Raw genomic sequence first — 55,948 nt, 5'->3', positions numbered from 1 at the left:
AGTTACGACGGTAAAAGACCTGATTTGCCACGCCTAAATGATACACCGGAAAAGTACCTACACACATCATCATAGGGAGCATTGTCTCGAAAAAGAATATTTTTTATGCAAGACGTAAAAAACCGACTTCTTCTCTACACGAAGAAGTCGGTTTTTATGGTCGTGGATATCCACGGTGTACTAATTTTCATTATCCAGTAACAGGCAATAGTCCCTTGTATGCAAAATAACTATTGGAAACTACTGCAACGTTACACGAGCAAATTTCCGTTTTCCTACTTGTACCACCATCTGATCCACTACTTCAACCTGAGCATTGCCATCTGTCAGCTTCTCGCCTGCGATCTTGACGGCTCCTTGCTTCACCATGCGGCGTGCATCCCCGTTGGAAGCGACTAATCCTAAGTGGGATAATAGATGGACAATCCATATCTTCCCGTCTTCTAGTGATGCTGCCTCCACAGTCACCTCATCCATATCCTCTGGCAAGGCCCCTTTTTGGAAGATGGTCTGAAAGCGCTTCTCCGCTTCTATGGCTGCTGCTTCACCGTGATACATCCGTACCAATGTTTGCGCCAGGTTCATTTTGGCGTCACGCGGGTGAATCGATCCATCTTGGAGTCCTGCACGCAGTTGATCCATCTCTTCTAAAGAGCGGTCCGTCGTCAACTCGTAGTATTTCACCATCAGTTCATCTGGAATCGACATCGACTTCCCATAAATTTCATGTGGCGCTTCGTCAATACCAATATAATTCCCCAAGCTCTTACCCATTTTCTTCTCGCCATCCAACCCTTCTAGCAAAGGCATCGTCAAAATCACTTGTTGCGCTTGCCCATACTCACGTTGCAATTGACGGCCCATCAAGAGGTTAAAGGTTTGATCCGTTCCACCCAACTCCACATCACTTTCCAATGCCACTGAATCATAGCCTTGCATCAAAGGATAGAAAAATTCATGGATACTAATCGCTTGCCCCGATTTATATCGTTTAGAGAAATCATCCCGCTCCAGCATGCGTGCTACCGTTGTCGTAGCGGACAACTTGACGACATCACTAAAAGAGAGCGGAGATAACCACGTGCTATTAAAATGAATCTCCGTCTTTTCTTGATCCAAGATTTTGTAAAGCTGACGCGTATACGTTTCTGCGTTCTCTTTTACTTCGTCTTCCGTCAATTGCTTTCGCGTCTCCGATTTGCCCGTGGGATCGCCCACTCGTCCTGTAAAATCACCTATCACCAATTGTACGACATGCCCCAATTCTTGAAACTGGCGTAGTTTATTTAAAACAACCGTATGGCCAATATGCAGATCAGGCGCCGTTGGATCCAGTCCCAGCTTTGCTTTCAAAGGTTTTCCCGTCTTTAGTGATTGGCGTATCTTCGTCGCTAGCTCTTCTTCCGGAATGATCTCTGCCACCCCCCGACGGAGGATTTCCAGTTGCCGCTTTACTTCTTCCTCTCGTAAAACCTCTTGTTGCTTCTCTTCACTCATCCTCTATCACCTCATGATCAGCAGTATAAACTAAAAAATAGCCTCTTCCTTAAAGGACGAGACTACCCGCGATACCACCTTTATTAAAAGCAGACACTGCTGCCTTTCTCTTCATTCAATAACGGAACTTTTTCTTCCGTCCACAAAACCGTACACCGCACTGCTTGTGGAACGCTCCGAGGTGTAATTCAACAGACACGGTCTACTGGCTTGCACCTCCCGCCAGCTCTCTGAACAGAACCCTAGTGCCTATCTACTTCTCCTCTTCCTCACGCTTAAAATGTTTACTTTTTTGTGCAGAAAGTAAAGCCAATGCTTCCTAAGCTATGATATAATATTACATCAGATAGCCTTTACAGATCAAGCTTAGTCGGTGTCCTTGTTGCTGTTTTCACAAAATAAATGTGAGCGACTTGCCAATCCATAAATGGAGACATCCATAGCAATTTAGTTGGAGGTCTTAACCTTGTATTATTTCACTTTGAAAGAATAAACTTTATCCAACAGATGAATTCCAATAAGTATCCTTTATTTACAATGTTCTAATAAGCAGAAGACCCATCAGAATACAAAGAAGACATATACTTAAGAAAAAGAACTCCCACGTCAAGTCACTACTTAGATAATGGCTTTTTAGGAGGTTTACCATAGTGAAGAAAGAAACAGAAGCAAGTACACCCAACCCTACAAAGAAGAAGGGTGCACGTGCTCTCAAAATTTTACGTCGTACACTTTTTTCCCTTTTTATTTTCGTTGTGGTGATTGCCACCATTACACTTGGTGCCATTGGTACCGGTGTGGGTTATGTGGCAGCGCTTGTGAAAGATGAGCCCGTGCGGGACAAAGCTCAGATAGAGCGGAAGCTAGGAGAAATGAGTCAAACCAGTTACGCTTATTTCCATGACGGTTCACTCATTGGCACAAGTGGGAAGTTGCATTCGAATACCAGTCGCACCTTGGTTGAATGGGATGAAGTAAGTGAGTACATCATTGACGCTCTTGTCGCAACAGAGGATCGCCTCTTTTGGGAACATGAGGGTATCAATCCACAATCATTAGCCCGCGCTACCTATCAAGATGTTACGAATAATCCGCAAGGTACAGGAGGCAGTACCATCACCCAACAGCTTGTCAAAAGACAAGTGTTGCAAGAAACGGATAAGACGAAAGAGCGTAAGGCGAAAGAGATTTTCCTATCTTTGCGAGTGGAGCGTATGTTTTCCAAGGAAGAAATCCTTACTGCTTACCTCAATAGCCTCTTCTTTGGCCCAGGTGCAGATGGACGAAACTTGGAGGGGGTATATGCTGCTGCCGAAGGATTGTTTGACGTCAAGATGAAGGATCTCAATATTGCACAGGCGGCTTATATCGCAGGCATGATTCAAAGCCCCAATAATTATAATCCCTTCTATGGTGAAGAAGAATTTAATGAGAAGAACTTCAAAATTGGTCACAACCGAATGCTAGAAGTTCTTGATAATATGTACCATGAAACAGGCAAAATCTCTAAGAAAGAGTATGAAGAAGCCAAAGCCTTTGACATTAAAGGTTCCTTCGCGGAACCAAAACCCGTCTCGATCCGCGTAGACTATCCCTACCTCAATGACGCGATCAATGCCGAAGCAACACAAATATTATTCGATAACATGATCGAAAAAGAAGGAATCAATAAAGAGAAATTGAGCGCAGAAAAGCGGGATGAGTTGGAGGGAGATGCAGCAGAGAAGCTGGTCACAGGAGGTTATCACGTCCACACCACTATTGATCAGCCCTTGTATGATGCACTCAACAAAGCAGCCGAAGAGTATGATGGGTATGGAAATGATGATCTTCAAGTGGGCTCTGTACTCATGGAGAATAAAACCGGTGCTCTGCTGGCTTTTGTAGGCGGACGCGATTACGAGAAAAGTAACTGGAACTTTGCTCTTGACTATCCTAACCAACCTGGCTCTACCATCAAGCCGATCCTAGATTATGGACCAGCGATGCAAGAAGGGATTATCAGTCCTACATCGTACATTAATGACGAGCGTAGCGTATGGGGACCAGCAGCTGATCCTTATACACCTAATAATTATGACAATGAATTCAGAGGATACAAAGACGTTCGCTTTCATTTGAAATATTCTCGAAATATCCCTGCTATCAAAATGCTAGACGCTATCGGAGTAAAAAAAGGCCACGAATACCTAGAGAATATGAACTTCCCGATGGAAAACGACACTTCATACTTAGCATCTGCCATCGGTGGATTTACTGAAGGCTTCACGGTAGAACGTATGACAGCTGGCTATGCTACTCTAGGAAATAAAGGGATGTTTAACGAGCCGTATCTGATCTCCAGAATTGAAGACAGTGAGGGCAATATTGTCTACAGTCACGATTCATCTGCAGAAGACCCCAAGGCAGTTTTCTCTTCGCAAGTTGCCTACTGGACAACGGATATGTTACGTGATGTAATCAACTCTGGTACGGCGACAACGATAAATAAGAGAGGGTACGATGTAGCCGGAAAAACAGGAACAACCAATGATTATACTGATCTCTGGTTTATCGGGTATAGCCCAGATGTCTCCCTCGGTGTATGGAACGGCTATGATGACCAATTCAAAAAACTATATGGCAATAAAAATATCGCCAAGAATGTTTGGAACGAATTATGGAAAGCAGCGACAGAAACCAACTCCGAAATCATAACCAAATCGAGATTTGATGCCGAATCTCCGCTTCCTCATCGTACCTTTGAAGCTAAGCCAAAGCCTAAGCCCGAAGAGGACGATGGTGATAACGATGGTGGTAACGACGATGGCGGCGATATCACCATCCCTCGACCTCCTAGTGGTGGTGGAGGCGGTAACGGCGGTGGCGGGGATGACGGTGGTAACCCTGGTGATGGCGGTGGTGGGGATGACGGCGGTAACCCCGGTGATGGCGGTGGTGGGGATGACGGTGGTAACCCCGGTGATGGGGGCGGTGGAGATGACGGCGGTGGCCCTGGTGATGGGGGCGACAACCCCGGTGGCGGGGATGGCGCATCTACCGGAAACACCACTCCAACAGCGGAGAACTCGGACACGACAGAAACCGAAAATGCCACAGAAGACCCATCCAGCCAACCGGAACCAACCTGATCCTCGTATATAAATAGAATGATCCTTTAACTAGAGGAAAAAGCCCTTGGCCGTAGCCAAGGGCTTTTTTTATGAAGTCTCTACTTGGTGAAACAGCGTGCTAGATGAATCCAGAACCCTTCTGATGGAGGAACCTACATCAATCCTCCATTGTAGATAAATCTCCCGTCGGCAAATCCAACTCCCATGCCTTCAACACGCGCCGCATAATTTTCCCGCTCCTCGTCTTGGGTAGCTTCTCAATTACTTCGATTTCCCGTGGAGCTGCATGCGCAGACAATCCTTCCTTCACAAACAAGCGGATCTCTTCCTTCAAATCCGTGGTTTCCTCTACGCCGTCCTTAAGTGAAATAAACGCTTTAATGATTTCTCCACGGAGTGGATCGGGCTTCCCAATCACACCCGCTTCCGTTACGGCCGGATGCTCTACCAATTTGCTCTCTACCTCAAATGGACCGACGCGCTCACCCGAAGTGTTAATCACATCATCCAAGCGCCCCTGGAACCAGAAGTACCCTTCTTCATCGCAATAAGCAGAGTCACCAGAGACGTACCAACCAGGAATGCGAAAATACTCCTCATACTTCGTCTCATTCCCCCAGATCGCGCGCATCATCGAGGGCCACGGAGTGCGAATGGCAAGGTTACCCATTTCATATGGAGGTAACTCCCGTCCCTCATCATCAATAATCGCCGCTTCAATCCCTGGGAAAGGTTTTCCCATAGAACCGGGTCGAATTTTCATCTGTGCATAGTTGGAGATGAGGATCCCCCCTGTCTCGGTCATCCACCAGCTATCATGAATCCGACGGCCATACGCCCTTAATGCCCAGCGAATCACTTCTGGATTAAGTGGCTCTCCCACGCTCAATACATGACGGAGAGAAGAGATATTGTATTGATCGACAACCTCTTTTCCTGCTCCCATCAACATTCGGAAAGCAGTCGGTGCACTATACCATACTTTAACGTTGTATTTTTCGATGGTTCCGTACCAATCGTCGGGGCTAAATCTTCCTCCACGGATCACGTTCGTCACACCATTTAACCACGGAGCAAAAATCCCATACGAAGTTCCCGTTACCCAACCTGGATCGGCTGTACACCAATACACATCTTGTGGCTTTAGATCAAGGACCCACTTGCCTGTCTGATAATGTTGGATCATCGCATTGTGTACATGGTAAACACCCTTTGGCTTTCCTGTAGAACCCGAAGTATAGTGGAGCAACATCCCATCTTCACGATCTACCCATTCAATCTGAAGCTCAGGAGACGCACTTTTCATTTCCCGCAAAAAATCGATATGCTCGGATGATACTCCTTCTCCCGTTTCATCCACAACGAAAACGTGCTTTAAAGCAGGTAACTCGGCTAATGGGACCCGCGATAACAGAGTGGGCGTAGTCACCAAAGCAATCGCCTCACTATCTTGTAACCGGTCCCGAACCGCTTCTTCCATAAATGCTTCAAAGAGGGGACCTACAATGGCACCGATTTTTATTGCTCCTAGAAAACTAAAATAGAGCTCTGGTGAGCGAGGCATATAGATAAAAAGACGGTCACCCTTCTTTATTCCATGTTCACGAAAAATGCTCCCCGCTCGGTTGGAGCTTTCTTTCATTCGAGCGAAAGTATAGGATTCCTCACGTTCTGCATCACTATAGAAGAGCGCAACTCGCTCTCCATCTCCCTCGTCTACATGGCGATCAATGGCTTCATATGCCGCATTCACGTTCCCTGTCTTAGACCAGCTGAAAAACTCTTCCGATTCACGCCAATCAAAAGAGGTATATGTTTTTTCATAATCTGATAATTGATTGCCTTCCGTCACGATCTCAATCTGTTCGTTCGTCTGCATTACATCCTCTCCTTCTCTTCAGGTACAGATTTAGCTTCATTATAGCATAGGTTCCGACAAACAAAATTATTCAGTCTAATGAAGTTGCAACAAGAAACAGGAGGGAGGAGATTAGTCAACGATCATTCCCTCCCCCTTCATCTCGCCAATCATGCGCTTAAAGATGAAGTTATACGACAAGCATCCCTGATAAAATTCTCTCTAACGATGTTGTTGTCTACTTCCCCACTTTTCTAACATACCGTTCACAATCATACACGAGCGATCTGCAGCTAGCCTAACAAATTCCTCAAAATTAACATTGGCCGAATGGTCAGCTTTGTCTGATATTGAGCGAATAACGACAAATGGAACATTATTGGCGTGACAAACATGCGCCACCGCCGCGCCTTCCATCTCAACACAACTTCCCTTTAATTGACTCCATAATTGTAAGACAGTCTTCGTACTAGAAATAAATTGATCACCTGATAAGACCTTACCCTCCACCACTTTTCCATCCACAATCGCTTTTCCAGCCAACCGAGCACACTCCAGTAAGAAGGGATCTGCTTTAAAAACGGATACCTCCTGAAAAGGAATCTGTCCTCGCTCGAGTCCCAAGGCGGATGCATCAATATCATGGTATTGGCAATGTGTCGAGATCACACAGTCTCCAATTTCTAGGTTGGGATCCAGAGCCCCGGCCACTCCAGTAAAGATGATGGACTCCACAGCAAAATGATTAATCAAAAGCTGTGTGCAGATCGCTGCATTTACTTTCCCCACACCGCTTTTGCAGAGGACAACAGAGTGGTCAGCGAACATCCCTTGATAAAAACAGATTCCGGCAATCTCGATCTGGTTTTCTGTCTTCATATCTGCTAAAAAACGAGCAATTTCTTCGTCCATAGCTCCAATGATCCCAATCATGTTTAGCAGTTAGCCCCTTTCGTTCAATGGTTTGCGTGTCGATTCCCGTAGTTCCAGCCGGTGTGGCAAAATCACCTGGCTCTCTTCTACTTGTTCATCATTCATGTACTTCGTCAACAGCCGCATCGCTACCGCCCCAATATCATACATCGGAACCGCCACTGTGCTCAGTTGTGGACGTACTTGTTCCGCTAACGGCGTGTTATTAAATCCAATAATCGAAACATCGTCAGGCACTTTCCCTCCACGATCTTGAACCGCATGAATGGCGCCGACGGCCATTTCATCATTCGCAACAAATACAGCGGATAAATCCTCATGGGTATCTAACAAGTGATGCATCGCTTCCAAGCCCGAAGGATAATGATATTGTCCGATACGGACCAAGGACTCAGAGAAAGAGCGACCACTCTGCTCAAGTGCTTCGCGATAACCAAGGTAACGTTGCATTCCACTGGTCGATTCCGTTAATGGGCCTCCGATGATACCCACCTGTTCATGCCCTTCATCTAGCAACCATTGCGTCGCCTCTTTGGCTGCTTCTAAATGATCCATATTAACCGATGGCCAACCCTTTTTCTCATCCTGTGTAGCGGCCAGCACAATCGGTACCTGCGAACCAGAGAAAATCGTGCGATGTTCATCTGTGACTTCGCTACCCATAAATAATAAGCCATCTACCTGCTTCTCCAGTAAGGCTTCAATTAACTGCAATTCCTTCTCTTTTTTTAAATCGGAATTACATAAGATAATATTGTAGTGATACATGGTAGCAATGTCTTCTATTCCTCGTGTGATCTCAGAGAAAAAAGAGCGAGAAATATCTGGGATAACCACTCCCACCGTGGTGGTACGCTTGCTTGCTAGTCCACGTGCCACTGCATTGGGCCGGTAACCCAATACACGAATCGTCTCCAGTACTTTCTTACGTGTCGTCGGCTTCACATTGGGATTTCCGTTTACCACCCGTGAAACCGTTGCCATCGATACATTGGCTTCACGAGCAACGTCATAGATGGTGATCGTTTCTTTTTTCTTTCCTGTCATGATCCATACACCTTTACTTTCTTCTCAAGTCTTATTGGCCTCCTTCTCACGAAGGCGTCACCATGAGCGATTGCAATGTGTCATTCGTTGTGCTCATCCATGAATCTTTGGAGCCACGATTAATACAGATCACCGGGTTGCGACTAACTTGCTTTTCAAAAAGGGTTTTCCTCGACTTGAGACGGGGATACATCTCCTGAGTCCAACCTTCTTGTTTTGCTTGATCCATTAATTGAACCGCTACTTTGGAATTCGTAAACAGATCCAAGGTGGGTTGATTTTCTTGCGAGGCAAAATCCAAGCAATTACCGTTATTATCCACTATCACCCAAATAAATTCCATCTTCATGAGCATTTGCCCAATTTCCCAGCCATTCGCTGTTCCTTGACCAGCACGAATCGCTTCTTCTAACTTTTGATAGGGATTTTCTTTTTGATTTCCACAGAGGTGATCCACATGCTTCTCTAGCAAGCCGATCTGTTCGGGGAAACCATATTGTAAAATAGGCCCCTCTGCTGCCAAAGCCCAACAACGGCTACGTATTTCTTCCCAGTTATGTAATTGTGGCTCTCCACCTGATTGCTCACATACCTTTTGCGCATCTTCTTTATGATAATAAACAGGTATGGCTTGTTGTTGCTCACCCAGATCCACATATAACAGGCGTTCTTTTTGTGATGGGATCCAAGCTCCTTCCAATTCACGCATCTTAACAAGGGCATATTCACAGAGAAGCAAGTGCATAAGCGAGCGGTCTACTATCAGGCGAGATGGCTTTCCTGGATTAAGTGCAAAGCCTTCATAGTTCACACGGAAGGCCGCCTTTAAATAGAAAGCTGTCTCCTTTCGCTGAACAAAAACTTGCTGCTGATTTTGAACCCATTCATTTGCCTCCCGTTCATCCGTAAAGAGGACAAGACGCTTACTTCCAGGCTCCTTTCCACGAGCGGCCAATGGTTTCGGCTTCTCCTCCCGCGTTGCCGGTTGTTGATAAGCAACGTACACAAAGGGAAGATGTTCCGCCAATTTGGGAAACAATTCGCGTGGCGACAATTTTTCCTGATTGGCTTGTTCCAAATATTCTATGGCACGCAATTTTGCTCCACTCCTCTCATTTTAACCGAATGAGACTCTCTAACTCTCCTCGGTATTCGACAAAATCTTAAAATCCCCTCTCTCAAAGGCAAAAAGACCGCTCAGGCGGCCCTTCTATCCTTTGCTACAAGCCATTTAGGCAAGTGGAAGTTGTGACAAGAAATTTTCAAAGGTAGGTATATCGATTTGTTGATTGGCATCCGACAATGCGACAGACGGATCGGGATGCACTTCAACCATAATTCCATCTGCTCCAGATGCCAATGCTGCTTTGGCAATGGGCAAGAGAATATCGCGCCGCCCAGTAGAGTGGGTAATATCTACAATAACGGGTAAGTGGCTTTCTTGTTTTAGAATAGGAACAGCTGAGATGTCCAGTGTATTGCGTGTCCATTTTTCATACGTGCGGATGCCACGTTCGCATAGAATCACTTGGGTATTCCCTCGTGAAACGATGTACTCCGCTGCAAATAAAAACTCTTCAATCGTCGCAGCCATACCACGCTTCAAAAAGACCGGCGTATCTACCCTACCCGCCTCTTTGAGAAGGTCAAAATTCTGCATGTTACGAGCTCCGATTTGAATGATATCAACGTATTGAGTAGCCATCTCAATATCACTCGGGTTAACGATCTCACTGACAACGTTTAAACCAAACTCATCTGCAACTTCCCGCAAAATTTGCAAGCCCTCTTCCCCAAGTCCTTGAAAATCGTAGGGAGAAGTACGCGGTTTAAAAGCTCCTCCTCGCAGAAAGCGAACGCCTTCTTTTTTGAGACTGGAGGCCACTTGACGTACTTGTTCTTTGGATTCAACGGAGCAGGGACCAGCAATAACCGTCTTGTGAGGAGGTCCAATTTGATCTCCACCAATCGTTACGACTGTATCCAGTGCTTTTCGTTTACGACTTACCAACAATGCTTTCTTCTCTTCGTCACCTTGCAAACTAAGAGACGCTTTGAAGATCTCCTTAAACAGATGACGCACGATAGCATCATCAAACGGACCGTCATTATGGGAAACCAACTCATCAAGCATTTTCCGTTCGCGGACCGGATCGTATTTCATCACACCCTGCCGTGTTTTCATCTCTCCGATCTCTTTGACGATATCCGCTCTTTCATTCATCAACTTCAATAATTCTAGATTTATCCGATCCAATCCTTCTCTTAATTTATCTAACTGGTGATCACTCATTGCTTAACGCCCCTATTCTTCGTTCTAATCAATCATGGTCCCTTAATGGACAGCAGGGTTTGTTTCCATTAATTTATGGAACCACTGCGTTATCTCTTGACTATCTTCTGGAAAAACAAAAGTTCTCCACTCTGGATTTTGACCTGTTGTGACAATCACAGACGTCGGAAAGCTTACGCCCTTCAACTCCTCTTCATTCGTACCCTCCAGACCTACTGCATCAAGCAATAGACGTAAGGTCTCAGAATCCGGTATACGAACAAATACCACTCGTTTCACCCGTTTATGCCAAGCCGCTTCTTGCTCTACCACCGTGGAAACGGCACTCGGATAGACCCAAGCAATCTCCGCTTGTTCTTCCTCTTGCCATGCGAATGAGTCCATCACTTGGATAGAGTCCCCATCCGGGATATGCAATTGTTCAGATTGTTTGGCTACCACCATGACCTTATCTTCTCCCTGATCGGGACTTTTGACTACACCTGATTGTGCTGTCTGCGTCGTCGATAAGGGGGGAGATTCTGCTATTTGCCTTGGTTCATCAGAATCGTAACCCATTTTCGGGACAAAAAAGTAAACAATCATCATCATGGATGCCGAAACAATGACCCACTTGGGTACCGCACTGCGAACAGAGCGCTCTTGACGTTGTTTTTCACTTCGAATCTCTTCGAGGGTGTGGACAAGCTCAATCATCTCCTGCAGGTCTTGTTTGCATTCAGCACAAACATGCACGTGAGCTTTTAGTTTTTTGTTGTCAGACTTCGAGATTTCTTGGTCGACATATCGCTGAATCAAAGGTTCCATTTCCCTGCAAGACATCAATCGGTCATCCCCTTACTTTTTGGAGAGTCGATCCTTGAGCATTCTCCTCGCTCGGAACAATTGTGTTTTCACTGTTCCTTCTGGGATATCCAGTTCTTCACTAATTTCTGTATAAGAATAGCCATGAAAATGGCGAAGCTCAACCACTCTTTGATATATTTCGGGCAAACCGTCTACTTCGCGATGAATCTCTTCCAATAACAACCGCTGTTCTACCTGCTCTTCCACCGACATTTCCACAGTAGAAGAAGAAGGCTCGGAGTAGACAAAGGCATCTTCCATAGCCACTATCTTCAAGCTTTTTTTCCGCTTTTGATCGCGAAAGCGGTTGGTCATCATCGTACGTAGCCACGCTTTTAACGACTTTTCATACACATATTTATTTGATTTGCGATGGGCCTGCCACATGGTTTCCTGCGTCAAGTCTTTCGCATCTTCCGTATTTCCTGTTAGACGATAAGCTATATGATATAAATAACGATAATGCTTCAGCAAACGTTCCAAGAAATCATCTGTACCTGTCCGGTTCTCTGATGTGATTCCGGTTTCTTCTGTCCCCATAAGAACCTCCTGCTCTCATTAACGAGATTTCCATACATAACCCGTTAACTTTTCTCCTGCTTTGCTGTCACTTCGAGCAAACGCTCCTTCGTAATCGCATGATGAGAAGCACTCCAAATCACTTTCTCATCCACAATCCACAATACCTGAGGAGATTCATGCTCCACTTCTGTGTCGATCGCTATTTGGTTGGAAACTCCGCGATCTTCAATTACCTTGACGAGCCCAGCGGATAAGCGATTAGCCTGTTTTGTTTGACAAAAGTCTTCAAAAGCTTCATACGCTCTCCTACTGATCGGACAGACAGTACTATGCTTAAATAACAGCATATCTTTATCATTAGATAATCGCAAAAAATGACCCCAGTCGTCAATGGTATTTATTTCTTTTATGTGAGACATCTTTTCATCCTCCTATAGTCAAAAAAACTGAGCACCTGAGGTGCCCAATTCTCTTTCATATATCTTTATCTTCTAAACGTGATTTTTCTCTTCTTTTGCTTCCAGTTTCTCCGCTAATTCTACGCCATCCTCCGCAACAACCTCTTTCGCCTCATCCAATTTCCCTTCTGCTTTTGAGGCGATTTCCACTGTCTTATTTGACATCGAGTTGCGAATTTGACTCCATCCCTCATGTAACTTTTCTTTCGCTTCATCGAGCTTCTTAACAATATCATCCGTCTGTCCCATGACATTATCTTTTACTTCGACACTCTTTTCTTTCGCACCTTCGTAGCCCAGCGTAATTTCTCTTCTTACTTCTCTACCTGATTTAGGAGTCAATAGTACAGCGGCCGCGGCACCGATCGCTCCACCGACTAACGCACCGATGATAAAATCTTTGCCATTGATCGAGTTATTTTTGTCGCTCATAACCTTCTCTCCTCCTATTTTTTCAGCTTTCTTTCTGGATGACGAAAGCGATTCACGATGTCGACACCCATTCCTAAGTATGCGGCCACCTTACCTAATCGTTTACTCTGCTGTCGTGTTTCAGTCGTCACTGAGGTGGTCACTTCGCCTACTGCCTTCCCTACATCTGACAGGGAAGCAAGAAAGGCATCCACATGCTCTTGCATTCGCTTGCTCTGCTGATGTGTATCCTTGGCAACCGTTGTTGCCACTTCACTTACGGTATTTCCTGTATCAACCAATGAGTCTACTAGTGAGTCCAGCTTACGGCTCTTTTCTTGCACATCGGTAATCAGGACACGGGCTTCACGCATCGTGAGCGTCGATTCAGTTACCACTTCATCTACTTTTTCTTCTGTTTGTTTTAGTACTGACTCAACAGATACCATCGTCTGGTTCAACTTATTCAATGAACGAATAACGAAGAACACTAAAATACCAAATGCAACTGCAATAAGAGCAACGCTCACATCAATAAGTGATAGATCCTCCATTACGCCCTAACCCCTTTCTTATTTGAATTTACCCTTTTTTCTGCAATATGAAACCCAATATTCCTTCTTTTTTTTGTGAAAGGATCGCTATTCCATCTTCTTCTATCATACAAGTTTTCACACCCCATTTCAAAGAATGATGTTTGAATTTTTCGCGCCTAGTCGCAGAGCAATTCTATGGTTATAATAGGGGAGATAGCTGTATAGGGTTGCGGTCCTTCCTAATCGAAATGGGATTGTTCTTGAAAGGAGAGATATATTTGTCAGAAACAAAAACGATAGTCGTGATGAATGGGGATCAGACGGGACAAGAGCTCTTAGAAGAGTCTTTGCGTCTGTTATCTTCTGATGTTATCGGCTTTGATGTGCAATTTGATACTTATGATCTAAGCCTGGAGAATAGGCGGGCAACGAAAAATAAAGTTGTCTATGAAGCAGCAGAAGCGATGAAGAAACATGGGTTTGGTCTAAAGGCCGCCACCATTACCCCTGAAGAAAAGGGAGATATCGGAAGCCCTAACGCCATCTTACGGCGAGAGATCGATGGCAAAGTCATTGTACGTACTGGACGCCGCATTCCAGGTGTACGGCCCGTAGCAGGAACCTTCGCCCCAATTTCAGTTATCCGCATGGCGGTGGGTGATGCCTATGGTGCAAAAGAATGGCGCGATGGCGAAGGAATCAACGAGGTCTCTTATCGGACCGAGGTGATCGATCGCAAAACCTGTCGTTCGGTGGCCGAATATGCATTCCGTCACGCACAAAAGATGGGTGCAAAAGTATTTGGTGGACCGAAGTTCACCGTAAGCCCAATCTATGAAGGTATGCTTAAAGAAGAAATGGACGAGGCCAGCAAGCGTTATCCAGACGTTCCCTACGATCCACAACTCATCGATGCTACCTATGCACTATTACTTAACGCCGAGGAAGAGCCATTGGTAATTCCAGCTCTCAACCGTGATGGAGACTGCCTCAGTGATCTGGTGCTGCAACTCTTCGGCTCTATCGCAGGTGCTGAATCGATTCTTATGAGCTTCGACGAGTCCTTTGATCCGAAAGTGATCATGGCAGAAGCTCCTCATGGAACCGCTCCTTCTCTCTATGGGAAGAATATCGCCAACCCAATGGCGATGATTCTAGCGGTAGCTTCCCTTCTTACCCATTTTGACCATCCAAAAGCACCCGCAGCCTCACGCGCGATCTACGAAGCAACGATTGAAACCGTACGTGAGGGAACATCCACCTCTGATCTCGGTGGAAATGCACTCACAACCGAGTTTACTAAGGAAGTCATTGATAAGATTAAAACCAAACTAGAAGTATGGAGTTCCCTCCAAGGGTTCTAAGTGAAACGACCCCTTGTCTCACTCATGAGACAAGGGGTTTTGCTTTTTCTATATAGGTTTAAGCCTGCACAAACTTTATCTAATCAGGTAGCGTCCAATCTTCACTTGATTCCGAGATATTTTTAGCGAAGACTGAACCAAGTTAACTTTCGAGACGATACTTTCGCATCTCTGTTTTCGTGCCGAAAAGATCATCTTCTACCGTCTCCATACACTTTAATCCACATGCTTCATAGAAACGACACCCCATCTGGTTTTCGCTCTCCACCCAAACCGTAAGTTGTTGCTCTCCTCGCGCTCTTTCTTTCCACTGAGTAAGAAAACGCCTTCCGATCCCCTGCTTCTGATAGGCAGGTAAGATATATATCCTAGTAAGCTCCACTTCTCGATCTGAAAGGGACTGAAATTGTGCATAGCCGATCACTTCCTGCTCATGTATCGCTACATAAAAACCGCGTGGATTTTGCGCGACATCCCCTTCCCACGATTTCTTCAATTGCTTCCTATCATAAAACGTCGTGAGAAATTTCTCGATCACCTCAGCAGGTAGAAAGGAACCATAGGTAGCAGGCCAAGCTTCATGTGCTACTTTTTGCACACCGGCTAAGTCTCTTTCTTCAGCGAAGCGAATTTCAATGCTCAATTACATACACCTCGCTATGCATAATCTCCTTATGCTTTTTCTCTTCTAAAAAGTACCATGAACTCGATCCTAGTCCTATTCTACTAAAAAAATAATACCTTCATGGTTTCTTTCTACCTTCTTCTTTCTACCTTCTTCTTTCTACCTTCTTCTTTCTACCTTCTTCTTTCTACCTTCTTCTTTCTACTTTCTACCCACCCCATTCCCCTTCGCTTCTCCCTTGTGGTCCACGTGCACCTCTGGGCCCTCTCGGTCCTCTCGGGCCTGTGGGGCCTGTGGGGCCTGTGGGACCTGTAGGACCATTCGTGACAGAACCCAACTTGACCACATACGCATCCGTCGCTCCCGCGTACTGAAACTGAAAGGCGTTTGGCGTACAAGGAAAATTAAAGGAGTTGGTAGCTCCTGTGACATAAACCCTCTCCAGAGGGTCTACTGCTGTATCCGCTCCTCTGTCAATTCCCCCTCCACCAAGATACGTAGAGAAACATAGTCCTGAACCGGAAAAGCTGATCAGCGTGAGAAAAGAGTCCGTCTCGCCAAAGAGGCGATCTTGAATCGCATCACTAGTAATAGGGAAGTTCGTTGACAAGGTGGTTCCTGTTACCCATGCACTTCCCGAGGAGTCAAGTGCAATCCCACCCGTTGTTAACCCAAATTCATTTGATCCGATAAAATCAAAATTACTTCCACCTAAATAGGTAGAGTAGGAAAGCCTCGATCCGTCTTCAGTTAGTCGCGTGACGATCCCATTTGCTATCCCTCCTCCATAAAGAGTTTGAAAAGCGTTGGAGGTCACAGGAAAGTCACTCGAATTGGTCGTTCCTCCTATATAGGCACGCTGTCGACTATCCACAGCAATTCCCGATCCCATATCTGTTCCATTCCCACCTAGGAAAGTCGAGTAAATGAGAGAAGTCCCTGTTGAATTTAATTTTGTCACGAAAGCATCTAATGCTCCCGCATTAACTGTCTGAAATGCTTGTGATGTAATCGGAAAGTTCGTTGACAATGTTTGCCCTGTAATATAAGTATTTCCTCCCGTATCCACTGCAATGCCATTACCGATATCTAGACCACCTCCCAAGAAAGTGGAGTAAATGAGCGAAGAGCCTGTGGGAGCAAATTTGGTTACAAAGACATTGGAGTTGCCTCTCAGTACACTCTGGTAAACACCTGATGTAATAGGGAAGTCAGACGAAGATGTAAAGCCAGTTACATAAGCGCTCCCTTTCTCATCAATAGAGAGGGCGAGAACCGCATCGTCAAAACTCCCTCCCAAAAAAGTGGAGTACTCAAGGGAGGAACCTGTCGAACTTAATTTTGTCACAAAACCCGCCTCTGGTCCTCCCGGAAAAAGAGTTTGAAAAGACCCTGTAGTGATAGGAAAATCGGAAGTGATAGCCAAACCTCCCACAAAAGCGCTACCCGAGGCATCTACCTCTATTCCAAACCCGAAAGATTGTCCGCTTCCTCCTAAATATGTTGAATAAAAAAGAGAGGACCCGGACCCATTAAGCTTTGAGATAAACGCATTGCTCTCTCCACCTAAAGACATCTGAAATGCACCCGTCGACACTGGAAAATCGGTAGAATCGGTTCTCCCAGTCAGATAGGCGTTTCCTTTCTGATCAACCGCAATGCTAATTCCACGATCGAGGCTACTTCCCCCCAAGAAGGTGGAATAAACAACAAACGGATCGATTACGAGCGGAAGAGAGGCATCGTATTCTGCAACAAAAAATCCAAAGGTAGATTCGTCATAGAAATGGAAGAAAGTTGGTACATCTTCTTTCTCACTTCCTTTTAATTGAAAGCTAATGGGCTTCTTCTCCGTAATGAATGTTGATTCTCCTACAATACAAAGATCGCCTGCCTCCGTAATGAACGTTCTTTGTACTCCTCCCTCATAAGAAAAGCGAATATCCTCTATCTTCGCTCTTGGTTCAAGGTAAATATCATACTTCAAACCACTTTCATTGATAGAGAAAAGGAGGTCGATCCCAGGCCATACGCTTTCATAGATCACTTGCTCAACGTAAGGTCTGCTTTCTCCATTCAACGAAAAACATGTTCTTTTCGGAGCAATCCCTTCCCTTGCTCCATGAAAACAAAGCCACATATCAGGAGAGCCGCGATGGGCAATCCGTACGCTTCCAGACTCAAAAGTAAGGGTCATTCCTTGTACTATAGGATTTAGCGTAGTCAATCCACAATCGACTTGTTTTAATAAAAAAGAAGGGGACCACATGGGAGACACCATTACACTCCTCATTCCTTTTTTTAACTCTTTTTCTTATGTTATTACTATGTAGGAAGTTGAGTTCCATAAATGATCTCCCGCGAATAGAAAAAAACGAATTTTTCATATATAATAAAAGTAAGAGTATTCCCTAACTTTTCGCTGTCAGGAGGGTTAACGATGGAACCAGGTCATGAGCCAACACCAACGAAGCCTGTCACCCAGACGCCTGCGACAGATGATCATGCACGCAAGCACATTCTATCGTTCATCAGTATGTTGGTATTAACCGCTGTTGCCTTTTATCTCGTTGCCACGAATGTTCTTCCTCCCGCTGCTCTGATTACGATCATCTTGGTGCTGGCGGTTATTCAAGTCCTGTTGCAATTGTTTACTTTTATGCACCTTGATCAAAAAGGAAGTTTCTTTCCATTACTCTTTATCTTTACAGGAATCATCGTGGCCATAACGGTCATTCTGGCGACTACCATTTTTCTCGAGTGAGAGGGTAAACAAAAAGCGCCGTCTCACGTAGAGGCAGCGCTTTTTATTCTTCTTGGTCTTCTACTATCTTGGTTTTCTTCGTCCTTCCAAAATGTCTTTACCCAGTTTGGGATTGGCGGCAACTGATTCGGCAAACTTTAATAAATCATTTTTATCTACGTCCGCTTGTGTAATCCGCATCAGATACTCGATTACCGCCCCCATTCCACCACGATCCAATGCTTCTTTTGCTCCGCTCATGATATGCGCCATTTGCTGTTCGGACAATACATTTTGTCCCATCACATTATTAATCATATTCGCAAGGTCTTTCATGGATGGTCCTCTATTCATTTTTTCCCCTCCTGTTCATTACGATCTCCTTTCAGACTATGTCAAATCTCCCGCTTTCGCATAGACACTTACCCTCCAGCCAGCCTAATTCTTATGAACTTGGGCTGATACAGGATACTGAGGAAATCACTTTCTACGGAAGATGAATACTGTATAAAGGAGAAAATAAATACAGGAGGTTCATATGTCCATGTACACAACCATGCAAGTGGGGGGAAATGCCTCTTATCTTGAGCCACCTCTTCCCATGTGGAAACGATTGCTCCTTTTCCTCTTGGTTATCCCCACCATTTTTTGGTTCGTCTTTGGTTGCTAGCCAGACGAAGGTTTCTTTTCTTTCTATGACCCCTATTCTCTATCAGAAGAAGAGAGCAGTTCCTCACTTCCCACTCACTATCCTAAGCTAGCGTCGTACGGTGAGGAACTGCTTATTCATGTCACGATATTTGACTTCACATAGAAAGCGTTCGAACGACAATCGAAAAATTCCTCCATGAAGAATCACTTCTTTCACCGAAACCACTTCACGAATTTTTGTGTCAGCTTAGGAATCCAGCCAGAAAAGAGTTTCTCGCGCCAATAGAGGTCCGCCACACGCCCAACAGCAGCAACCCGAGTAGGGTAGGGATAAACCACTTGAGAGAGCGCACCGATCTTATGTCCATATTGCTTCGCAAATACGACTTCTTGCATGACTTCTCCTATGCTCGCTCCTACAGCATGGGCGCCCATGATGTTCCCTTTGCGATCCGTAATAATTTTGATGATTCCATTCGTTTCATGATCGGCTACATAACGATCCACGTCGTCCAACGTTTGTTTATACACCCGATAATCCAACTGCTGTGCCTTGGCTTCTTCTTCCGTTAAACCTAAATGAAAAAGCTCCGGATCGGTGTAAATCACCCAGGGGAGGTTGCCATAGCCAATGCGCTGCCTTACCCCGAAGACCGCATTCGTTATAACCGTTTTCCCCTCTAAGTTCGCCGCATGGGTAAAGGGGTATTGTCCATTCACATCGCCAATGGCATAGATATGACGCTGTGAGGTTTGCAGTCGATGATTAACGGAGAGTGCCCCCCTCTCATTCGTTTGCAATCCCGCTCGCTCCAGTTGAAGCCCTGCTGTATTCGGCTTTCGACCGGTGGCGACAAGGATCTCATCCACCTCTATATTCTGTTCCTGCCCCCGCTGTTGATAGGTTAGCTTCTTCCTTTTACCCATCGATTCCACCTGGGTGATTTGTGCCCCGAGGAACACGTCCATCTCCTTCTCTATCGCTTGTCGGACGTAAGGAACCACCTCCTGATCCTCCTGTGGTAGGAAAGACTCACTAGCCTCCAGGAGAGTCACCTTCGTCCCGAAGCGCGCCATCGACTGTGCCAATTCTAATCCAATTGGACCGGCTCCAATCACAGCGAGTGAAGTCGGTTTTTCCTCTAGCTGAAAAAGGGTTTCATTGGTGAGGTAACCACTTTCTTTTAGTCCTGGTATGGGAGGAACAAAAGGACTGGACCCCGTAGCAATCACCAATCGCTTTCCATAAAGCACTTCTCCCTCTGCCACCTCTACTTCATGGGTCCCAACAAAAGTAGCCTTACTATGGTAAACATCAATTCCCATCTGTTCAAAGCGTTTGGGATCGTCATGCTGTTGAATCGTGGAGATGGCTTTCTCCAACCGAGCTTTGGCCACAGAAAAGTCAGCTTCTCCATCCATCTGCAATTGAAATTGACTTGCTTTCTTCGCCGTATCGATGATTTTCGCCGAGTGAATCAGCGATTTACTCGGTACACAACCGGTCCATAAGCAATCTCCACCCAGTGGTCCATTATTTATAAGCGCAACGGATGTCCCGAACGAAGCAGCACCAGCTGCAACAACCAATCCACCCGCTCCACCACCGATCACAATGAGTTGATACTTCTTCATTATTGCTTCACTCCTTGTTCACCCTCTTTCTTAGCATTATATCATGGTGATCTCACCAATAATGTAGGGCTGCTTACATCTTTACACCTGACAAAAGAAAACCCCCTCTCCTTGTGAAGGAAAAGGGATTAAAGGCGATGAATACGAGCACTGGAATTTTGATTTTGCTGTTGTTCCATTAGCTTTAATAATAGGTTGTATTCTTCAATGAGCATCATTTCAAAAAACTTCATCTCTTTGCGTAGCTTCCGACTTTCCTCTGCCAGTTTCTCCATTTGATCTTGGTTGCTTTGTAAGATCTTCTCCAGTTTTTCGATGCGGACCTGCCAATGTTCAATTTGTGAGCGAATATCCTGGTCAGACGAGGATGGAGCATTCATTAAGTATTTCCATCTCTTATAACATGCACTAGGACTTCTTCCTAACTTCTCGCTTATTTTTTCAAATACCCTATTCCGGTCCATTCCAGACTTTCTTCCAGTCTGCACGTATTGCTGTAGAATTCGATCCTCTTCACTGCTCCATGAGCGGGCCAAAAACGGCACCTCTTTCGTCTTAAATCCATTGCCTCCTGTATGTTATGATTGTGCATCGGATTCTGTATCAACGCTTGTCTTTAACTCCTCAGGTTTGGATGAAAAATAGTTTGTTCCCTCTTCTTGTGACGGTACATGATCCTCTTGATCCATCGCCTGTGCAACTTCTAATAAATGGAGTAACCCTTCATATCGTTCTTTCACTTGATTGTACAGTTCCAATGCTTGGCAATGCTCTCTTAGCCGTTCGTTCTCTTTTGCCAGTTGCTGTAGCCTCTCCTCTTTGCCATTTAGCTTTCCTTCAAGCTCTTTCACCTGCCACTCCATGCGTTCCCTCTCTTCATCCACTTGCGTCAGATCTTTCATCACACTTTTAAGAGAGTGGGCGGAGGCTACCCTTTTCTTCTGTATCTCTTTTAAGATATTTTCTTTTTTCGCCTTTTGAAAATCACGCATAACGTTTTGTCGCACGACAGCATTCCAACGAAATGCACAAGCACCGGCTGTCCTTCCCAACTTCTCACTCAAGTCATCAAACGCATCCAATTGTGTTTTCCCTTCACGAATGTAACGCAAGACCGTATCTGACAACAAGCGATCTTCTTCTTCCGTCCACATGCGTCCCTTCATACTCAAACTCTCCTTCCAAAAGTGTCTTCATCCTAATTTATTAGCTTACTTCTCAATTGGTGCCACTTATCTAAAAATATTTTCAAAAAAAAATACCCGAAGGATATCACCCACGGGTACTTGATTCAAAGTGTTGTGGCTTAGGAAGAGGGGCAATGCCAAGGGACAATTTTTTTACTTCTATAGGGTCAACGATCGCTTTTGTTGAAGGTAAGCGGTCCAAGCAATCCTGTAACCAAGTAAACACTCGCTCCACTTCCACCTCTCGATAAAAAGGGCGAAATGGAGCCAAATAGGCTTGTGCTGTAGTTGCCAACTTTCGTGCTCCACGCACTTTCCCTCGCTCTAGTTGATGGCAAATCGCAGCTACTTGGATGAGGCCATGATAAAAATCATTCTCTCGTTCTGTTTGCCACAGATCTTCTAATACTTCATGAGCTTCCCAATACTCTCCTCGATGATAACAGCCGAAGAAATCAATATATAAAGAGGGGTAATCTACTTTTTTACTCATTTTATTCCATCCTTTTTACATCCATCTAGTAACCATGATTGATCTTCCTATCCCCATCCGCACCAGATGGATCACTCTTCAGTTTCAACCGAAGCCTTTACAAAAAATCTGCCATACCATAATATTAGCATAGAAACCCAGTACCATAACCCACTGTTAGGTAAGCTAGGGGGAACACAATTTATGGAGCAAATTTTTTCGGAGTTACACGCTCTCTTTACACGCACCCAGTCGTCGATCGAAACATTTATCGAAATGTTAGAACCACGAGTAGATAATGCCGCTACGGAAAAGGAACGCCTTTATTTTCACCATATCATCGAGGAAGAGGAAGAAAGGCTGAAGCGACTGAAAGATCTGCTTCCACGGCTAGAAACGTTATTAAATCAGCCTGCAATCTCTCATCAGATTGATTCCATCGAGGAATGGACCGTTGGCGACCTTCGCTCCAAAGGGGGGCAACAAAATGGATAGACGCGATTTTTTACAAGCTTTGCAAGATATTCAGATTGAGAAATTTGGTTTACACAACTTCGTTGAACACCTCGACCTGGCCATGTTCGAATTGACCGACGATGAAGAGAAGCAAGCGAAGCTGCAAGAATTACGCGAACTGTCTGGTAATGATTACATTCGACTAAAAGAGATTGTCTCTCAACTAAGTGAGCACTTCACGGAGGACAATGAACAACCCGCTCGTCAGCGTGGACAGCACGAAGAATGGTCCGTCGGAAACTTAAATCGATAGGAGGCAGATCATCTATGAGTACCCACCATGAATCACCTTTGTCCAAAGATGCGATCGCCGCAATGAAAAAAATCGTTATCGAGACTGCTCAACGGCAATTAATCGGAAGACGCTTCATTTCACTCTACGGACCACTAGGGGCAGGAATCCAGAGCGTGCCCCACTTTATCTATTCAGAACCCCAACCCGGCCACCTCGACTTAACAGGGGAAGGTGGTGTCCTGGCGGAGCCTTCTTCTAGAACGAATCTAGATATCCCTATCATCTATAAAGATTTTCTTCTGTACTGGCGCGACTTAGAGATGGCAAAAAAATTAGAGACTCCCATTGATCTTAGTGGGGCAGCCGATGCCACCGCCTATGTAGCTTTTCGAGAAGATGATCTAATCTTTAATGGAGATGAACGCCATCATATTAATGGAATCATGAACGTCAAAGGCCGCCACACCCTCATCCGGGAGGATTGGATGAAAGCCGGTCATGCTTTCCAAGATATTGTGGAAGCACGTAGTAAGTTGCTTTCCTCAGGACATGCGGGCCCGTATGCCCTCATATTATCACCTGATCTATACGCTTCTCTCCACCGTGTTCATCCAGGAACCCACGTGTTAGAAATCGAACATGTGCGTGAATTGGTTACCGATGGGGTGTATCAGTCGTCTGCGGTCAAGGGGCGTACCGGTGCCCTGGTAGCAACAGGTTCGCAAAACCTCGACCTGGCTGTGGGACAAGATTTTCAAGCAACCTATGTAGATGGTGAGGACATGAACCATCGTTTTCGTGTCTATGAAACCCTCGTTCCTCGAATCAAACGACCCACTGCCATCTGTACATTAGAAAATCACTCATAAGAGAATCCGAGGCAAGAAGGCAAGTTGTTGTGCCTTCTTGTTTCTTTTTCTTCGCACTTCTCTCCTGCGTTTGCTCCCTTAAACAGCAAGAAAACCTGCTCCCAATCTGCAGGTGTCCAAAAGAAACTAGGCGATTTTCGCTTTCTTTAAAAAATGTAGTTCAGGACAGGCGCCAATGGCGTCCCAACCAATATCTTCTCCGATTTTCAGGATTTCTTCTCGCACGCCCGGAGACTGAAACCCATCGCTCACCTCGTTAAGTCTCTTTAGATACCGAATCATCTCTTCCTGACGCAATCCACGATAAAAATCATTTACTACGTCTTTTACAGCAACATGCCGCGGTTTGATCATCATGGCAATCTCAGCAGTATGCACAATGAAATGCTCACCTGCTTCTGTAAAGAATCCCATCGTATAAACATGATCTTGTGTGCACTCTGCCGAAACAATCACCGCATGAGAAAAAGACTCTCCTGTACGCAGACGGACGCTTTCCGCCTCAATGGCTCCACCTAGCTTCCGACGATGGTTTAAGATGGTGCAAATCTCCATTAGACCGTGAACGGGATTATTCATCATGACCCACCTTATTGATATCAATTCTCATTATCAAGTTACCTTTATTTTATGTGATTCATTTCTGAAAAGCAAGCATAAGAAAAGAGACCAGGTGTCCATCCCGGTCTCATCATGAAGGGTTAAAGATAAAGGAGTTCAGAAGCGTAACGTACGTGGCATCTCCCACACAAGGGAAGAACACCTTCAGCGTTACCATCACGCTATATTTTCATTTTATCATAAAAGATGAAATTTGTCGATAATTGTTGAATATCACTCCGTTTTACGATGGCCACACGCGTCGCCACCAAATCTGTAGCATCGGACCCACCGGCAGTCCCTGTTGATGGTCACGCAGTGCTTGCCGAAATTGGTGACGCAAACTTTTATCGTGAGGATCAGCCATCACAGCCAAACGCAAATGTTCGATTGCTTCTCGTCCACGTCCCAACTTGATCAGTAAACGAGCACACTGACGATGGAAACGAACATCTTCTTCCATATAGCGTAGTGCCAACTCCAGATGCAATGCCGCCTGCTCCGCTCTTTTCGTTTGCGCATATACTTCTGCTAGTAAGGCATGAGAAAGAGCATCACGTGGATTCAGTTCGAGGCTACGAATCAGGCGACATTCTACCTCTTCCACGCCACCTTGCTCCAGCAAACAGCGTGCGTATTCACGGTAAGCAGGTCCATAATCCTGGTATTGCTTTAATAAAGACTTATAAATGGAAAGTGCCTCTTTCTGCATTTTCATTGCTTCTAAAATTTGTGCCTGCAACAGTCTGCCTTCACGGTGAGAAGGTTCTTTTAGCAAAAAAGCTTCAACGGTCTCACGTGCCGCTTCCCACTCTTTCTTTTGAAACTCCAATTTTGCTAGTGCCAAATAAAGGAGCGGATGTGGATTGCTCTTTAATGTTTTTTTCAAACGAGCTCGAACTTTGCGGTAATTCCTATTCGCAGGTAGCTTGTCCACTTGAATTTCAGATTTCGAACTTTCCTGATCCATCTCAAGGCTCGAAACGGTTTCTCTCATATTCTCTACTATCCCCTTTCCCTTCCATCCATGGCTTCCGTACGTTCCTAGTTGTCTTTTGATTTTACCGTACTCGGCAAAGCCTGTCACTGTCTTTTCATTCCTTTTAGGAAGAGAAGTGTTCCTAAGCACCCATAATGTAAGGGATTTTGTGCATAGATCCGATCATAAAAAGGGGCCTTCACGATCCAATTGCTCTCGTAAAAGCCCCTTTTTCTAATTATCGATCCGCGCCTTTTGCATCCGTACTCCCGTCATATAGTCGGTTTCATAGTATTCCAGTTCTTCACGTAAGCGCTCAAACGTTTTGGAAAGCGCAATCGTCAAATCTCGCAAAGCCGGTGCAGGGGTTTGACGAAATGAGATCGCGTCATGACCGGTGTAAGTATACCTTCCATCTTCTTCATAGCTTTCATTTTGTGGATAATAGAAGGTATAGATACAGGAGTGAACCACATCGTAAAGAACTTTATCCGCAAATTCGCGATTAAACTTGGCGCGACGTAAAACAAGGCTGACGCTTTCATACGCCAGTTCACAGGAAACGTTCAGATGACGAAGATCGGACAGAAATTGGCCATAATACTCTTCCAATGACTCTCGATCGTCCCCATCTTCTACTTGAGATAAAAGCTGAGGAATATGCGTGTAATTCAAAAATGGTACCAATTGATCATTGATTTCCTTTAGCGATTGACGCGTCATCTGACACAGCTGTTTGGTTTGCTCAGCTGGCATACTGGTTGAGTCGCCTCCTCAAAGACATTATCAGAATAGAAGGTAAGTATCAGTATAGCATGTTTGAAGCAAATAGCCCACCGTCCAGGCATACCTTTTCAAGTGAAAGAGAAGTGATCGTAATCGTATCAACGCTATCCTTTTTCCCTTATCTAGGATTCTTCAATCCTTTATTTGCTTTCAGCATACACATGACGAAGAGGATGATTCAATCGCAAGCCACTCTGATACAGCCTACGTACCATATGGTTAAATTCCGCTTCATCAACCTTTTCCCATGCATGCGTAAGACGAAAAAGCACTTCATGTTCTGTTTTTTGATCTTGTACTTGTTTCGCTTGTTCCAGAGCTCTTTCATAGTAGGGAATGGCTTCTCGTGGATATCCTTCTCGTATATAAGCATCTCCCTTTGTCACCAGTGCCTTCGTTAACAAGGGCAGATCTTTCAATTTTTGCGCAAGCGACAGCCCTTGCTCAATCATCGGATAAGACTTCTCCCACTGATTTTGTAAGAAGTAGAGAATCCCTAGTTGCAAATAGACATGGATCATTTGGCGAAAATCTTGTACTTGCTCATCTATACTAAGCAAAAATAAATAACTCATCTCTGCTTTTACCCATTTTTCTTCGTCCATATAGTAATCGCCTAAGACTGTCCATAGGTCGAACAATCCTTTGCGATCCCCGCTAACCCGAACTTTTTCTAGTCCGTCAAACGCCACCTTTTCTGCCTTATCTCCATATCCTAATCGCCAATACAACTGCGCTTTAAGGGAGTAACTGCCCGCTTGGACACGCGAATCGGCTAATGACGGAACTTGTCCCCATATTTCTTCTAAAATACTTAAAGATTCTCTATAACATCCAAGGTAATTTAAATAAAGGGCTTTATAGTAAAAAAGTTGAACATATAATTCTTCTTGTTCTTCTGTTGGTTCGAGTGTCTTTAACCCTTCCTCTATAAAAGACAAGGCTTGTTCTATCTGATTCAACTCTTCATATATTTTAGCCAATCCAAGGTATGAAGCGGTTATCACACGGGGTTCCCGATCCTCCCCAAGCCGGATCGCATTTTGGAAAAGGCGCTCTGCTCGCTTTCTCTTATTCTCATTGCGTAGACATTCACCTTTAATATAGTAGTAGGAGGGAGCCATGGGGTGCTGGTCTTCCACTGATAGTTGCTCCAAAATCTCTAACGCTTGTTTCCCTTGGCCTGAGTAACAGTATGAGGAAGCATTAAAGAGATGAAACCTCATTTCTTCAGCGATGCGTTCTTCACTCTTCATCAATTGAGGAAGGTTTTCTACTTCCAGGTTCATTTTCTGCATGAGATATTCCATTTTCTTCTTATGTACATGTGGAACACCTCGTTCAATATTACTAATCGTCGCGGGAGAAATATTTTCATCTGCTAGATCTTCTAACCTTAAATTGCGCTCTTTACGTACTTTGCGAATGATTTCCCCTATTTGAGCCATTTGTAAATGATTCAATCTCCTCGCTCCTTTGAAATGAAATGAGATCCCTATGCCATTATACACAAGGAGAAATATCTTGGGAATCAATGAGCGAAAATATCTGGGTAACTTGTATACTTATACTAGATACCTGTGTAAGCATGAAAGAAATAAAAAACCCCTCACATGATTCTTACCCTAATGATGAGGGGAGCGTTGGTAAAATTCGATTGTATGAGCAATAATCTCATCAATATCATCTTCATTGATTTCCGATACTTCACAACGTACGATCACTTCAGCTTCCAACTCTTCTTTTTTCAATAATTTATAAAGACTAGGGGAAACCGTTAGCACAAGAGTGGACAGCTTCATAGTAGCCACGTTCCATCACCCGCCTCAACAGTGAGAGTGCGATTGTTTGTGGCATTATATGTAGAACCGACTCAATGTGCCTGGACGCCCCACCCAAACCTCTCCTGCAAGATACTCCTTAGGAACCCGATCTTTTGCCCACTAGAAGAGCGTGATCCACCTTAATACAACGATCTTGCACCACTTCAAGCCCGTTTTCCTCCGCATATTGTGCAGCTTGATCATGAGTGATCCCCTGTTGTAACCATAAAACTTTTGCTTTCGCCTTTACAGCATCTTCAGCTACTGGCATCACGTGCTCACTTTTCCTGAAGACATCCACAATATCGATCGGCTCTTCGATCTGGCTTACCGATTGATACGGCTTTTCCCCTAACACTGGCTCGGTCAGCATCGGATTCACTGGAAAGATACGATAACCTGCCTCTTGCAACGCTTTGGCAATCATATAGCTCGTCCGTTCCGGTTTGTCTGAACAGCCTACTACAGCGATATTTTTTGCTTCTTGTAAGATCTGTCTTCTTCTATCGTCACTCGGATTTGCTTTCATATTAACCCACCTTTATGATTACTATATTCCCTTTCCATCCATTATAAGGTTTAAGAGGAATGGGTTCAACAAAGATCAAAAAACCATTCGTGGTCAGCGAAGAATGCAATGGAATAATCCATCGCCTTCGTGAAAAGATATAGGAAGAAAAAAGGAGGGATACACTGTGCAACGAGATCGAGGAGATGAAAGACTACGCCCGGCTCCAAGAGAAGAGCCCGATCCGCATTCGGCCGATGAGGTGGTTTTCCCTGATGGATTTCCCGACCAAGATCTTCCGGGTGCCGATGAAGTAATCTTTGAGTCCATTGCTTTTTTGGATGGTCCCCACGCATAAAAAATCTCTTTAAAAAAGCGACTTTCTCTTGCAAACGATTACATCCCCCTGCATGACAGGGGGATTTTTCATCTCTCCTATTATGCTCTTAGAGGAAGCGATCAAAAAAGGCAAGTACTTTGCGATACACGTTGATTTCATTTTCTTTCTTGGAGAAGCCATGCCCCTCATCTGCTAATACAAGGTAGTCAACGTCTACGCCTCTTTCCCGTAACGCTTCCACCATTTGATCTGATTCTGCCTGCACGACACGAGGATCATTGGCACCCTGAATAATCAGCATCGGCTGGCTGATATTATCCAAATAGGTGATGGGTGAATCCTGCGTCAACTTCTCTTTATCGTTAACGGGATCACCAACCCAATGTTTCACCATGGGCTTCCAAAATTCCGGCACAGACTCAATAAAAGTGAACAGATTGGAGACACCAAAAATATCTACTGTCGCTTTGAAATATTCCGGATGACGCCCCGATAGTAAGAGCGCCATATAGCCCCCATAACTCCCCCCCATTAAGAGGATTTTTTCACGATCCGCATATCCACGCTCGATCATCCATTTTATCCCTTCCAAACAATCGAGACGAGGTCCCTCTCCCCAATCCTTTTCAACCATTTTAGTGAATTTCAATCCATAGCCGGTCGATCCACGGAAGTTTGGTGCAAAAATGCTGTAGCCGTGGTGAACAAGGGCTTGAAAAAGCGCGCGGAACGTTTTGCGTTCAGCCCATTGTGGCCCTCCATGAGGCCAGAAAATCAGATGCCCATTATCATTTTCTTCTCGTGCGCGGAAATACAACCCCTCAATTTCCAGTCCATCATAGGAAGAGTAACGAATGATCTCAGGATCGACCAATTCCGTTTCATCTACACCGGGAATACGATTATGGGTCAACTCTTCCCACACAGCATAGTGACCATCCACTTGGTATTGATAAAGATTAGGCGGTCGTGTCGGTCCATCTCCTAATAGATACAGATTGCCTGACTGCCCCACCTCCAGTTGCAGAATATGATCGACGGGGATATCTAATTGAAGCAAACGATTATGATTCAGATCATATTGATATAGACAATCTTCGACGCCACGCGAACTAATAATATACAACACTTCATGTTGACGGTCATATTTCACTCGTGTTAATTCTTCATGTTCCAGGCAAAGAACCTCTGCAAACTCTTTCGTTTGAATATTAAATTTGGCCAGGTAGGAGTAATCCGACTCAAAGTTGGTGATGAGATATACCTCTTCATCTGAACAATAAACCACATCGGACACCATATGATTCTCACTTGTTTCGGGTGTCAGTCGGAGATCTTCATGCCCCTTCCGCACATACATCTCCTGATAGGTATTGGATATATGCTTTAGGTAAACGAAGCTAGATTCTTCCGGACTTACTGCTTCAATAGAAGTAGCAGATTCCTTCCCCTCGAGCAATAGTTCCTCCTCGCCTGATTGGATGTAATAACAGTAGCTGTTCAAGTACTGTGGATTTTCTTTATTCGACGTATAGTAGAGCCGCTCGCCATCCTCAGAAAGAAAAGCGAAAAAGTGACGCATTCCCTCATTCGTTCGTAAGGGGAGAAGGGACCCTCCCTGCGCACGCATCGCGTATAAAGCCGTGTTCTCATCACCATCTTGATCATAACCCACGATAACAAAGCGACCCTGTTTATCAAAATGGATTGTCTGAAAATCCTGCTGTGTAAAGGTAAGTCGATAGGGACAATGGTTCGGTAGATCCATTCCCCACAAATCATACTTCCCACTTATATTGGTACTAAAGATGATCTGTCCCTCATCGGGACGAATAGCAAAAGTTTTAATCCCGTAGGTTTGAAAAAAATGCTCTACATCCGTTTTCGGAAAAGCTATCATGTTTTCCCTTCCTTTACATCTTATTTAGGACCTTGATCACTTTCTTTACTATTCTCCAATATCATTGATTTACCCTGTTTTATCGAAAGACACACGCTCTGACATTTATCCGATTTCTTCTTTGATTCCTTATCCCAACAAAGCACCGCCACCCAATTTCAGTGAGGTTCCGATCATATTATTCGCCAGGTCTAAAGATAAGAAGGCCACCAGAGCAGCTACTTCTTCCGGCTCGCTTATCCGCCCAGTTGGTAGGGCTTTTGCAGATGCCCTGCGAGCCTCCTCTGTCGTTTGCGCAGCTCGCTCCGCCTTTTGTCCGATGACCGTCTCAGCCATTCCCGCATCAACCAAACCAGGGGCGATCGCATTAACCTGCACACCATGGGGAGCAGCTTCCACTGCAAGACATTGTGTAAATCCTTCAAGAGCAAACTTGGAGGCTACATACGGAGTACCGGTTGCATAACCGCGCTTCCCAGAAAGGGAGGAGAGATTAATGATCTTGCCTTGACCTCTTTTTTTCATCTCCTGATAGACAGCCTGGGTGAACATGACGACCGAAACATAGTTAATCTCCATCACCCGTCTCAACTCTTCTTCATCCACTTCCTCTACCAAACCACTTCCGTACACCCCAGCATTATTAATCAGAATATCGATCGAACCCATCTTCTTTATAGCCGTTCGTAATAGGTGTGTCCGCCCCTCTTCTTGTAAGAGATCGGCTGAGAGCATCATTCTCTCTCCTTGACTTTCTATTTCCTCTAATTGAGAATCCAACACTTTTAGTCGTTCCTCATTGCGACCCGTTACTATCAGGTTAGCCCCCATCGCGGCTAACGCTTTCGCTATTGCCGTTCCAATCCCACCTGTTGCTCCTGTGATCAGTGCGGTTTTTCCTTGTAATGCAGTTGTTGAGAAGGAGTCTGCCATGCTATCCTCTCCTTGGTAATCGTTCCCTATTTAGTGTAACACAAAGAGCTTCCATCCTTCGAGAGGATGGCTATCACACTTCATCAACCCATTGGACAATGCAGAAAAAGCAAATTTATATCAAATTTATATCTAAATTATTAAAATTATAAGAAAAATTATGGAGGGTATATCAAACTCGTTATAGACCATGATTAGTCAAATCGAGTAGAAGGGGGTGACCAACCCCAAACTACGCGCCATATACCGATCGGTATTCGGTGGCTCCATGAAGTCAAACTCTACCCGATGGGAAAGGCCACTTATAGAATTAGAGATAAATCTCAGAATCAATCCGCTTGCTTGCTCCAACGAAAATACCTTCCTGCTAGTCCCGTGAAGAGGCCAAAGATACCTAACAGGACGCCAACAGATAGTCCATTCTCCCAAATCGGAGATTCATTCCATGTTTGTTGCAACAGATCAACCACATAGTACAATGGTAGGAATTTAGCAAACCATTGCAAAAAGGTAGGCATCATCTCTAATGGAAAAGTAGCCCCCGATAAGAAAAGCATCAAGTTAAAGACCACTGAGCTGATTGCCGCTGCCGTCCGGCTGTTCTTTGCCAAGGAGGTGATAAAGATTGCGAAAGGAAAAATCGCTAAGAGGGATAGGAGCAGTGCTCCAAGTGTACTCCCTGGATACTTAGGTAGAGGAAGCTCTAGAAAGACCATGCCGTAAGTCATGAGAATCAGAGCGCTGATCAAAAATACAACCGCTCCTTGTACCATATTCGCTCCCAAGATAACAAAAGGGCGCAGTGGAGTCGCTTTGAGACGGCGTAAGATCTCTTTATCACGATTTTCTGTTAACACCGTTCCAATCCCAAACAGCGCGACTGTTAATAAATTGATCCCGATCCAAGCCGGTATATAGACTAAAGCAAACTCTTGCTGACCCATCTGTTCTCCAAATAAATTATCAAATAGCCAAATAAGGAGCACCGGAAACAGAAAAGTCCAAAATACGGCCATCTTTTCTCGAAAGAAAAGCTTTACTTCCATCGTCGCTAACTTGGTAAATGCGGTCATGATACTTCCTCCTCTCTCTCTTCTTTGGGTATATGAACAAACAGATCATCCAATGTGGCCACTTCAAAACGCAGACCCTCGATTTTCCACCCTTTCTCCGCTGCTGTTTGTAAAAGGTGAAGAGCCGTATGTTGTAGGTCCGTACTATGTAGTCGGAATTGATCTTCATCCCTTTCTACTTTTTCTGCAGATGGCAAGGCGCGGAGCACTTCCTCATCTACTTCTTGCGATGTAAAGGTGAGTACTTGAGTATGGGTCAACTGTTTCGTCAGCTCTTTGGGTGTGCCCAATGCGACTACTTTCCCCTTATGAAACATGGCAACACGGTCACATAAGTGCTCGGCCTCTTCCATATAGTGCGTGGTCAAAACAATGGTTTTCCCTCCTTCTTTCAATCCCAAAATCAAATCCCATAAATCGCGTCTTGCCTTCGGGTCCAAGCCGGTACTCGGCTCATCCAAAAACACAATCTCCGGGTCATGTATGATGGCTAGTGCTAAAGTTAATCGCTGTTTCCAGCCGCCGGACAGGCTTTCGAATGTCGCCCCCAATTTCTCTTTTAATCCCAAGACCTCAATGATTTGATCCACATCTGCCTGATTTTTATAAAAAGAGCCGAACAAATTCAACGCTTCCGCTACCTTCATCCGATCTTGTATCGAGGTAGATTGAAACTGGATACCAATTCGCTCACGTAGGCGATAAGGCTCTTTATCCGGGTCCATACCCAATATTTGAACCTCCCCACGATCTCGTTTCCGTAATCCCTCTAGAATCTCGACGGTGGTGGTCTTCCCCGCTCCATTGGGTCCCAGAATGCCAAAGATCTCCCCCTTCTTCACTTCAAAGCTGACATCATGAACCGCAATATTTTCTTTATACTGCTTATATAGGTTTGCTACGGATATAACGGTCGTCATGTTATCCACCTCTTTCGTTTCTGTTATTATTCATTTTTCTGTACTCTTACTTTTATTCGCTTGATTGTTGCCTCTTGTCAATGATATCACAATATTAAAAAGCGGTTCAGGAAAGTAGCCAGCATGGGGTGTCTGGTTCTCTCGCAGCCTGGATGATGGGCCAGGGAATTCTTCTGCGTGACGGTTGCACGGGAACGTTGCAAGGTCACTCCGAAGGACAACCCTGCGCCCTCTTCCATCATTAAAGAGGACGAGCTTCCACCCTTCTTTCACCAGAAAGATTGTGATCTCACCTCATGAAATCTAATTCCACAAGAGAGACTCTCATATAAAGGTATATATGGTTAAGCAGATAAAAATGGATGTCCCTGCTTTTGAAAGAGGGACATCCATATACATTCTACACGGTTGAAGGAGCCTTGTTGTTTAAAACAGCTGTTAAGCGTTCCAGTGCCTCAACAATCTGTTCCTCCGTTACAATTAGAGGCGGCAGGATGCGGAGGACATTGGGGCCGGCTGGTAGGATGAGCAATCCTGCTTCTTCACACTCTTCGATCACAAGCTTTGCCTCTTCATTCAGCTCAATGCCGATCATCAGCCCCAACCCACGAATATCTTTAACCACTGGATGAGAGGATAGTTTTTCTTCGAGTAATGCTCTAAATTTCTCTCCAGTCTCACGCACATGAGGGAGGAAGGATTCCTCTAGCATTTCCTTCAGGACGGCGTTGGCCACTGACATTGCTAGGGGGTTGCCACCAAAGGTGGTTCCATGACTTCCTGGGCCAAAGTAAGGTGCCAATTCAGATTTGGCCAACATTGCTCCCAGTGGCATCCCGTTGCCTAACCCTTTCGCCAATGTAAGAACATCGGGGGTAATCCCATATTGTTCACTAGCAAAGAGGGTTCCTGTTCGCCCTATACCCGTCTGAATTTCATCAACGATTAACCAGATGCCACGCTCTCGACAAAAGGATGATAGCTCATGAACAAATGAGGGCTCCTGCGGACGTACGCCCCCTTCTCCTTGTACGAGCTCTAACATCACGGCTGCAGTCTCTTCATGGGTGACCGCTCGAATCGCTTCCATCTGCTGTTCAACCGTGACAAACCCTTCTACTAGCGGTGCAAACCCTGTCTTCACTTTATCTTGTCCCGTTGCAGACAAGGTGGCCATCGTGCGCCCATGAAAAGACTGCTTGAGAGAGATGATCTCTGGACGTTTGATGCCTCGTTTCTCTCTCGCTGCTTTGCGCACCAATTTAATGGCTGCCTCATTCGCCTCCGCACCTGAGTTACAGAAGAAGGCAGCCCCTAAGCCACTCGCCTGAGTAAGTTGCTGAGCAACCTCCTCTTGCAGTCGAATGGGAAACAGATTGGACAGATGCCATAAGGTATCCACTTGTTCATGCAGTGCCGCGCTCACTCGCGGATGAACGTGCCCCAGGTTGGTTACACCGATCCCTGATGTAAAATCAAGGTACTTCTTCCCTTCTGCATCCCATAGATAGGCACCCTCTCCCTGCACGGGAGTCACATTACGCTTTACATATGTCGGAAATGTGTGCACGCTAAATGCCCTCCTTTCGCACTAGCCGTGTCCCTGTTAATCCTTTTTCACGAGTAAAGGAAACCTCCGATTGCCCGCCACAAATCATGACTTCTTGCACAGAGCCAGCCAATGAGGATAGACCCGCCCGTACCTTAGGAATCATTCCCCCGGAAATATCACCTGACGCAATCATCTCTTCTACTTCGGTCGGAGTCATTTCGGGAACTACTTCCTTCTTCTCTCCCTGTGTACGTAAGATGCCAGGGACATCGGTAACCAGCACCAGTTTTTCTGCCTCCATAGCGTGCGCGATCGCTCCAGCAGCCGTGTCTGCATTCACATTGTAATGCTGGCCCTGATGATCCACTCCCATTGAGGCTACGACAGGAATCCATTTCTCCGCAATCAAATGCCTCAATACAGAAGTGTTCACTTCTTCCACTTGGCCCACGTAGCCCAGTGCTTCATCTTGTTGTGTGACTCGAATCAGGCGACGATCCACCCCACTAATCCCCATGGCTTCCGCACCCGCTTGCTCCAATTGCGTCACTAAGCGTTTATTCACTTTTCCGGCAAGTGCCATTTCAACCGCATCCAGCGTCTCCTCAGTCGTCACGCGCAAGCCATCAGCAAAGCGAGGAGTTAACTGCATCTGCTCCATCAAACGGCTAATCCATGGACCGCCACCGTGGACCAAGATTGGATGAAGTTCGGCTTCCATCATTTGTACACAAGCACGATAAAAAGTTGGATGAAGGACATCCAACACACTTCCGCCTACTTTAATCACAATATGCTCTCTCTTATCCATGACTTCCTCCCATTACAAGCTCCACCCTATCCAATTCCTTTCTACTCTACTTATCCACTCGAAGAGCAAGCTTCCATACACATTGACAACTCACATCTGAATGGTTTTCTAGAGAATATTGAAATCAAAGGAGAACAGGGTATAGGAAGCAAGCAGGCGAAGGCAACTTCTCCCCTGCCGCTCCCTATTTCCTTGTTCCTCTCTCTTTCTACGTACGATAACAGGCGTTGATCTTGACGTATTCATAAGTCAGATCACAACCCCATGCAACAGCTTGCTCTTCGCCTTGATTTAAATTGACCGTGAGGACTACTTTGTCTTCCAGTAGCGCCTCGTTCGCAGCTTCTTCGTCAAAAGAAATGGGCAATCCTTTTTGCACAACGGCAACCGGACCGATAGATGCATCCACACTGTCGGGATGGACCGAGGGGTCACCATAGCCAACCGCACAAACGATGCGTCCCCAGTTGGCATCTTGACCAAATACAGCAGACTTCACCAAGTTTGAGCCTACGATCGCTTTGGCCGCTTTTCTAGCCCCCTCCACACTACTAGCTCCTAAAACACGCGCTTCAATCAAACGGGTGGCACCTTCCCCGTCCCGTGCAATGTCCATCGCTAAGGAACGAGCAACATGCAAGAATCCCTCACGAAAGGCTTGCCAATCCGTGTGGTCTTCCGTCAATTGCTCGTGCTCCACTTGACCGCTTGCCATCGCCAAAACCATATCATTCGTACTGGTATCTCCATCGACTGTGATCATGTTAAAGGATTCTTCCGTAGTCCCTCTTAACAATTGATGCAACGATGCTGACGAAATATTCGCATCTGTTGTTATGAAACCGAGCATGGTAGCCATATTCGGATGGATCATGCCCGAACCTTTCGCCGCTCCGGCGATGGTCACTGTCTTCCCATTCACTTGGACCGTAACCGCTTCCTGTTTGGTCTTCGTATCCGTGGTAAGAATGGAACGAGCGAAATCCGTATGCTTAACCATTCCTCTACCTAACTGTGGGGCTAGCTGTGTTAACCCTGAGGTGATCTTCTCCATCGGTAGCAAGGTACCAATCAGGCCCGTAGAGACGACGGCCACATGATGCTCAGGCAGGCCCAATAAATCGGCACCTACTTTTCTCATCTCATAAGCATCGCGAAGTCCTTCTTCTCCTGTACAAGAATTGGCAATACCGCTGTTGACGAGAATCGCCTGCAACTTTCCCTCTTCCGCTAAGCTCGCCTGTGTCACCTTTAACGGTGCCGCTTGAAACGCATTGGTCGTATAGACTGCTGCTGCAGCTGCTGGAGTGTCGCAATAAAGCATCCCCAAGTCTGGGTGCTTGCGTCGAATTCCACAATGCAATCCCGCACTAAAAAATCCTTTGGGGGCTGTTACATCCGGCTTAGAAACAACCGTAAAATTTGTCTCACATTCCAGGCTGGTCTCAAGCAGCTCTGTTTGACCCATTTGAAAAAATCCTCTCCTTCATCATTATCACACGTTTTTTTGGTTTCTTTTTTCCATCTAACTAAAGCATTTGGTTTTCTCTTACGGATACATCGGTATTCCTTGAAGCCCTGACGTCTGAGGCCACTCAAAGCGAAGGTTCGCATTCTGGATCGCCTGTCCAGCTGCCCCTTTGACCAAGTTATCGATAACAGAGACAACTTTTAAGCTTCCGGTACGATCATCTTTGGTATAGGAAATATCACAATAATTGCTTCCTTGCACTCCCTTGGTCTGAGGCCAGCGCCCTTCCGGTAGGATACGGATAAAAGGTTGACCTTCGTATACCTCTTCATATGCCGCTTGAATGGCATCTATACCGACATCCGCTGGCAATTTCGCTACTGTCGTCACCAATAAACCACGGTTCATCGGAACCAGATGCGGAGTAAAGCTGACCTTCATCGATTTTTGTGCCCATTCACTAGCAAACCGTTCAATTTCAGGGATATGTTGATGCCCTTCTACTTTATAGGCCCGTAAGTTTTCGCTAACCTCACAAAATAGTTTGGCTTGCTGTGTCGAACGTCCAGCTCCGGTCACACCCGATTTCCCATCGATCACCAGAGAGTCCGGGTCCACTAGATTGGCTCGAAGCAAAGGCAACAGACCCAAAAGAGTAGCTGTTGGATAACAACCTGGATTGGCGATCAGAGAGGCTTTTTTAATCTCCTCCGGATACCACTCACTCAACCCATATACGGCTTTATCTAACCAGCTCTCTGGCGCTGGCTCTTTCCCGTACCATTCGCGATAATCTTCGCTGTTTAAGCGAAAGTCTCCCGACAAGTCGATACATACCTTGCCTTGCTCTGCTAAACGAGGTGCCCATTCTCGACTCACCCCAGCCGGAGTAGCGAAGAACACGATGTCACCCGCATTTGCAATCGCTTCCATATTCATCTCTGCCAAAGTCCATTCGATATGGGAGAGATGGGGATAGAGGGAACTGTAGGACTGACCCGCTTGCGAAAATGAAAAGAGACCGCCGATTTCTAGATGTGGATGGCCGTCCAACAAGCGAACCAGTTCCACGCCTCCATAGCCTGTGGCCCCGATTACGACGGCCTTCATGATAACCACTCCTCGATCGTTCCTATCTTCCTGCTCACTTGCAAATGACTTCGAATAATGGGAATGCCTCCTCAAATTCGATTTGCTCCCTATTTCAGATAAGTAAAGGTATTGTCCATTCCTTAACATGAAGGAAGCGCACCTTCTTCATCCTTTACCCACTTCTTATGGATGACAAACATCCCCTAGAGCAAAAAATTCCTCTGTCCCACTCCGGTATATCGTGACAACAGCCCGCTTACACAACGAATTGAGAAGTCTTTACTGAAAAGGTCATCTACCCAAGAATCCATCATCCATGTCTTTTCTCTTGAAAATAATGTTGAAACCAGCTATCCCTCTCAGTAGACAATTGATGATAGGAGAAGTGAAGAGTATATTTATGCCCATGGTACTCTACCCTCACATCCCAAGCATCCGACTTCTCAATCTTCCCTAACACTTTTCCGTCAGATGTGTATTTCAACTGGTGTTGGAGTGCTTTCAGCTCTGCATCGACGGAAGACAACGCTTGCTCGTAAATCCAGTGAATCGATGGATACAGATGAAGGTTGGACTCTTTTATCTGCGAAAGATCTCCACGAATAGACGATCGAACACTCTCCAGTTGCACCAATTTCTTAACACCGTCATAGAACTGACTGTAGCTTTGCGGGACCACACACTCACCTCCATCACCTGTCCAGCTAGCTTATCTTTATCTACGGGACCGTGCTTTTTCCACTAACCATTCTTTCTTCTCTTGCAAGCGCTCCTTGCTCTCATCGATCTGAACACTCACTTGAGACCTGGCCGTCCCTCCCCATTGATTCCGGGCATCAACCATACGTTCCAATTCCACTGCCCTATACAGATCCGAAGTAAACAATGCCGAGAATCTTTTCAACTCTTCTAACGTACACATTTCAATCGTTTTATTTTCTTCTAAGCAATAACGTACCAGTTTGCCCACCACTTCATGGGATTGGCGAAAGGGAAGGCCCTTCCCGACCAAATAATCCGCTACATCTGTTGCATTCAAAAATCCGCTGTTCGCATTCCGCTTCATACTCTCTTTGTTCACCTGCATCGATGCCAATACAGCTGCCATCAAGGACAGGGAATCCTTCAAGGTCTCTACGGTATCAAACACACCTTCTTTATCTTCCTGTAGATCTTTGTTATAGGTGAGCGGAAGGGCTTTGAGGGTCATCATAAGCCCCATTAAACTCCCGACGACACGCCCCGTTTTCCCTCGAACCAACTCAGGGATATCAGGGTTCTTCTTTTGTGGCATCATACTGCTTCCTGTACAGAAGGCATCATCAAGCATAACGTAGGCAAATTCCTCACTCGACCACAAGATGAGTTCTTCTGCGAGGCGAGAAAGGTGGAGCATGATTAAGGAAGCGTGCGCCAAGAATTCCACCACATAATCCCGGTCACTAACGGCATCGAGGCTATTCCCATACGAGTTCTCGAATCCAAGCCGGTCAGCCACCCACTTGCGATCGATGGGAAAGGTCGTGCCCGCCAGAGCCCCCGCTCCTAGTGGACATGAGTTAATCCGTTTGTAACCATCTATTAGGCGCTCCATATCCCGCTCTAGCATGGCCACATAGGCCATCCAATGATGGGCAAGTCGAATCGGTTGCGCACGTTGCAGATGAGTATAGCCTGGTAAAATCGTGTCCATATGTTGATCAGCCAGCTGCAGAAGAACCTCTTGCAGCTTCACCAATCCATCTAAGATGCGCTCACTCTCTTTCCTTAGATACAGGTGAAGGTCTAAGGCTACTTGATCGTTGCGGCTACGGGCTGTATGCAGCTTACCGGCCAACGGACCAATTTCACTGGCTAACAGCTTCTCCACATTCATATGGATATCTTCAAACTCAATGGAGAACTCTGTCTCCCCTTGCCTGATCTTTTCTCTTACAGACAAGAGTCCCTGTGTCATTCGTTCCACTTCTTCTACAGTTAAAACCTTACACTCCCCCAACATCTCCACATGAGCGATACTTCCCAAGATATCTTCTTCCACTAACACATGGTCAAATGGAATAGAAGCGGTGAATTGCTCTACCTGCTGATGGGTTGACTTGCTAAAACGACCACCCCACGGTTTCATCTTACTCCTCCTTTCCATTATGAACCTCGGCATAAGTCTTCACCGGATAGCCCCACAACTGAATAAAGCCCACGGCTGCCTCGTGATCAAACGCATCATCTCTGGTGTAAGTGGCAAGCGCTTCATTGTACAAGGAATAGGGCGATTCCCTCCCAATGACAGTCGCATGCCCTTTAAACAGACGTACTTTTACATTGCCTGTCACGTGTTTCTGTGTTTCGTCCATAAACCGATCGAGTGCCTCTCTCAGCGGAGAAAACCAATAGCCATCATAAACCAATTGCGCCCACTTTTGTTCGGCGATCGGTTTAAAGTGATGAATGTCTTTGGACAACACCAGTGACTCCAGTTCACGATGAGCGGTGATTAAGGTAACCGCGGCAGGGCATTCATACACTTCCCGCGACTTAATCCCCACCAAGCGGTTTTCCACATGATCAATTCGTCCGATACCATGCGCGCCAGCTAACTGATTTAACTGATGAAGGAGTTCTTGAAAGGGAAGTTTCTCCCCATTAAGATGCGTCGGAATTCCGTGCCAGAAAGAGATTTCCACTTCTTGAGATTGATCAGGGGTTTTCTCTAAGGGAGATGTCCATTCGTATGCACCCGCTGGTGGTTCGTTCCATGGGTTCTCCAACTCGCCACACTCACAACTTCTCCCCCACAAATTTTCATCAATGCTATACGGGTTATCCAAATCAACCGGGATGGAAATACCATGCTTTTGCGCGTATTCAATTTCTTCTTCTCTTGACATCTTCCAATCACGAACTGGAGCAACCACTTGTAAATCTGGGTGGAGACCGTGAGTGGATACCTCAAACCGTACTTGGTCATTCCCTTTTCCTGTACAGCCATGCGCGACTGCCACTGCCCCCACTTCCCGTGCGACTCTCACCAATTCTTCGGAAATAAGTGGGCGAGATAGAGCCGACACGAGAGGATATTTCCCCTCATACATCGCATTCGCTTTTAAGGCAGAAGTTAGATACGCCTCAGCAAATCGCTCTTTCGCATCAACTACGATCGACTCAACCGCTCCAATCTTAAGTGCCTTCTCTTGAATGTGCTGTACATTCTTCCCCTCGCCAACATCTAAAGCAACTGTCACCACATCGTAACCATATTCTTCACTCAACCACCGAATAGCCACCGATGTATCCAATCCTCCAGAATACGCAAGAACAATTTTTTCTTTCCCCATTTTATTCCCCTCCAAATTAAGATCTATCTTCTAAGGACGCCTTCTCTGCTAAAGCGCTCCTTATGACAACAGCGCAGTTAGAATGGCTTTTTGCGCGTGCAGACGATTTTCTGCCTGTTTCCATACGGCAGATTGCGGACCATCCATCACTTCTGCCGTCACCTCATATCCCCGGTAAGCAGGTAAGCAATGTAAAAAGATCGCATCCGCTTTGGCTCGATTCATCAAAGCTTGATTCACCTGATAGTCCGCAAAGATTTGTTTGCGTTCCTCTTTCTTGCCCGATTCCCCCATACTCAACCATGTATCTGTATAGATGGCATCCACATCCGTTACTGCCTCTTTGGGATCGCTACAGAAAGTGAGTCTTCCCCCTGCCTCCGCTACCATCTTTGTCGCTTCTGTCCAAATGTTTTCGTCTGCTTCATATCCTGCAGGTGTAGATACCGTTAACTGCATGCCGGTAGCCGCAGCACCGTACATCAATGAATGTAAGACATTGTTGCCATCACCAAGGTACGCAACATGCACATTACGTAAATCCCCTTTCATCTCCTTAAGCGTCAGTAAATCCGCCATGGCTTGACACGGATGATACAGGTCCGTCAATCCATTGATCACAGGAATACTCGCATGCTGGGAAAATCTTTCTAACCACTGGTGTGATGTTGTACGAACCAGAATCCCATCCGCGTATTGCGATAACACACGCGCGGTATCTTCGATCGTCTCCCCACGTCCCAATTGAATCTCATTGCGCTGAAGTGAGAGTGAATACCCTCCCAGTTGAGCCATCCCCACTTCAAAAGAAGCACGAGTCCGCGTCGAAGGAAGGTCAAAGATCATCGCCAACGTCTTCCCCCGTAGAGGCACTTCCATCTGCCCTTGCTTCTGCTTCCATTTAAGCTCTTGGGCTAACACGAGCAATGCATGAATTTCTTCTCCTTGAAAGTCGTTCAAGGTTAAGAAGTCTTTTTTTACTAACCCCGATAATTCTTCTGATATAAGCGAAACCATCCCAATCCCTCCTCGATATTCCCCTATCTTATATTTATACAACAAAACGCATACATCTAGAATCATAATTGCAGATGACTCACTTCAAAAACCTCAGATATACCTCTCGCAAAACGATAAAAACCCTATTATATAGGCTTATTTTCTAGTTTATTTTGTCCGATCCCTAGCGAGGCGAAGAAAGTGCTTTTCGTTTTATTACGGATTATTATACATAGATGATTGTTTTTATGCAATAGATCCAGTCAAATTCAATATTTCGTCTGTTTCTCCCCGCTCTTCTCACCCGCTGCATTCAATATTTCCTCCTCTGGCGTTATCGTATATACTGGGTGTTAAGAACGGGTTACTCGCGAAAGGAGCCTTCGATATATGCAGAAACCTAAGCGTTTTTTATTCATCCTTTTGCTAATTATTCCTCTAATGTTGAGTGGGTGCATGGATGCTGATACGCATGTAACCATTCATAAAGATGGGTCCGGAGTGTATGAATTTAAGGTGCTTTTAACACAATCCGCACTGAGTGGCTATATGGACGACACATTTGCCGGTATCAAACAAGCTTTTGTCGAAGAAGGATACGATGTTACTCCACTTGCAGAGAATGAGAAAAAAGGTTTTTTGGCCACCAAAAAAGTGGACAACATCGCCAATGAACCTCCGTTTGAAGATTTCGAAAAATTTAAAGAGGAACTATCTGTCTATCTTGATTCGGAAACAATAGATCCATTGCTAGCTTCAACTCATTCTACCTTGCCGATGACTTCCTCTTCTTCAACAGTTGCGCCATTTCTCCTGCAAAACGATTATCAACTGGAACAAGGATTTTTATATTATACCCTTCGTGTAAATACAGAAGCTGATCTTACCGAGGTTGGAAAAGGGGATGTCTTATCTGGATTCCTCATGGAGCAAATAAACCTTCGCGTCTTGTTTACACTCCCCATCGAACCCCAGGAACATAATGCGGATGAAGTGATAGACGAAGGAAAAACGCTGATTTGGAATGTCGAACCGGGAGAGAAAAACCCCATTGAACTTTCCCTTCGTGTTCCTAACCTTCCTGTTTTAATCGCCTTAGGTGCAGGAGGCCTCCTGCTCATGATCGGGATAGTCACACTCATTATTTTCTTAACCATGCGTAAGAAAGCAAGCTAAGTTTTGTCATTAAACCTTCTACTCACAAAAAGCGCCTTTTTTTAAAAAAAGGGCGCTTTTGCTCATGATCTCCTTTGTAAACATGCGGACTCGACCTCTGTCGCATAAGAGAGCTCCGATGATTCCGCTATCGATTCAACCATACCAAACCCTTGTGCATTCTTTCCTCCTAAGCCAACTTGATACCCCATCCGTTTGAGCAGAGGATCTCCACTCATGCGAAAGGTTCCGTTCCATGCTTTAATGAGGAATCCTTTGTAGCGAATGCGCTTCTGCTGCCGTTCATACACCTTTCCTACAGGTTCAAGAGCAAAGGAGCGATCGCTCAAATCCCAACCACAGATGGCTTGCGCTTTCTTGATGAGATTGGCTCGAATCAGTTCTGAAAACGCTGGATCGCGCACATCATAATAGTGCGTAATTTTCTTCCCTCCCCTGGTTTCAAAGGTGGAGTAGACGGTAATAGGAGAGAGCGTACGAACAATCATGTCATTCTCATCCATGTTTGGCTCTACCATTACCTCTACCTTTTCGATCCACAATGCTTGTCCTCGTAGGGTTACCTGAGAGGTGGATAAAAAAGCATTCGCTAATTCTTCTATTAAAGGAGACCAGCAAGAACTAATATAGAGTTGCACAGGAGATTGAAAGCGAACCTTATCCTTTTCGATCGTGTATTGTCCTTGTAACCAGGAAAAGACCATTGGTTTAAATCGACGATCTTCCCATTCAAAGCCCTCATTATGAAGAAAATCGCGAATCTTTTCATTTTCAATCAGATTGTAAATCAGGCCCTGTAAAACGCGCTGATAGTTGCGTGGGAGTAGAATCGATTGTTCGCTTCCCAGCTGTAACTGAAATCTCAAAAGCTCTTCCTCCAATAAAATAATATCGATCCTATTGCGAAAAGTTGTAGTAATCATAACATGATTACACATCATTTTCTATATTTTACTCTAATCTTTCATCCCTTTTTTCAGTATATTTTATATTTTGGTATGTATAAAAAACGGCCATCCATCCCGCTACATGGACAGACGACCGTTTTTCATCTATTTTCCTTCGCTTACCCTTTTTTATAGGACTCGCATCCTTTGACGGTATCGTGGGTAGAGGAAGTTTGGTCCTCTCCCTCCATTCGTTGTTTGTTCAACAAATGCGTCAGGTGCATAAACCATTCTTTATCGCTACTGGATAATGAGATGTCGATTAAGTTCATCAGTTGACCTTCTTCATAGGGTTGATTCTCATCATAATGACGGAGGCGCTCCAATGGGCTTGTGATGACTTTTCCAATGACACGTTCATGGTCCGATTGGATTACGCGAATCTTAGCGGATTCATGTGTTTCATCTATGGACTCAATGTAACCCTGAAACATTTCATCGTAGATGGACGTCCCTTTAATCCAATCCCCTTCCTGAAATCCATGGTGTACCAGTCTGGTCATGGATCTCACCACCTTTTTAATTTATATATATGAATTGATAACCGAAACGAAACATTTCGATTACATTCCCTCAGTGAAAAAGGTTCTCAATTCGTTCCTTCTATCATTGTAGCGAGAAAGCTTCACCCGAATCAAGTGGAAACCGTTTCTTATCCATCAACATTTTTGCCATTTATCCATCGCCCATATACCTCGTTCTCTTCTAAAATTATTCCACTTGAGAGAAAAAGATAAACCCCTCCTTCTTTTCTGGCCATCATTTTCTTTTCTTTTGCGTTACAATGGAACTCGGGTATTACTTTGAAAATGGGAGGATTGTGGTGAAGAAATACTATATTATTCTTCTACTTTTAGGCCTACTGTTACTTACAGGAGCACCACTTACCTATGCCGAGAAAAGTACAGAAGAGAGAGTAGAAGAATTGGAAGAGGAAATTCGTCAGCTCCAACTTGAACGAGAAAACTACGAATACCTTAAAGAGGAGACCGCTTCGTTTCGTCAATCGGTAGAGGAAGAGATGAGTCATTACCGGGAATTTGTGCAGAATGAGCGCGAAAGTTTTTTGGATACAATTAATCTACTGTTGTATGTGGGCGGTAGTGTGATTGTTTTCATCGGCATCCTGATCACTTATTTTTTTGGCCGTTCTGCTTTAGACATGAAACAAACCATGGATAATCACAAACTCACGCTCTACAAGCAATTGAGTGAGACGAAAAAACACACCAATCAGGAGTTTCGCGAACTTCTGCGGCAAGAGATGGACCATGCTCAAGAACGAATTGAAGCCCTTTCTCACCTCGTCGATAAAGAGATGGCGTATAAAAAGGCACGTGTCTTGGTCACAGGTTCAAAAGAGGATGGCGAACAAATGAAATCGGTCGAACTGGCTGAAATCGGAAAGCGCGGTCTAACGAATATCGAGGTGGTACCGTATAATTATGATCAATTAAAGCAATATATTCAAAATGATCTCATGGATATTCTCATTTTACGTTATCGCCCCCATAACGGCGTCGATTTGCGTATGCGGGAGTTCGTGGAGCTTTTATCTGAAGAAGGCTGTTCCATCCCGCTTTTGATCTATACTTATCCCTTCGGCATGATGAGTCAGGCTGAGTACGAAAAGGCTAACAGCTATCGGTGGAGCATGATTGCCACACTTCCCACTTCGCTAGCCGGAAACCTTTTTGTTACCGCACACGCCTTTCATCGGCAAGCAAAGTAAACAAGAGGTAGGGTCTCCTCTCCTCTTGTTTATCTCTTTCCACTATACTTTCTCTTCTCCTGACCAATAACCCGATAAGCCTTCAAAAAGGTCGCTTTATCTACCATACCAAAATCACGCATATCGGCTAGTTCGGATAACATCAGTTCCAAATCTCCCTGTGCATCACCGGTATAGACGTATACCCCCATACTCTGCAAAAGTTTTTTTACATCCCGAATGGAATCCATGCTCATTCCCCCAACTCTTTCTTCGTGCTTCTTATTCTTCTTCTATGATACACTAAAGGATAACAACGGATCGCTATTGATATCATGAGGAGGTGGGCAGTTGTCTCAATTTATTCGTGTGAAACCGTTAGCAGGAGAGCTATTGATTTATCAAACGCGCGCCCACATCGGATGCACGCTAACCACCAAAGAATTCGTCTTTCAAAAGCCTTACATTTCTTATCACTTACTCCTCGAGGACCTGGTTGGCATGGTCCCGTTCACCCTCGACAAAACAGCTGCAAATCACCAGCCCATCCAAGTAGGAGAGATGACCATCACTCCACGATTCCTCGCTCACTACTATCGATTATCTGCGCGTCGCTTACAAGTCATTCAGCCCAGTGGCCGCTATGAACGAGGAGAGACCGACCTCATCGTCCCTCTCAATAAACGCTTTATCCAGTATATTGAACAACATTCTCCCTTTGTGGCAGTACCAACGCAAATATGATCCACTGCTTCTCAGATACGCCTTTATAGAGATAATTTATCTATTTATACAACCCAGGAGGCAGGAATCTCGCCTGCCTTCTTCTGTTCTCTCTTCCTCCTTTTCCTCTGATCTAGGCCTATCCGATTCAGACAAATGCCCTTCCCCACTCGTGCCTCTCTGCATACGATACTGCATGACAAATCGATGATGGGAGTGGAACGAACACATGGCAAGAAAACGCATACGAACTTCCCGTCAAGCGCAACCGGTAAAACGCCAGCCCACCCAATCACTAGCCGCCGACCATCCAACCAATTACTTTGTGCGTGTCGTCCGTCAAGTAAGAAGTGGAGTCGCCACCATTGTAGCGGAAGAGGAAGCGAAACTCCCCACTAGCAACCCCCTACTGGGATTGTTCCTCCCCGAACTCCGACGTGAGAGTTCTCCCTCACAGCACTTCGGCTCTGGGTTTGTCATTCATCCAGACGGATACATTATCACCAATGAGCATGTCGTGCGCGACACTCGCAAACTATCCGTCAACTTGTATGGATACAAACATTCTTTTCCCGCCAGTGTCGTATGGAATGACCCTAAGCGTGATCTCGCACTCATCCACATCCGTCCCCCACGTCAACTAAAACCAGTCAAGCTCGGCTCTTCCAAATCAACCGAGGTAGGAGAGTGGGTCATAGCGGTAGGCAACCTAACAGAATATAAATTGACCATTAAAAGATAAAATAAACTCCTTAACTATCCTTCGTTTCAAGTATGGAGCGGAAATCAACTGCATATCGAATATCCAACGAATTCTTGTCTACAATTGCTTCCTCAAGAAATACCTCGAACAAGTTACGTAGTTCATTATCGTCTTCTTCGTTCACGGCAAAAAATTCGTCAACCCGCTCCCTAATCTTTTCAATCTTGTCGTCCCCGCTCAGAACTTCTGCCAATTTCTCTTCCAGCTCGACTTTCCGGTCCCTAAGCATAGATATTGAATCCTTCTTTTCTTTCAATATTGCTTGGTAAGTTTCGTCATCGAATAGATCTCTTTGACTGAAAATATCACTAACATCTTTCTGCAACCGCGCTACTGCTTTGTCTGTTTTTTTAATTTCTGCTTCAATCGTTGCTGTATCTATCTTATTTTCTTTAAAAGAAGCCCAGTAGGTTTTGTCGTCTCTTATCATCGATAAACGATTCTTCAAGTCAAAGTATACAGCCTCATCCAGTTTCTTTGCAGGTATCGTTATTCCTTCGCATATCGCTTTCCCCAAGCGATGGTACGTATGACAGCGGTAGTAGTGGTACACGAGTTCCTTGCCATTTCTTCGGTTTATTTTCTTCACCGCGACCAACGAATCTCCACATTTTTTGCATTTGGCTATCCCTGATAGCGGGTATCGTTTATTCGGTCTCCTTTTTACAGCGTTTTGTCTCAAGCTACGCTGAATTTTGTCATACTCTTCCTTAGTGATAAACGATTCATGAACACCCTCTATAACAACCCAGTCCTCTTCTTTTTTGGGAGAGGATCTTCGCAACTTTCTAGCTCGCCCGGTTTCATCGTCATACTCCCTGATTACCGTCTCTCCTGTTCGGTTGTAAATAAGCGCGCCTGTATAGGTTCGATTCTTCAACATTCTGCTTATCGTAGTATGACCCCATAATGCGCCTTTAGGGGTCCGCAGTCCTTCATTACTCAACGTTTTCGCAATTTTATAAACGCCTATTCCGTTTAAATACATTTCAAAAATCCGTTTGGTTACGCCAACATATTCGGGATCAATTTCTAGCTTTCCGTCTCTGATCACATAACCTATAGGCGCAGTACCGGCCGCCCAGCGACCTCTCTTTGCTTTCTCAATATTGCCCAGCCGAACACGAACAGAAAGTTTTTCCGCTTCATACTTCGCCATGGAAGCGTGAACAGTAAAGATCATATCAGGGGTTGTCTGCGAATCGTAGTTTTCTTCGAAAGAGATAATACGAAGTCCTTTGGCTTTAAGACGGTTTGCTGTTCCAATTGCTTCCTCTTCATCCCTTGCAAGTCTTGAAATACCTTTAAACAAAACAACATCGAACTTACCATCATCCGCATCTTTCAGTAGGCGATACATTGACGGTCTTTCCCAAAGTGCTTTACTCGTAGCTGATAGTCCTTCGTCTTCATAGACGCTATCCGCCCTTACTTCCCACCCTCTTCCTTTTGCAAATTCATTCAGCAAGGAAACTTGGTGTTCAACGGATTCGCCTTGTTTATCTGTAGACACGCGAGCATATATCGCACAATACGCCACAACATTCACCTCCCCACAATTTACAACATCACTACTATTGTAGTTGCTTATCTTTCACAAAGAAAGAGGAACAATCATCCTAACTGTTCCTCTAAAGTGCTATCTTTTTATAATCACAGTTTCACCGAACGTCTTATTTACGTAGTCCGTAATCGCTTTATGCAGTGCTTCCCTCGCGTCTCCCTCGCCGTAACTAACGGTAATAACGAAGTCTCCATAAGTAGACTTCGAATCTTCTTCTCTCAACGGATTTTCCTCCCCCATCCGCCCTCACCTCAATTGAAATATACGGATCTCACAATTTGTCCTATAACCGCTAACTGGACCAGAACTCGACTTTATTTATACGATCACCCGTTCGTTTCTATTCCTATTTCGATCAATTTATCGTTTAATATTTTCGATCATATTTTCGTGTTTTCTTCCGATAATCACGCCCATCCGTCCCAACGTCTCTTGCCTTCTTCGACGAAACCTCTCCGCTTCTCCGCCTCTTCAGTTGCCTGTCGCTAAATATCGGATACTCCGTACGCCGTACCTTATCCGGATGCGTGTCATATAGCTCTTCGTGAAGAATATAATTCGTCAATCGCTCCAGTTGTTTTGCGTCCGGTGCTTCCCCTATGAAATGCGTATACTCCATTATCCAATCGTTAATCACGCTCATCCGCTTATCCCGATCCTCAATAAACGCCTCCTTCGCCAGCAACGCATCTACAGCGCTTTCGAATTGTTTTTTGTAATCGCCTGTAATCGTGAAAGCCAATCTAACGCCTCCTTTTTCGAATGTTCTTTTAATTGTCGCGCTAACTCTTTCCCCAAATACCACGCCACTCGGCACGCTACGCCATTTCCGACGATTCGGTACTGCGAGGATAGAGAAAGGTCTTCCGGTATGACGTACCAGTCAGGTGCGGATTGAATTCGTAAACACTCTCTAACTGTGAACCTACGAGGTTTCGATATCGGATGAATTGGCTTCGAAGTGTGATGAGCAGTTATCGTATCTGATGGATCTACCATTGATTGGACGCGGTATGACTGATCATAGTTATACTCTCTTTTCGGTACCCAATGCGACTTTGCGCCGTGATTGGATATCTCCACCGTCTGGCATCGAAACTGCGTCGTCACGGTTGGACTCGGTCCATTCATATCCGCTCGATGTTCAGGTTTCTTCACGTTCCACTCTTGGTCAGGTTCCGGTAAGTCGCCAATCACGTCACGCAATACCTGTGTCCGGTAATCCTTCGGAACGGGTTCCGGAAATTGAAATTCTAAGTCCAAATCTCTTCGTATACCCACGATAAATACGCGTTCCCTTTTCTGTGCTACTCCGTAATCCCAAGCGTTAATCAATCGCCAGCTTATTCGGTATCCAATTTCGTTAAATTTATCGATCAATGCGCCAAACGTTTCCCTATGGCGCTTTCCGATAAGCCCTTTAACGTTTTCAAATATGAAAGCCTTCGGCTGTTTGCGCTCAATAATGTTTAAATACGCCCATACTAGCCTGCCGTTCTTTCCTTTCTCTCCGTCATGTTTACCTGCGTTGCTAAAATCTTGGCACGGTGGTCCGCCTGCGATAACATCGGTATCCGGAATACCGTCAGGATTGATTTCTGTTATGTCCCCTAGAACCGCGTGCATTCCGAAGTTGTGTCGGTATGCCTTTATTGCTTGCTTATTTATATCGTTTGCCCAGACAATATCGTATCCCGCTTCTTTCAGTCCCACCGCCATCAAACCGCCCCCACAAAACAACTCGGCAACCGTCAGTCCATTCGACGTCTCCGTTGGTGTTGCGTTATACGTCATATATCCACTCCTTTCAATATTTTCGCCAGGATGAAGCTGGCACGATAGTTTTTGAATCGGCGAGGTCGTAATGGTTCCGGCAGGCTCATTCCACGCTCTCCTACGCAAACCATTCGTACTTCCTCCGTCAGTCGGTATCTTTCCGTTCCAAAATGTCAACTGTTCCTCTCGGCTTAGACTGCGCCAGTTTCCGCCCATCGGGATCTTGTCTGCGAAAGGCGCTTCGTCTCTCCTCACCTCGTACCCGTAATGATTTCGCAATTTACTTATCGCCTGTCGCCTCCTTCCACTCCTTCCGCTCACACTCGATACACATTCCGCTTCTTTCTTCGCCGGATAGAAGGTACTTTCCGCACACATAACAGGCTTCCATTTCCTCCTTCCGCACTTCTCCGTTCCACTCTGCGTAAACTTTCGCTATCCGTTTCAATGCGCCAATCAGATGATCAGCAACACCTTGTTGTGTAATCCGCATCTCAAACGCCGTGTCCACTTGTCGTAAGTCCCGCACATAAACGTAATACATCGCCTCCTTCTGTCGTTCAGTCAACTCCGCTTTATCGAGCGCATTGCGTAAATCCATCAATATGTCTTTTCCGGCGTAATCGCCTTTGTCGTAACATCTCACGCCTAGCTTGAATCGATCACGGAGAAGACGGTGGACTCCACGTGGCGTCATGCAGTCGTAGTCTTGCGCGTATCGGCGATGTTGCTCTTCAATGTCGTGCTTTGTCGCGCCTATTCGATCCCCTCCTTCGAAAAATCTTTTCCGTGTCGTAGTACCGGACTACCTCAGATGTGTAATAACTGAATTCCTCGTCGCACTCTTCGCATTCCGCATTACCTTGCTCGCCCCATTCCCAAATATCGTTATCTGATACAAACCCACAATGAGGACAAACGATACGATTCTCTTGATAGGTGTGATCAATTTTTCGCTCAATCATTTTCTTGCCTCCTCTATAAGTATTTTTGCGGTCTCCATTACGCTGCCAGGTACCATTCCTCCCCTCGTTAAATCGCGGTCAAAGAACCAAAATCGAACGGACCGCAGTTCAGCAATTCGCGAAGAAACTAATACGATTACTTTTTCTTTATTTAACCGCTCAACAACCACACCAGGCTGACCGCTCCATTCGTTTACCCTTCGATATATCGGAGTCGTTACGATATCTCCGACTTTGAAGTTCCCCGCACGAGGTTTCTTATACTTTTCTAACTCCTCTTCACTTACAAACTCTCCGTCAAAGTCACTTATCGATATCGAGTCATATACTGTTTCGCGTCTGCTTCGTGGGGACGTTTGCCGTCTCCATCCCGCGTTCCTCACCTCCCCTTCATCGGAGATAAAGTCTATATTGACGTAATCTTCGTAATAAATAGCGAAGTACCGTTCCTTGATCGTTACATGGTTTAATACACTTACCTTTCGCATACGGTACGGTTTATCGACTAGTACCGGTTTCGAACCGCTCCTGTCGACCTCCTCTGGTCTGTAGTAGTCGTCCAGAAGCCACTCGTAATACTGTTTGAAGTCAAACGCTGGATAATTCGGATGCTTAATCCACGGATCAAACCACCTACACACATTGTTCTTTCCGGATACTTTCACATCCACGTTTAGATACTTGGATTTCACTTTTTCACATACCCCATAGTTGTCGTCAGCATTTCCACAGTGGCTCCAAAAAACACAGTCCCGACAAAGCACTCGATTGCCTTCATACGTCATTCGACCGCCTCTTTTCGGCGGTAATCGGTCACAATTTCGTCCAGCCAGTCGAAGTCCCACGTAGAGACATCACGGCCGTTCCACGAAACTTCTTCACCGACACCAATGAACTTTGCTACATGAGTCGGTGTAAAGAACGCTCCACCGTTATATCCTTTCGGCAATAAACCCCCTTGAGAAGTGTAGTTCTCTCGCAAGAACTCGATGTCTCCTTCCGTAATCTCGTCTTTCGGTTTACTGACGATTTTCAAAGATTCGATGTTCGCTTTCCATCGACTTCTTTGCGCTTTTCCCAAATAACGTCCTCCTTTTCGAAAATTCCGTAACTATCTTGCATCCTCGCAGGTAAAACGAATATAATGGTAGAAAACTAACTGTAACGAATTCCCTCGCAATGGAGGTTATACATATGTCAATCGAATGGGTTAGTGCAGGTGTCGGCGGCCGCAGCGCAACGGATATGTTCGTCACTATCGACAAGCAACAACGTCTATCTCTAAATAAGCTCGCCCGCGTCGAACTGTCTTGCGTAGACATTCCGATTTCCCTTTATATCGGATACGATCCGGTTAACCATCGTATAGCCCTCGCCAAACCTGATGTTGTGAGGTTGACAGATACTAGACCGTATAAGTTCGATACTCGAGGCTATACAACGATCCGGCAATTAGTACAACGATACAAACTACCAACCGACCGCTCTCGTCGATATTTCTTCGATGGGAAAGAGAACGGTGCGCTGACATTTAAACTAGAAGACTACGACGCGCCGGACGATAATATCGGTAAGTAACTAGAAACCGTCAGGGTAATACGTCCATTCGATACCTATCGGAGTTCCAAAGCTGTTTCGTATGACTACAAGATCTCCGTTTTCCAAGGCGTTACTATACGGAGGTCTTTTCGTGAACTCATAAATAACTTTACTGTCAGACGAGAAGACATGAGAGTCGATAATTTCGTAAGTCATTTCGTATTTTCCGTCGTTAGTGACGTTGTTGTCGATAAGTTTAAATCGCAATCAATCTACCTCCTTTCTTCCTCTTCGTCCCAATCGAGGAACATGTATTTCCCCACCCCAATCGTCAGATTCCCGATAATGTGACGGCTCCCCGTAATAAATGTCGGTAATCTCGTAGCACAACCCTTCATATGCGAAGATGTACGTGAAGAGATAGCACGCGGGACCTCCACCTCCTGGAATCTTGTCAACGAAAATCAACCCTTTGTCTTCGTTGTCTTTTTCGTTCAAAATGGGTCGTAGATCTTCGACTTGAAACTTCACGCTTTCACCCCTTTTAATGGCGAAATATTTCGTATAATAACACCAACCTGTTCCGTCATGTCCCGCCAGCTTCCGCTATTTTCAATTTCGAAATCAACGTCGAATCCGTCAATGTGCATTTCCGTTTCGTGGTTCAACATGAATTCGTCGTATATGTCGCCTTCACTTTTCATTCGTTCTATACGCAATTCATCCGGACAGGTTACGCGTATAATTTTGAAGCCATTCTCACGGCAGTATTGATATTCGTTGGGCTGTCGGAGATCGGTGATGACTATGTTCTTTCCGGTCGTAACTAAGTCGTATATCGTGTATTCTAAATGTCGTACCCAGATTTCCGGTTCCCGCTCTCGCATCGTTTGACCAAACCATTGGTACAACCGACGATCTTTTAACTGGCGTGGCTGAAACAGCTTGTTGGCGAAAAGTTTGAGCGTATCGCCAAATGCGCAAGAATGGAATCCATAATTCTCGCTCAGATACTCCGCAACTGTAGACTTCCCACTACGCATCTTCCCCGTCAATGCAACCTTCACTAGACCTTCGCCTCCTTCTCTACATAGTAGGTAAATTGGCTACGCAGTCCCTCAACCTCCGATTCAAGCGACTCCATACGCTCCTCTAGTCGACCCATGTCGCTCACTTTCGGCACTAGAACTAGATATTCTGTCTGGTCAATGAGTTGACCAAATTCTCCTACATCGAGGCATCCACGTTGATCTGTGATCTTAAGGATGTCGCCTACTTCAAATTGCTGACCACGAAGGTAATCCGGTCCCTCTACAGCTACGACCTTTTCACCCACTTGCGCTCTACGCTCCACACAATCGAAACCCGTCATACACTCACGCATGAACATTCGACTCCTTTCCGTATTTGACTCGCAAGGGATGATTCGCTGGTAAGTCATTGACGTTGTAGCGGTTGACTGACGATGTTCGAGTATCTTGGGAATACTGGTCTTTACGCCGTCGGTTCGCTTTCTTTACGTTCCCGTCGAAGAATTTCGTAGCCACACCTTTCGCCTCCCTTTCTCCCTCTATAATGTTTAGAGTCATTAGTAAGCAACTTCGCGCACTTTTTGTGGACTTTTTTTCTTTCTTATCTTTAATAGGGGCAAGGTAGGCCGCGTTTGATAACATCTCGATGATTTTTTTCGTCCAAAGAAAAAATTTGCCGCGCAGCGTAATTTACTACGCGGCTTCTTCCCGCTACATCTCGTCAAAGAATGGATCTACCCACGGATCAACCATGACGACTTCCCTCCGAACCCTTTCGGCCAACTCCGCAATCTCCCACTGTGCGCCCTTTCCTTCTTGC

At 45.3% G+C, this 55,948-nt stretch carries 65 protein-coding genes, 2 pseudogenes and 1 other annotated feature (2 of these 68 only partly in view); of the genes and pseudogenes, 15 read left to right on the top strand and 52 right to left on the bottom strand.

Going from position 1 to position 55,948, the window contains the following annotated elements; all coding sequences use genetic code 11:
* Window positions 1-14 carry the end of an aldehyde dehydrogenase family protein gene (locus AC6RGY_RS00670; RefSeq protein ID WP_499858872.1) on the top strand. Its footprint begins 1,513 nt before the window's first position, so the window shows 14 of its 1,527 coding nt (coding positions 1,514-1,527); its start codon lies off the left edge, out of view; its stop codon occupies window positions 12-14.
* Between the two features lie 226 nt (window positions 15-240).
* Here AC6RGY_RS00670 and tyrS read toward each other — a convergent pair whose 3' ends face one another.
* Window positions 241-1,497, bottom strand: a complete 1,257-nt coding sequence (gene tyrS / locus AC6RGY_RS00665; protein ID WP_499858870.1) for a tyrosine--tRNA ligase — start codon at window positions 1,495-1,497, stop codon at window positions 241-243.
* 49 nt (window positions 1,498-1,546) lie between these two features.
* Window positions 1,547-1,776 (bottom strand) — a binding site (T-box leader).
* A gap of 371 nt (window positions 1,777-2,147) precedes the next feature.
* Between tyrS and AC6RGY_RS00660 the strand changes: the two genes are divergently transcribed.
* Window positions 2,148-4,628 carry a transglycosylase domain-containing protein gene (locus AC6RGY_RS00660; RefSeq protein WP_499858868.1) on the top strand — a complete coding sequence of 827 codons (2,481 nt, stop codon included), beginning with the start codon at window positions 2,148-2,150 and terminating at the stop codon, window positions 4,626-4,628.
* A gap of 139 nt (window positions 4,629-4,767) precedes the next feature.
* Here the strand turns inward: AC6RGY_RS00660 and acsA are convergent, their stop codons facing one another.
* From acsA to AC6RGY_RS00610, 10 genes are all read right to left on the bottom strand, one after another.
* Window positions 4,768-6,489, bottom strand: a complete 1,722-nt coding sequence (gene acsA / locus AC6RGY_RS00655) for an acetate--CoA ligase (protein WP_499858867.1) — start codon at window positions 6,487-6,489, stop codon at window positions 4,768-4,770.
* Window positions 6,490-6,690: 201 nt separating this feature from the next.
* A complete protein-coding gene (locus tag AC6RGY_RS00650; RefSeq protein ID WP_499858864.1) occupies window positions 6,691-7,401 on the bottom strand; it encodes a 5'-methylthioadenosine/adenosylhomocysteine nucleosidase in 711 nt (236 codons plus the stop codon).
* 9 nt (window positions 7,402-7,410) lie between these two features.
* The gene (gene ccpA, locus AC6RGY_RS00645; RefSeq protein WP_499858862.1) at window positions 7,411-8,448 is read right to left on the bottom strand and encodes a catabolite control protein A; all 1,038 of its coding nucleotides are present in this window, start codon (window positions 8,446-8,448) and stop codon (window positions 7,411-7,413) included.
* A 46-nt stretch (window positions 8,449-8,494) separates the two neighbouring features.
* Entirely contained in the window at window positions 8,495-9,544 is a 1,050-nt protein-coding gene (locus AC6RGY_RS00640; RefSeq protein ID WP_499858857.1) for a hypothetical protein, read from the bottom strand.
* A 135-nt stretch (window positions 9,545-9,679) separates the two neighbouring features.
* On the bottom strand, window positions 9,680-10,741 hold the full coding sequence (locus AC6RGY_RS00635; RefSeq protein WP_499858855.1) for a bifunctional 3-deoxy-7-phosphoheptulonate synthase/chorismate mutase: 1,062 nt from the start codon (window positions 10,739-10,741) through the stop codon (window positions 9,680-9,682).
* Between the two features lie 42 nt (window positions 10,742-10,783).
* Complete coding sequence (locus AC6RGY_RS00630; protein WP_499858853.1) at window positions 10,784-11,563, bottom strand: anti-sigma factor family protein; 780 nt, start codon at window positions 11,561-11,563, stop codon at window positions 10,784-10,786.
* A gap of 15 nt (window positions 11,564-11,578) precedes the next feature.
* Window positions 11,579-12,127 carry an RNA polymerase sigma factor gene (locus tag AC6RGY_RS00625; protein WP_499858851.1) on the bottom strand — a complete coding sequence of 183 codons (549 nt, stop codon included), beginning with the start codon at window positions 12,125-12,127 and terminating at the stop codon, window positions 11,579-11,581.
* 44 nt (window positions 12,128-12,171) lie between these two features.
* Window positions 12,172-12,528 (bottom strand): bacillithiol system redox-active protein YtxJ, encoded by a 357-nt coding sequence (ytxJ, locus tag AC6RGY_RS00620; RefSeq protein ID WP_499858849.1) that lies wholly within the window; start codon window positions 12,526-12,528, stop codon window positions 12,172-12,174.
* Between the two features lie 72 nt (window positions 12,529-12,600).
* Entirely contained in the window at window positions 12,601-12,999 is a 399-nt protein-coding gene (locus tag AC6RGY_RS00615) for a YtxH domain-containing protein (RefSeq protein WP_499858846.1), read from the bottom strand.
* 14 nt (window positions 13,000-13,013) lie between these two features.
* Window positions 13,014-13,532 carry a DUF948 domain-containing protein gene (locus AC6RGY_RS00610; RefSeq protein WP_499858845.1) on the bottom strand — a complete coding sequence of 173 codons (519 nt, stop codon included), beginning with the start codon at window positions 13,530-13,532 and terminating at the stop codon, window positions 13,014-13,016.
* A gap of 287 nt (window positions 13,533-13,819) precedes the next feature.
* Here AC6RGY_RS00610 and AC6RGY_RS00605 point away from each other — a divergent pair, with 287 nt between their 5' ends.
* On the top strand, window positions 13,820-14,878 hold the full coding sequence (locus AC6RGY_RS00605; protein ID WP_499861394.1) for an isocitrate/isopropylmalate family dehydrogenase: 1,059 nt from the start codon (window positions 13,820-13,822) through the stop codon (window positions 14,876-14,878).
* A 142-nt stretch (window positions 14,879-15,020) separates the two neighbouring features.
* Here AC6RGY_RS00605 and AC6RGY_RS00600 read toward each other — a convergent pair whose 3' ends face one another.
* Window positions 15,021-15,521 (bottom strand): GNAT family N-acetyltransferase, encoded by a 501-nt coding sequence (locus tag AC6RGY_RS00600; protein WP_499858844.1) that lies wholly within the window; start codon window positions 15,519-15,521, stop codon window positions 15,021-15,023.
* A gap of 218 nt (window positions 15,522-15,739) precedes the next feature.
* On the opposite strand from AC6RGY_RS00600, the pseudogene AC6RGY_RS00595 reads away from it, so the two are divergent.
* Window positions 15,740-15,877 (top strand): annotated as a pseudogene (locus AC6RGY_RS00595) (glutamine synthetase); the annotation flags it as partial.
* A gap of 35 nt (window positions 15,878-15,912) precedes the next feature.
* On the opposite strand, the pseudogene AC6RGY_RS00590 reads toward AC6RGY_RS00595, so the two are convergent.
* Window positions 15,913-17,643: pseudogene (locus AC6RGY_RS00590) on the bottom strand (SBBP repeat-containing protein); the annotation flags it as partial.
* 300 nt (window positions 17,644-17,943) lie between these two features.
* On the opposite strand from AC6RGY_RS00590, the gene AC6RGY_RS00585 reads away from it, so the two are divergent.
* A complete protein-coding gene (locus AC6RGY_RS00585; protein ID WP_499858841.1) occupies window positions 17,944-18,267 on the top strand; it encodes a cytochrome C oxidase subunit IV family protein in 324 nt (107 codons plus the stop codon).
* 63 nt (window positions 18,268-18,330) lie between these two features.
* Here the strand turns inward: AC6RGY_RS00585 and AC6RGY_RS00580 are convergent, their stop codons facing one another.
* Complete coding sequence (locus AC6RGY_RS00580; protein ID WP_499858840.1) at window positions 18,331-18,600, bottom strand: hypothetical protein; 270 nt, start codon at window positions 18,598-18,600, stop codon at window positions 18,331-18,333.
* A 190-nt stretch (window positions 18,601-18,790) separates the two neighbouring features.
* Between AC6RGY_RS00580 and AC6RGY_RS00575 the strand changes: the two genes are divergently transcribed.
* A complete protein-coding gene (locus AC6RGY_RS00575; RefSeq protein WP_499858837.1) occupies window positions 18,791-18,916 on the top strand; it encodes a hypothetical protein in 126 nt (41 codons plus the stop codon).
* 194 nt (window positions 18,917-19,110) lie between these two features.
* Here the strand turns inward: AC6RGY_RS00575 and AC6RGY_RS00570 are convergent, their stop codons facing one another.
* The 4 genes from AC6RGY_RS00570 to AC6RGY_RS00555 all read right to left on the bottom strand — a co-directional run bounded on the left by AC6RGY_RS00570 (window position 19,111) and on the right by AC6RGY_RS00555 (window position 22,212).
* Window positions 19,111-20,532, bottom strand: coding sequence for a dihydrolipoyl dehydrogenase family protein (locus AC6RGY_RS00570; protein ID WP_499858835.1), 1,422 nt, complete (start codon window positions 20,530-20,532; stop codon window positions 19,111-19,113).
* A 128-nt stretch (window positions 20,533-20,660) separates the two neighbouring features.
* Window positions 20,661-21,068, bottom strand: a complete 408-nt coding sequence (locus AC6RGY_RS00565) for an SANT/Myb-like DNA-binding domain-containing protein (RefSeq protein ID WP_499858832.1) — start codon at window positions 21,066-21,068, stop codon at window positions 20,661-20,663.
* Between the two features lie 42 nt (window positions 21,069-21,110).
* The gene (locus AC6RGY_RS00560) at window positions 21,111-21,698 is read right to left on the bottom strand and encodes a hypothetical protein (protein ID WP_499858829.1); all 588 of its coding nucleotides are present in this window, start codon (window positions 21,696-21,698) and stop codon (window positions 21,111-21,113) included.
* Between the two features lie 106 nt (window positions 21,699-21,804).
* Entirely contained in the window at window positions 21,805-22,212 is a 408-nt protein-coding gene (locus AC6RGY_RS00555; protein WP_499858827.1) for a DUF309 domain-containing protein, read from the bottom strand.
* A gap of 183 nt (window positions 22,213-22,395) precedes the next feature.
* Between AC6RGY_RS00555 and AC6RGY_RS00550 the strand changes: the two genes are divergently transcribed.
* From AC6RGY_RS00550 to AC6RGY_RS00540, 3 genes are read left to right on the top strand one after another with little or no spacing between them, the layout of a single operon-like run.
* Complete coding sequence (locus AC6RGY_RS00550; protein WP_499858824.1) at window positions 22,396-22,686, top strand: hypothetical protein; 291 nt, start codon at window positions 22,396-22,398, stop codon at window positions 22,684-22,686.
* A complete protein-coding gene (locus AC6RGY_RS00545) occupies window positions 22,679-22,960 on the top strand; it encodes a hypothetical protein (protein ID WP_499858822.1) in 282 nt (93 codons plus the stop codon). Before AC6RGY_RS00550 ends, AC6RGY_RS00545 begins: the two co-directional genes overlap by 8 nt.
* 14 nt (window positions 22,961-22,974) lie before the next feature.
* Window positions 22,975-23,811, top strand: a complete 837-nt coding sequence (locus AC6RGY_RS00540) for a family 1 encapsulin nanocompartment shell protein (protein ID WP_499858820.1) — start codon at window positions 22,975-22,977, stop codon at window positions 23,809-23,811.
* Window positions 23,812-23,937: 126 nt separating this feature from the next.
* Here the strand turns inward: AC6RGY_RS00540 and AC6RGY_RS00535 are convergent, their stop codons facing one another.
* The 6 genes from AC6RGY_RS00535 to AC6RGY_RS00510 all read right to left on the bottom strand — a co-directional run bounded on the left by AC6RGY_RS00535 (window position 23,938) and on the right by AC6RGY_RS00510 (window position 28,528).
* Complete coding sequence (locus tag AC6RGY_RS00535; RefSeq protein WP_499858819.1) at window positions 23,938-24,390, bottom strand: hypothetical protein; 453 nt, start codon at window positions 24,388-24,390, stop codon at window positions 23,938-23,940.
* 265 nt (window positions 24,391-24,655) lie between these two features.
* Window positions 24,656-25,408, bottom strand: a complete 753-nt coding sequence (locus tag AC6RGY_RS00530; RefSeq protein ID WP_499858817.1) for a tetratricopeptide repeat protein — start codon at window positions 25,406-25,408, stop codon at window positions 24,656-24,658.
* A gap of 216 nt (window positions 25,409-25,624) precedes the next feature.
* Window positions 25,625-26,146 (bottom strand): DUF3907 family protein, encoded by a 522-nt coding sequence (locus tag AC6RGY_RS00525; protein ID WP_499858816.1) that lies wholly within the window; start codon window positions 26,144-26,146, stop codon window positions 25,625-25,627.
* 170 nt (window positions 26,147-26,316) lie between these two features.
* The gene (locus AC6RGY_RS00520; RefSeq protein ID WP_499858813.1) at window positions 26,317-27,639 is read right to left on the bottom strand and encodes a helix-turn-helix domain-containing protein; all 1,323 of its coding nucleotides are present in this window, start codon (window positions 27,637-27,639) and stop codon (window positions 26,317-26,319) included.
* A gap of 162 nt (window positions 27,640-27,801) precedes the next feature.
* Window positions 27,802-27,987: a hypothetical protein gene (locus tag AC6RGY_RS00515; RefSeq protein ID WP_499858811.1), complete on the bottom strand. Its 186-nt coding sequence runs from the start codon at window positions 27,985-27,987 to the stop codon at window positions 27,802-27,804.
* 109 nt (window positions 27,988-28,096) lie between these two features.
* Entirely contained in the window at window positions 28,097-28,528 is a 432-nt protein-coding gene (locus AC6RGY_RS00510; RefSeq protein ID WP_499858808.1) for a CoA-binding protein, read from the bottom strand.
* Window positions 28,529-28,694: 166 nt separating this feature from the next.
* Between AC6RGY_RS00510 and AC6RGY_RS00505 the strand changes: the two genes are divergently transcribed.
* Window positions 28,695-28,865: a hypothetical protein gene (locus tag AC6RGY_RS00505; protein ID WP_499858806.1), complete on the top strand. Its 171-nt coding sequence runs from the start codon at window positions 28,695-28,697 to the stop codon at window positions 28,863-28,865.
* A gap of 88 nt (window positions 28,866-28,953) precedes the next feature.
* Here the strand turns inward: AC6RGY_RS00505 and AC6RGY_RS00500 are convergent, their stop codons facing one another.
* The 12 genes from AC6RGY_RS00500 to argF form a co-directional block, all read right to left on the bottom strand.
* Complete coding sequence (locus tag AC6RGY_RS00500) at window positions 28,954-30,747, bottom strand: S9 family peptidase (RefSeq protein WP_499858805.1); 1,794 nt, start codon at window positions 30,745-30,747, stop codon at window positions 28,954-28,956.
* A 129-nt stretch (window positions 30,748-30,876) separates the two neighbouring features.
* Window positions 30,877-31,680 (bottom strand): SDR family NAD(P)-dependent oxidoreductase, encoded by an 804-nt coding sequence (locus tag AC6RGY_RS00495; RefSeq protein ID WP_499858803.1) that lies wholly within the window; start codon window positions 31,678-31,680, stop codon window positions 30,877-30,879.
* A gap of 329 nt (window positions 31,681-32,009) precedes the next feature.
* Window positions 32,010-32,753: an ABC transporter permease gene (locus AC6RGY_RS00490; RefSeq protein ID WP_499858800.1), complete on the bottom strand. Its 744-nt coding sequence runs from the start codon at window positions 32,751-32,753 to the stop codon at window positions 32,010-32,012.
* On the bottom strand, window positions 32,750-33,673 hold the full coding sequence (locus AC6RGY_RS00485; protein WP_499858799.1) for an ABC transporter ATP-binding protein: 924 nt from the start codon (window positions 33,671-33,673) through the stop codon (window positions 32,750-32,752). Before AC6RGY_RS00485 ends, AC6RGY_RS00490 begins: the two co-directional genes overlap by 4 nt.
* A 400-nt stretch (window positions 33,674-34,073) precedes the next feature.
* A complete protein-coding gene (gene argD / locus AC6RGY_RS00480) occupies window positions 34,074-35,243 on the bottom strand; it encodes an acetylornithine transaminase (protein ID WP_499858798.1) in 1,170 nt (389 codons plus the stop codon).
* Window position 35,244: 1 nt separating this feature from the next.
* Window positions 35,245-36,036, bottom strand: coding sequence for an acetylglutamate kinase (argB, locus tag AC6RGY_RS00475; RefSeq protein ID WP_499858794.1), 792 nt, complete (start codon window positions 36,034-36,036; stop codon window positions 35,245-35,247).
* Between the two features lie 208 nt (window positions 36,037-36,244).
* Complete coding sequence (argJ, locus tag AC6RGY_RS00470; RefSeq protein ID WP_499858793.1) at window positions 36,245-37,504, bottom strand: bifunctional ornithine acetyltransferase/N-acetylglutamate synthase; 1,260 nt, start codon at window positions 37,502-37,504, stop codon at window positions 36,245-36,247.
* 81 nt (window positions 37,505-37,585) lie between these two features.
* Window positions 37,586-38,617, bottom strand: a complete 1,032-nt coding sequence (gene argC / locus AC6RGY_RS00465) for an N-acetyl-gamma-glutamyl-phosphate reductase (protein ID WP_499858792.1) — start codon at window positions 38,615-38,617, stop codon at window positions 37,586-37,588.
* Between the two features lie 292 nt (window positions 38,618-38,909).
* Window positions 38,910-39,278, bottom strand: coding sequence for a YhjD family protein (locus AC6RGY_RS00460; RefSeq protein ID WP_499858790.1), 369 nt, complete (start codon window positions 39,276-39,278; stop codon window positions 38,910-38,912).
* A gap of 36 nt (window positions 39,279-39,314) precedes the next feature.
* Window positions 39,315-40,727, bottom strand: a complete 1,413-nt coding sequence (argH, locus tag AC6RGY_RS00455; RefSeq protein WP_499858787.1) for an argininosuccinate lyase — start codon at window positions 40,725-40,727, stop codon at window positions 39,315-39,317.
* A gap of 1 nt (window position 40,728) precedes the next feature.
* A complete protein-coding gene (locus AC6RGY_RS00450; protein WP_499858783.1) occupies window positions 40,729-41,934 on the bottom strand; it encodes an argininosuccinate synthase in 1,206 nt (401 codons plus the stop codon).
* Window positions 41,935-41,994: 60 nt separating this feature from the next.
* A complete protein-coding gene (gene argF / locus AC6RGY_RS00445; RefSeq protein WP_499858780.1) occupies window positions 41,995-42,951 on the bottom strand; it encodes an ornithine carbamoyltransferase in 957 nt (318 codons plus the stop codon).
* A gap of 372 nt (window positions 42,952-43,323) precedes the next feature.
* Here argF and AC6RGY_RS00440 point away from each other — a divergent pair, with 372 nt between their 5' ends.
* Window positions 43,324-44,109: a hypothetical protein gene (locus AC6RGY_RS00440; RefSeq protein WP_499858778.1), complete on the top strand. Its 786-nt coding sequence runs from the start codon at window positions 43,324-43,326 to the stop codon at window positions 44,107-44,109.
* Between the two features lie 62 nt (window positions 44,110-44,171).
* On the opposite strand, the gene cas6 is transcribed toward AC6RGY_RS00440, so the two are convergent.
* Both cas6 and AC6RGY_RS00430 read right to left on the bottom strand, forming a co-directional pair.
* Entirely contained in the window at window positions 44,172-44,975 is an 804-nt protein-coding gene (gene cas6, locus AC6RGY_RS00435) for a CRISPR-associated endoribonuclease Cas6 (RefSeq protein ID WP_499858777.1), read from the bottom strand.
* 200 nt (window positions 44,976-45,175) lie between these two features.
* Window positions 45,176-45,559, bottom strand: coding sequence for a hypothetical protein (locus AC6RGY_RS00430; protein WP_499858776.1), 384 nt, complete (start codon window positions 45,557-45,559; stop codon window positions 45,176-45,178).
* A gap of 320 nt (window positions 45,560-45,879) precedes the next feature.
* On the opposite strand from AC6RGY_RS00430, the gene AC6RGY_RS00425 reads away from it, so the two are divergent.
* The gene (locus AC6RGY_RS00425; protein WP_499858775.1) at window positions 45,880-46,788 is read left to right on the top strand and encodes a hypothetical protein; all 909 of its coding nucleotides are present in this window, start codon (window positions 45,880-45,882) and stop codon (window positions 46,786-46,788) included.
* 29 nt (window positions 46,789-46,817) lie between these two features.
* On the opposite strand, the gene AC6RGY_RS00420 is transcribed toward AC6RGY_RS00425, so the two are convergent.
* A complete protein-coding gene (locus tag AC6RGY_RS00420) occupies window positions 46,818-47,018 on the bottom strand; it encodes a YqgQ family protein (RefSeq protein WP_499858772.1) in 201 nt (66 codons plus the stop codon).
* Between the two features lie 100 nt (window positions 47,019-47,118).
* On the opposite strand from AC6RGY_RS00420, the gene AC6RGY_RS00415 reads away from it, so the two are divergent.
* Window positions 47,119-47,511, top strand: a complete 393-nt coding sequence (locus tag AC6RGY_RS00415; protein ID WP_499858770.1) for a hypothetical protein — start codon at window positions 47,119-47,121, stop codon at window positions 47,509-47,511.
* 208 nt (window positions 47,512-47,719) lie between these two features.
* Entirely contained in the window at window positions 47,720-48,232 is a 513-nt protein-coding gene (locus AC6RGY_RS00410) for a S1C family serine protease (protein ID WP_499858767.1), read from the top strand.
* 10 nt (window positions 48,233-48,242) lie between these two features.
* On the opposite strand, the gene AC6RGY_RS00405 is transcribed toward AC6RGY_RS00410, so the two are convergent.
* From AC6RGY_RS00405 to AC6RGY_RS00370, 8 genes are all read right to left on the bottom strand, one after another.
* Window positions 48,243-49,793 (bottom strand): recombinase family protein, encoded by a 1,551-nt coding sequence (locus AC6RGY_RS00405; RefSeq protein WP_499858766.1) that lies wholly within the window; start codon window positions 49,791-49,793, stop codon window positions 48,243-48,245.
* A 99-nt stretch (window positions 49,794-49,892) separates the two neighbouring features.
* Window positions 49,893-50,039 (bottom strand): hypothetical protein, encoded by a 147-nt coding sequence (locus tag AC6RGY_RS00400; RefSeq protein ID WP_499858762.1) that lies wholly within the window; start codon window positions 50,037-50,039, stop codon window positions 49,893-49,895.
* 145 nt (window positions 50,040-50,184) lie between these two features.
* Window positions 50,185-50,559 carry a hypothetical protein gene (locus tag AC6RGY_RS00395; RefSeq protein ID WP_499858759.1) on the bottom strand — a complete coding sequence of 125 codons (375 nt, stop codon included), beginning with the start codon at window positions 50,557-50,559 and terminating at the stop codon, window positions 50,185-50,187.
* On the bottom strand, window positions 50,508-51,872 hold the full coding sequence (locus tag AC6RGY_RS00390; RefSeq protein ID WP_499858756.1) for a DNA cytosine methyltransferase: 1,365 nt from the start codon (window positions 51,870-51,872) through the stop codon (window positions 50,508-50,510). The genes AC6RGY_RS00395 and AC6RGY_RS00390 overlap by 52 nt, the downstream gene beginning before the upstream one ends.
* 1 nt (window position 51,873) lies before the next feature.
* On the bottom strand, window positions 51,874-52,194 hold the full coding sequence (locus AC6RGY_RS00385; RefSeq protein WP_499858753.1) for a hypothetical protein: 321 nt from the start codon (window positions 52,192-52,194) through the stop codon (window positions 51,874-51,876).
* Between the two features lie 133 nt (window positions 52,195-52,327).
* On the bottom strand, window positions 52,328-52,558 hold the full coding sequence (locus AC6RGY_RS00380; RefSeq protein WP_499858750.1) for a hypothetical protein: 231 nt from the start codon (window positions 52,556-52,558) through the stop codon (window positions 52,328-52,330).
* Entirely contained in the window at window positions 52,555-53,343 is a 789-nt protein-coding gene (locus AC6RGY_RS00375; RefSeq protein WP_499858748.1) for a hypothetical protein, read from the bottom strand. Before AC6RGY_RS00375 ends, AC6RGY_RS00380 begins: the two co-directional genes overlap by 4 nt.
* Window positions 53,340-53,639: a hypothetical protein gene (locus tag AC6RGY_RS00370; RefSeq protein ID WP_499858746.1), complete on the bottom strand. Its 300-nt coding sequence runs from the start codon at window positions 53,637-53,639 to the stop codon at window positions 53,340-53,342. Before AC6RGY_RS00370 ends, AC6RGY_RS00375 begins: the two co-directional genes overlap by 4 nt.
* Before the next feature lie 113 nt (window positions 53,640-53,752).
* Here AC6RGY_RS00370 and AC6RGY_RS00365 point away from each other — a divergent pair, with 113 nt between their 5' ends.
* Complete coding sequence (locus AC6RGY_RS00365) at window positions 53,753-54,136, top strand: hypothetical protein (RefSeq protein WP_499858742.1); 384 nt, start codon at window positions 53,753-53,755, stop codon at window positions 54,134-54,136.
* Window positions 54,137-54,364: 228 nt separating this feature from the next.
* Here the strand turns inward: AC6RGY_RS00365 and AC6RGY_RS00360 are convergent, their stop codons facing one another.
* The 5 genes from AC6RGY_RS00360 to thyX all read right to left on the bottom strand — a co-directional run.
* The gene (locus tag AC6RGY_RS00360) at window positions 54,365-54,628 is read right to left on the bottom strand and encodes a hypothetical protein (RefSeq protein ID WP_499858739.1); all 264 of its coding nucleotides are present in this window, start codon (window positions 54,626-54,628) and stop codon (window positions 54,365-54,367) included.
* A complete protein-coding gene (locus AC6RGY_RS00355; RefSeq protein WP_499858737.1) occupies window positions 54,625-55,164 on the bottom strand; it encodes an AAA family ATPase in 540 nt (179 codons plus the stop codon). The genes AC6RGY_RS00360 and AC6RGY_RS00355 overlap by 4 nt, the downstream gene beginning before the upstream one ends.
* On the bottom strand, window positions 55,164-55,481 hold the full coding sequence (locus AC6RGY_RS00350; protein WP_499858734.1) for a hypothetical protein: 318 nt from the start codon (window positions 55,479-55,481) through the stop codon (window positions 55,164-55,166). Before AC6RGY_RS00350 ends, AC6RGY_RS00355 begins: the two co-directional genes overlap by 1 nt.
* On the bottom strand, window positions 55,474-55,644 hold the full coding sequence (locus AC6RGY_RS00345; RefSeq protein ID WP_499858733.1) for a hypothetical protein: 171 nt from the start codon (window positions 55,642-55,644) through the stop codon (window positions 55,474-55,476). Before AC6RGY_RS00345 ends, AC6RGY_RS00350 begins: the two co-directional genes overlap by 8 nt.
* A gap of 195 nt (window positions 55,645-55,839) precedes the next feature.
* Window positions 55,840-55,948: the 3' portion of an FAD-dependent thymidylate synthase gene (thyX, locus tag AC6RGY_RS00340; protein WP_499861392.1), read on the bottom strand. The gene runs 560 nt beyond the window's last position; only the last 109 of its 669 coding nucleotides appear in the window; its start codon lies off the right edge, out of view — the gene reads right to left on this strand; it ends in the stop codon at window positions 55,840-55,842.

The organism is Mechercharimyces mesophilus (assembly GCF_059818345.1).
The sequence above is the reverse complement of the archived record's forward strand: the minus strand, read 5'-3'. Positions and strand labels throughout refer to the sequence as shown.

What these genes read in the sequence shown, in the direction of transcription:
- tyrS (WP_499858870.1), bottom strand. Translation starts at nt 1,497, where the DNA reads ATGAGTGAAGAGAAGCAACAAGAGGTTTTACGAGAGGAAGAAGTAAAG.
- acsA (WP_499858867.1), bottom strand. Translation starts at nt 6,489, where the DNA reads ATGCAGACGAACGAACAGATTGAGATCGTGACGGAAGGCAATCAATTA.
- AC6RGY_RS00650 (WP_499858864.1), bottom strand. Translation starts at nt 7,401, where the DNA reads ATGATTGGGATCATTGGAGCTATGGACGAAGAAATTGCTCGTTTTTTA.
- ccpA (WP_499858862.1), bottom strand. Translation starts at nt 8,448, where the DNA reads ATGACAGGAAAGAAAAAAGAAACGATCACCATCTATGACGTTGCTCGT.
- AC6RGY_RS00635 (WP_499858855.1), bottom strand. Translation starts at nt 10,741, where the DNA reads ATGAGTGATCACCAGTTAGATAAATTAAGAGAAGGATTGGATCGGATA.
- AC6RGY_RS00630 (WP_499858853.1), bottom strand. Translation starts at nt 11,563, where the DNA reads ATGTCTTGCAGGGAAATGGAACCTTTGATTCAGCGATATGTCGACCAA.
- AC6RGY_RS00625 (WP_499858851.1), bottom strand. Translation starts at nt 12,127, where the DNA reads ATGGGGACAGAAGAAACCGGAATCACATCAGAGAACCGGACAGGTACA.
- ytxJ (WP_499858849.1), bottom strand. Translation starts at nt 12,528, where the DNA reads ATGTCTCACATAAAAGAAATAAATACCATTGACGACTGGGGTCATTTT.
- AC6RGY_RS00615 (WP_499858846.1), bottom strand. Translation starts at nt 12,999, where the DNA reads ATGAGCGACAAAAATAACTCGATCAATGGCAAAGATTTTATCATCGGT.
- AC6RGY_RS00610 (WP_499858845.1), bottom strand. Translation starts at nt 13,532, where the DNA reads ATGGAGGATCTATCACTTATTGATGTGAGCGTTGCTCTTATTGCAGTT.
- AC6RGY_RS00605 (WP_499861394.1), top strand. Translation starts at nt 13,820, where the DNA reads ATGAATGGGGATCAGACGGGACAAGAGCTCTTAGAAGAGTCTTTGCGT.
- AC6RGY_RS00585 (WP_499858841.1), top strand. Translation starts at nt 17,944, where the DNA reads ATGGAACCAGGTCATGAGCCAACACCAACGAAGCCTGTCACCCAGACG.
- AC6RGY_RS00580 (WP_499858840.1), bottom strand. Translation starts at nt 18,600, where the DNA reads ATGAATAGAGGACCATCCATGAAAGACCTTGCGAATATGATTAATAAT.
- AC6RGY_RS00575 (WP_499858837.1), top strand. Translation starts at nt 18,791, where the DNA reads ATGTACACAACCATGCAAGTGGGGGGAAATGCCTCTTATCTTGAGCCA.
- AC6RGY_RS00570 (WP_499858835.1), bottom strand. Translation starts at nt 20,532, where the DNA reads ATGAAGAAGTATCAACTCATTGTGATCGGTGGTGGAGCGGGTGGATTG.
- AC6RGY_RS00560 (WP_499858829.1), bottom strand. Translation starts at nt 21,698, where the DNA reads ATGAAGGGACGCATGTGGACGGAAGAAGAAGATCGCTTGTTGTCAGAT.
- AC6RGY_RS00555 (WP_499858827.1), bottom strand. Translation starts at nt 22,212, where the DNA reads ATGAGTAAAAAAGTAGATTACCCCTCTTTATATATTGATTTCTTCGGC.
- AC6RGY_RS00550 (WP_499858824.1), top strand. Translation starts at nt 22,396, where the DNA reads ATGGAGCAAATTTTTTCGGAGTTACACGCTCTCTTTACACGCACCCAG.
- AC6RGY_RS00545 (WP_499858822.1), top strand. Translation starts at nt 22,679, where the DNA reads ATGGATAGACGCGATTTTTTACAAGCTTTGCAAGATATTCAGATTGAG.
- AC6RGY_RS00540 (WP_499858820.1), top strand. Translation starts at nt 22,975, where the DNA reads ATGAGTACCCACCATGAATCACCTTTGTCCAAAGATGCGATCGCCGCA.
- AC6RGY_RS00535 (WP_499858819.1), bottom strand. Translation starts at nt 24,390, where the DNA reads ATGAATAATCCCGTTCACGGTCTAATGGAGATTTGCACCATCTTAAAC.
- AC6RGY_RS00530 (WP_499858817.1), bottom strand. Translation starts at nt 25,408, where the DNA reads ATGAGAGAAACCGTTTCGAGCCTTGAGATGGATCAGGAAAGTTCGAAA.
- AC6RGY_RS00525 (WP_499858816.1), bottom strand. Translation starts at nt 26,146, where the DNA reads ATGCCAGCTGAGCAAACCAAACAGCTGTGTCAGATGACGCGTCAATCG.
- AC6RGY_RS00510 (WP_499858808.1), bottom strand. Translation starts at nt 28,528, where the DNA reads ATGAAAGCAAATCCGAGTGACGATAGAAGAAGACAGATCTTACAAGAA.
- AC6RGY_RS00500 (WP_499858805.1), bottom strand. Translation starts at nt 30,747, where the DNA reads ATGATAGCTTTTCCGAAAACGGATGTAGAGCATTTTTTTCAAACCTAC.
- AC6RGY_RS00495 (WP_499858803.1), bottom strand. Translation starts at nt 31,680, where the DNA reads ATGGCAGACTCCTTCTCAACAACTGCATTACAAGGAAAAACCGCACTG.
- AC6RGY_RS00490 (WP_499858800.1), bottom strand. Translation starts at nt 32,753, where the DNA reads ATGACCGCATTTACCAAGTTAGCGACGATGGAAGTAAAGCTTTTCTTT.
- AC6RGY_RS00485 (WP_499858799.1), bottom strand. Translation starts at nt 33,673, where the DNA reads ATGACGACCGTTATATCCGTAGCAAACCTATATAAGCAGTATAAAGAA.
- argB (WP_499858794.1), bottom strand. Translation starts at nt 36,036, where the DNA reads ATGGATAAGAGAGAGCATATTGTGATTAAAGTAGGCGGAAGTGTGTTG.
- argJ (WP_499858793.1), bottom strand. Translation starts at nt 37,504, where the DNA reads ATGGGTCAAACAGAGCTGCTTGAGACCAGCCTGGAATGTGAGACAAAT.
- argC (WP_499858792.1), bottom strand. Translation starts at nt 38,617, where the DNA reads ATGAAGGCCGTCGTAATCGGGGCCACAGGCTATGGAGGCGTGGAACTG.
- argH (WP_499858787.1), bottom strand. Translation starts at nt 40,727, where the DNA reads ATGAAACCGTGGGGTGGTCGTTTTAGCAAGTCAACCCATCAGCAGGTA.
- AC6RGY_RS00450 (WP_499858783.1), bottom strand. Translation starts at nt 41,934, where the DNA reads ATGGGGAAAGAAAAAATTGTTCTTGCGTATTCTGGAGGATTGGATACA.
- argF (WP_499858780.1), bottom strand. Translation starts at nt 42,951, where the DNA reads ATGGTTTCGCTTATATCAGAAGAATTATCGGGGTTAGTAAAAAAAGAC.
- AC6RGY_RS00440 (WP_499858778.1), top strand. Translation starts at nt 43,324, where the DNA reads ATGCAGAAACCTAAGCGTTTTTTATTCATCCTTTTGCTAATTATTCCT.
- AC6RGY_RS00430 (WP_499858776.1), bottom strand. Translation starts at nt 45,559, where the DNA reads ATGACCAGACTGGTACACCATGGATTTCAGGAAGGGGATTGGATTAAA.
- AC6RGY_RS00420 (WP_499858772.1), bottom strand. Translation starts at nt 47,018, where the DNA reads ATGGATTCCATTCGGGATGTAAAAAAACTTTTGCAGAGTATGGGGGTA.
- AC6RGY_RS00410 (WP_499858767.1), top strand. Translation starts at nt 47,720, where the DNA reads ATGGCAAGAAAACGCATACGAACTTCCCGTCAAGCGCAACCGGTAAAA.
- AC6RGY_RS00385 (WP_499858753.1), bottom strand. Translation starts at nt 52,194, where the DNA reads ATGGATTTACGCAATGCGCTCGATAAAGCGGAGTTGACTGAACGACAG.
- AC6RGY_RS00380 (WP_499858750.1), bottom strand. Translation starts at nt 52,558, where the DNA reads ATGATTGAGCGAAAAATTGATCACACCTATCAAGAGAATCGTATCGTT.
- AC6RGY_RS00375 (WP_499858748.1), bottom strand. Translation starts at nt 53,343, where the DNA reads ATGACGTATGAAGGCAATCGAGTGCTTTGTCGGGACTGTGTTTTTTGG.
- AC6RGY_RS00365 (WP_499858742.1), top strand. Translation starts at nt 53,753, where the DNA reads ATGTCAATCGAATGGGTTAGTGCAGGTGTCGGCGGCCGCAGCGCAACG.
- AC6RGY_RS00350 (WP_499858734.1), bottom strand. Translation starts at nt 55,481, where the DNA reads ATGCGTGAGTGTATGACGGGTTTCGATTGTGTGGAGCGTAGAGCGCAA.